Raw genomic sequence first — 57,671 nt, forward strand, 5'->3', positions numbered from 1 at the left:
GTATACTGAAGAAGCGGGTTATGATGCAGCGAAAAAATTACTCGATTCAGGCGTTGAGTTTGATGCTATTTGTGCAGCGTGTGATTTGATAGCAGTTGGTGCGATGCGCGCTTTAAAAGAGCATGGTTTAAGCATTCCTGAAGATGTTGCTGTTGCTGGTTTTGATGATATTGCTGTTGCCAACTTTACCTCGCCGCCACTTTCTACGGTGAAACAAGACACCAAGCGTGCAGGCGAGTTATTGGTCGAAGCGTTGCTTGATATGATTGCAGGCAAAGCGGTAGAAAGCCGTCTGATAGAACCTGAGCTTATTGTTAGACAGTCTTGTTAGTACGGCAGAAGCCCAGTATAAAGCAGTCAATGCATAAATTATAAAAAAGCCGCCAAAGAGATTACCTTGGCGGCTTTTTACTTGGGATAACGCTAAATAAACTTTAACTTTTAAACGTCACTTTGATTCTTAAATTAAGCCGTAGCCTGTTCCGAAGTGGCTTCAGCCTTTACCGAACCATTCTCTTTCACGAAATAAACCGACAATGCTGCAAGCAACATGGCGCCACCGGCCATCATCATGATATAAATGGCTTGGTTGTCGAATACTGAGGTTAAGATCCAACCCGCAAACAAGCCCGATACAATTTGTGGTGCGGCAATGGTGAAGTTGAAAATACCCATATACACGCCAGTTTGTTTTGGCGGTAAGCTGCCAGCAAGAATGGCATAAGGCATGGCTAAAATCGCCGCCCAAGCCATACCAACACCAATCATCGAAATCATTAGCATCACAGCACCTTGTGGCACTTCGATTTCAGTTATGCCTAAGTTAACCATTGTCAGCGTACTGTCTTGCCAGAAAATGATACTGATATAGCCGATAGCACCCGCGAGAAGTGACAGAGAATAAGTCAGTTTACGACCGATTTGGTTAGCGACTTTTGCCATGAATAATGACGCGATAGCGGCAAAAACTGAGTATGCAGCGAACATAATACCGACCCAATCACCAGCGGTGCCTTTAGCTTGGGCTATATGCGCAGGCACTTGGCCAACTTGAGATAGGTAGTCAGGATCAAACCACTTAGCGTCCACACCCCAAATGTGTTGGGTGATGGCTGGCATGGTGTAAACCCACATAATGAATAACGCAAACCATGAGAAAAACTGCACAATGGCAAGGCGTTTCATGGTTTCAGGCATGGTTTTCATTAAGCCAAAGAATCCAGCTAGACGCTCACCCAGTGGCAGCTTTTCGGCTTCTTGAGTCAGTTCAGGTAAACCATTCTGACCTGGTGCGTATTCTTTTGTGCGAAGAACAGTCCAAAGCACTGAACCTAGCATAACGGTTGCACCAATATAGAAAGCCCAAATAACAGAAGGAGCGACTTCACCTTTTTCAGCAACGTTTTCTAAGCCAATCACATTGGTGAGTAAGAAAGGTAAAATAGAGCCAAATACTGCGCCGATATTGATTAAGAAAGACTGAATTGAATAACCCAGGTTACGTTGGTCTTCAGATACCATATCTGAAACAAGCGCGCGGAATGGCTGGAAAGCTAGGTTAAATGCGGCATCCATCAATGCCAGCATCATGGCACCAAATAATAGCGGCGTCATAAAGGTGGCAATGTTTGAAGAGTTTGGCATCAGTAACATACCAAATGCAGCGGCAATACCACCGGCTAAAATATATGGGTTGCGTCGTCCTAAACGATTCCATGTTTTATCAGAAGCTGAACCAACGATAGGCTGGATGATCAAGCCCATTACTGGGGCTACTAGCCAAAAAAGAGAAAGAGAATGGAGATCTGCGCCAAGGTCTGAAAGAATTCGACTGGCATTGGCATTTTGTAAGGCAAAGCCGAACTGCACGCCTAAGAAACCAAAACTGACGTTCCAGATCTGCCAGAAGCTCAATTTTGGCTTAGTGTTTTGTGTTTGTTGTCTGGTCATAAAGCGACTCTTATTGTGAATTTATACCAATATTTATACAGATGACTTCGACTAATTCGCATTCACTTATTAGTCAGTCTAAACCGTAAAAAAATGGCATCTAATATGACATTCAATCAATAGTACAGAGTATACGAAACAACCACCATGTTATGCATACGTATTCAGCGTTATGTGAATCACTAGGTTAAGTCATGGTTAAGTGCGTCATGCTATTTACTTTAATGACCACTCTTTCAGCTTTTCAATGACTTGCTCTTCTACAATTGGTTTTGTGATGTAGTCACTCATGCCCGCATCAAGGCACTTTTGTTTGTCGCCCTGCATGGCATTTGCAGTCATAGCAATAATTGGAATGGCAATATTGCTATCGCCTGCTTCACCTAAACGAATGGCCTGAGTGGCTTGATAGCCGTCCATTTCAGGCATTTGGCAGTCCATTAAAATTAAGTTAAATGGTTCAGATTCATTTGATGAAGAGAGCTTTTCGATAGCTTGTAAGCCGTTCTCTGCTACCTCTGTTTTTATGCCTATATTTCTCAATACTTTTAACGCTACCAGTTGGTTAACCTTGTTATCTTCTACCAATAAGAGATGAACATTGGCAGTCCAATCAGACTCTGAATGAGGTGCAGCTGTTGCCTGTTCAACACTTAAAGCCTGTGAATTGTTTGCTTCAAGCTGATGACGAAGTTCAGCGCTTGCTACCGCAAGGGATTTTAGTAAGGCGGCTTGGGTAATTGGTTTGTAAAAATAGGCATCAACGCCCAGTTCAATAATTTGTGTTTGGCTATATTGCTCGTTGAGCCTACCCATCATGACGAGTTTCGTTTCACTAAAACTGGCTGTGGTTCTAAGTTGTTTCGCAAATGACTCACCTTGCATGCAGGGCAAATACTTATCAAATAGCACAATATCGAAAGCTGCTGTGCTTTGCTTATCTAGTATCTTTAATGTGCTTAGTGCGGCTTCACCGCTAACGCAATCTGTAACTTCTACCCCCCAGGCATCAAGTTGTTTCTTCAGTGCAAAGCGACTAGAACTATTGGCGTCGACGAGCAACAGCTTCAACGCTAGGTGCCTGAGATCGAACCGCTCAGAGGTTGGTTGACTTTGACTCGTTACAAGGCAAGTGATAGTAAAGCAGCTTCCAACACCAACTTCACTGGTGACACTAATATCACCGCCTAGCAACTGACATAAGCGCTTTGTAATGCTCAGTCCAAGGCCCGTACCACCATACTTTCTGGTTGTGGACGCATCAACTTGGCTAAATGCATCAAAGAGTGAGATGAGTTTATCGTTAGGTATACCAATGCCTGTATCGCGGACTTGGCAGTTTAACTCGAAGGTATCTGGCGAATCTGTTGTTAGCAGTTTTGCTGCAATAACAATTTCGCCATGCTCAGTAAATTTAATGGCGTTACTAAGTATGTTTGTCAGGATTTGCCTGATCCGACCCGGATCAGATTTTATGGAAGTCGTTTTAAGCTCAGTTAAATCGAGTACAATCTCAACACCTTTACTTTGCGCGCTGAGTGACATGGATTCGGCAAGTAATTCAATCAGCTCCCTGATATCAAATTCAATATTTTCTAATTCGAGTTTATCAGCCTCGATTTTTGAAAAGTCTAAAATGTCATTGATTAAAGTCAGCAACGAATTGGCACTGGTTCGCGCGATATCGACCGTGTGTGCTTGCTCAGAGCTCAGCTCACCGGCTTTAAGGAGGTTCAACATACCAATCACACCATTCATGGGTGTTCTGATCTCGTGACTCATATTGGCTAAAAAATCTGATTTCAATTGCGTAGCCTCTTCTGCTTTCTCGAGTGCAGCAGCCAGCTCTTTGGCTTGAGATTCTAGTGATGCCGTTTTCTCAGAGACTTGTTGCTCAAGTTTAGTCACAAATTGTTTTTGTCTTGTTATTTCAACTTTTTGCAGTCGTGTTCTTAAATAAATTGCACTGAAAATAAGGGCCAGTAATATCAATGCATAAATACAATATGCCCACCATGTTTGCCAAAGTGGAGGGGATACATGCAGATTAACGGTGAGCATGTTCTTGCTCCATTCCCCGTTACTGTTAGTCGCTTTGACCATAAACGTATAGTCACCGCCATCTAAATTGGTAAACGAGGCAATGTTACGATTGCCGATTTCAATCCATTTATCGTCATAGCCCTCTAATTTGTATGCGTATTGGTTTTTGTTGGGGGAAATAAAGTCTAAAACTGCAAACTCGAAAGAAAATACATAATCTAGATAAGACAGGTTGATGTCAGTGACATAAGAGTAAGGCATATCTAACTGTACAGGTTGCCCCATCACGTTAAACCCAGTTAATATTAAGTTTGGGTCAGCTTGGTTGCTGGTCAAAGAAGTAGAGCTAAAGTACTCAATACCACGCTGACTACTGGTAAAGAAGGTGTTATTACTGCCCTTTACAAGGCTATTTGGGTAATAATTTAAGCCTAACAAACCATCTTGGCTGTCAAAGTTTTTTATGGTGTCGTTTTTGGGTGAATACTTAGAAACCCCTTTGTTTGTGGTAAGCCATAGATAGCCTTCAGCGTCATCGGCGATGGCTCTAATTAAATTGGTGGGTAGTCCATCTTCTTTTTTTACATGTTTGAAGTTTTGTGCATCGGGTTGGTAAAGGTTTAGTCCCTTTTGCGTGGCAATCCATATCTCGCCACTTCTTGTTTGGTGTATGTCCTGGACTATACTGCCGAGCAAGCTATCAGGGTTGTAGCGGTTATTCTTAAAGGGCATGAAAAACTGCATATCTTCTTGCCATAAGTTCGCACCATCGCCTGTGCCTACCCACATATTGCCTTTATTGTCCTTAAAGATTTCGAGCACTTCGGGGTGGGTCAGGCCATAAGTTGAATCTAGGTGTGTGAACTTTCGTTGTTGTGGGTCGTAGGTATAAACCCCGTTTTTATATGTACCTATCCAAATTTTGCCAAAGGTATCGGCGTTTAAGGCGCGGATCTCTCTAAACTCTTTGTGGCCGGGGTCGTCTTTGGGATAAGTGATTAACTCTATATTTCGCGTAACGAGATCAAACGTTGCCAGCCCCTCATCTTGCGCAACCCAGAGTAAATTATCATCAGATAAATAGAGCACTGGGCGCTCTAGCAAGCGGTTGTTATTAAAGCCATTTTCCTCATTAAAAATCGCGCTTGAGAGCTTTTCAAGTTTTTGAGAGTCAATTTGCCATTTGAACAATTCGGAGTTGGATGTTGCGATTAGTAAGTCACCGTTTGTATCGCTTAAAATACCATTAGGTGCCACAAGCTCAGGGTTTTGGATTGATTTAAATTTTCGATGTGGAACGAGTTTATAAATGCCCCGTACCTCATTGGTGATCCAAAGCGTTCTGCCACTGTCTTCGAAAATAATGCGCAAGCCATTATTGTGCTCTAATTCGAGTTGCTTGATTTCATCATCGGCAGGGTCGAGCCTAAACACCCCTTTGCTGGTGACAAACCAAATAAAACCCTCTCTGTCTTCAATCATTGAGTTAACTTGGCCTAGGTTCTTATTATTAAACAGGCCTAGTTGCGTAAATTGCTTTGTATCTAAGTTGAATTTAAAAGGACCTTGCTGTGTGCCAACATAAAGTTTGCCACTTCGGGTCTTGAGGATATGGCGAATTTCGTTCGCACCGGTTGGAGTGGTATTGCTTGGCTCAGGAAAATAATACTCAAAAGTTTGATTTTTTTTATCAAATAAATTGAGACCGAAGCTGGTAGCAACCCAAAGGGTGTCTTTATCTTTATTCTCAATGTCCCAAATACGATTGTGGCTTAAGCCTGCGGTTGTTTCTGTGGCTTTTTTTATATGAGAAAATTGGTTAGCGCCTAAATATAGGTTTAGTCCTTGATCGTATGAGCCAAGCCATATTGAACCATCTTCATCGTGATGAAGAGACTGAATACGGTTTGCTGAAATAGAGTTGCTGTGTTTTGGGTCATGTAAATGATTATCGAATCTACCAGTGGCAGGGTTATATTTATTAGCTCCGCCGCCCCATGTGCCAATCCAAATATTCCCGTTTCTATCTAGCATTAGATTGCCTGCATCATTATGCGAGAGGCCGTTGTCATTCATGCTGTCAAATTCAAACAAGGTAACTTTGCGGCCGTCATAACGCATTACGCCATTTTCGGCGGTGCCAAACCAAATCAGCCCTTGTTTATCTTGAATGATGGAGTAGATTTCAGATGATACAAAGCCGTCTTCGGCAGTGAGCTTTTTTACCGAATATTCGTTGATTAGCAATGGGATTTGCGCGTAGCTGTTGCTTGAAATAATAAGTAGCAGCATGAAAACAGCATGCGCGAATTTAAATAGTTTATCCATAAAAGGCTTTTGATATTTTTAGAGGCAGCACGGTTAATTTAAGCCTAGTTTAAAAAAGGAACTATTTCTAATTAAAAGAAAGTAAATTTAGCTGGTTTTTTAGCGGTTTAGCTGAAGGAGGAAGGGATAAAAAAGCACAACATTTGATAAATAAATCATTAAGCTAAAAGCTAAGTAAGAGCTCTACTTAGCTTTTAGCTTTTAGCTTTTAGCTTTTAGCTTTGCATCGCATAAGCCGCAGCACCCAGTAGGCCTGGCTGGCTTTCTGTGATCACATAGGTCGGTGCTTGACGCGGAATGTGTGATAAACGGCCTTTATTTTCAAAGCGCTCTCTAAACGCCGTTGATTTTAAGAAATCAACAAAGCGCGGCACTATGCCACCGGCGATATAGACACCGCCGACGCTATTGCATGTTAGCGCCAAATTACCTGCAAAGGCGCCGAGTACACGACAAAACACATTGAGAGCAAGGTTGCAGTATTCGCAGTCATTGCTTAAGCCGCGCTCCGACACTTGCTGTGCAGAGAGCTTTTCAGTGTTTGGATTTTGTTTAATGGCAGAAACAGCCTGATAAACCTGCTCTAAACCATAACCAGACAGCAATTGCTCGTAAGAAACGCGCTGCTTAATCTTGTTTAAGAAACGCAAAATCTCGATTTCGAGCTCGCCAACAGGGGCATAATCAACATGACCGCCTTCGCCACTGACACAGTGCCATTTGTCACCAACAGGTATTAGATTCGCAACACCTAACCCTGTACCTGGGCCACACACTGAAATAGGTTTACCTGCAACGGCTTCACCATCACCGATTTTCACTTTTTGTGCATCATTCAAAAGTGGAATAGCCATAGCAATGGCAGTGTAATCATTAATCAGCGTTAAAGACTCAAGCTTTAATGTCTCTTTTAATGCCGATTGAGAAAACTGCCAAGGTAGGTTTGTCATCGAAATTAAGTCATCATCCACCGGACACGCAATCGCTAAACAAGCACTTAATCGGCTGTCTTCTAATTGCTGCTCGCTGATATACAGCTTTAATACTTCGGCAAGACCAGCATAATCAGCACATTTATAGGTGCTGATATTACGGTAATAGCCGTCGGCTTGCTCGTCGACAATAGCAAGACGAATATTGGTGCCGCCAATGTCGGCGATAATACGGGTTAAAGACTCAGACTGTTGTGTTGTCATGTTATTGAACCTGTAGTGTCAGTGGCTGATGCTGCCAGTTAAATTTCACCGTTAAGGTGCTGTTTTTATTATTCCAATCATAAGATTGAATGATTTGGTCGCCTACCTTAACCTGCTTTGGCTGCTGTTGCCAGTTATGGATTTTTAAGGTGATCTCACGTGCTTTTGGCATGCCCTTGTAGCCTTTGCCTTGACGCATAAGCAGCATGCCCAGTTGGCTATTATTCTGCTTCGCTGCGAAGTTAAGTAGTTCAAACTCGCCACGTTTGTCGGCATTCATGGTATGGCCATCGTCTTCATACATACTGCCTGTGGCATTTTGTACTTGAGCATCAGCCCAATAATGTAAGGTTAGGTGCTCAGAGCTGTAGTTTTGCGTGGTTTGGAACTTCTCAACCATAGGCACAAATGCCCCCGCTTTAACGAACACAGGGATTTGCTCAAGGTTTACTTCGACTTTATGTGCTTTGCCACCTTCGAATTTTTTGCCTGTGAAATAATTAAACCACACGCCTTCTGGCAGCGTAACGTCGACAGAACTTAAATTCGCGGAGGTAATTGGGTGTACAAAAAACGCGTCGCCCCATAGGTAACTGTCTTTGTTCGAAAGGTCTGTATTGGCAACGTCACCCATAAAGGTTGGTCGCATCAGCGGTAGACCTGATTGACTGTTTTGATACGCTAACGTGTAGTTATAAGGCATTATTTGGTATCTAAGTTCGATGAACTTGCGTAAAATGTCTTGTGTTTCTTTATCGTGGAATACCACTTCTGATGGAATATGTTCTTGGCCGTGAGGGCGATAAATTGGTTGGAATACACCGTATTGTAACCAACGGATATACAGCTCTTTATTAAACTGCTCACCACCGGCAAAACCACCTAAGTCTGAGTGCGTGTAGCCCAAACCAAACATGCCCATTTGCAGTGATAACTCAACTTGTGGTTTTAATCCGCCCCAAGTTCTATTCACATCTCCAGTCCAAGGGATCATACCGTAGCGCTGAGAGCCTGCAGCACCAGCACGCATTAAAATAAATGGACGTTGTTTAGGTTGCGTCGTTTGTAAATGTTGAAATAACATTTTTGCCCACTGATGACCGTAGGCGTTATGAATGGCATCTGCAGATACTTGCTGGCCATTATCTAAAGTGTGTAATGCATCACTCGGGTGTACTTCTGGTTCACCTAAATCGCCCCACCAACCTTGTACACCTTGTTCAGCAAGCTCTTGATAAATATTGTTAAACCAGTTTCGACCTTTGTCGTTGAAGACGTCGACAATGCCAGTATTACCAAAGTAAAAATCAAACGTTTTTGGGTTGCCTTCGGCATCTTTAGCCAGCACTTTTTGCGCAACTGCATCGTCCCAACGTTTTGAACTCGAAAGAATAAATGGTTCAGTGATCAAAATAGGTTGAATGCCTTGCTTACGTAGTTCGCGCAGCATTTTTTCAGGTTCGGGAAACGCGTCTTTATCCCAAGCAAGGTTGCCCATATGGCCCTGAATGTCCTTACCAAACCAATATAAGTCAATGATGATTGAGTCGAGTGGGATATTCAGCGCTTTGAATTTGGCAACTGTGTCCATCACTTCTTGTTGTGTGCGATAGCCAAAGCGAGAAGCAAAATTACCAAACGCCCAGCGAGGTAACATGGGCTGTGTGCCACTGATATCGGTGTAGTTGGCGATAAGTTTAGGGTAAGAATCACCCGCCACGACAATATAAGCGTTACGCCCTGCCACAGCTTCGAACTGCAAAACATTGTGTTCTGACTTTGCTAAATCAACCCAGCCTTTGGCGCTATTATCGAATAACAACATATATTGTTTATTCGACATCACCGCAGGCAAGCTGTAATTCATTTGTACTGATTCAGTTTCGTAGCCGTAGTGCGCACGGTTGTACAAAGGCAAGCGATGGCCGCGGCGGTCCATACCTAATACGCGCTCGCCTGTACCAAGTAATTGCTCACTGTCATTTAAATTAAAGCGAACACCATGTACGTTATGTGTCTGAGTTTGGCTGTCATGCTGTTCAATCACTGTGCCTGAGTAAAAGCCTTGCTCTTCTTTTACCAGTAATTGTTTGCCTTTAAAGTAACTTACTGAATAAGGCTGCGTGGTAATTTCGACACGCATATTGCCTGCTGAGCCAACAAGCACATTGCCTTGCTGTGAAGTCTTTTGACTGAAGAGTAAGGTGTGGTCTTGGTGTGTTTCACTGATGGTATAAGAAGGCAGGTTACTTGCCGACACCGCGGCTTGTTTGGCATTGAATACCGCTTCAATGGCACTGTCATTGAGTGCAGAGAAGGTAACATCACCCAGTGTTGTGGTAACCGTCAGCTCACCATTTTGATAGCTGTGAGACACATATTTATGCGCTTTTGATGCAATCGTATAAGGTTTGTCATTGTTCTTATTTTCAACAGCTTGTGCTGCAATTAGTGGGTTTAAAACCAGCCCTGTAACTAGGCTAATACCCAAAAAAACTTTACTCACACCCAACCTCTTTGTCATTTTTCTTGATGATTGCATCATAGCGTCATTCATAAAACTGCAAATCCTGAATACGTATGCAAAGGCTGTTACGAAAAAATCATAACGCGTATTCTTTATGACAATATTATAACGACTATCCGATTATGCCTCGGGTCTTTTAAAACTAAGTGCCACTAACCGTGACACTGAGAACAAAATGAGGTGTAGGGCGATGAAGAAGAGTCTTTGGGGTTTTAAATGAAAGAACAAATGTGGTGGCGCGGCGCCGTTATTTATCAGGTATATCCACGCAGCTTCTATGATGCCAACCAAGATGGTATCGGTGATATTCCGGGTATCATCGCAAAATTAGACTACATCAAAAGCTTAGGTGTAGATGCGATTTGGGTATCGCCATTCTTTAAATCTCCTATGAAAGACTTCGGTTACGACATCAGCGATTATCGCGATATCGATCCGTTATTTGGTCAGTTATCAGATTTTGATGAGCTGATCGCCAAAGCCCATGACCGTGGCATTAAGATCATGATTGACCAAGTATTGAGCCATACATCTGATCAACATGCGTGGTTCTTAGAAAGTCGTGAAGATAAAACTAATGACAAAGCTGATTGGTACGTATGGGCTGATGCTAAGCCAGATGGCACACCACCAAATAACTGGATGTCGATTTTTGGTGGCGTTGCGTGGACGTGGGAACCGCGCCGTCAGCAATACTACTTACATAACTTTTTAACCAGTCAGCCAGATCTTAACTTCCATAACCCAGAAGTACGTCAAGCAACCCTTGATAATATTGAGTTTTGGCTAAAACGTGGTGTAGATGGCTTCCGTTTAGATGCAATTAACTTCTGCTTCCATGACGCGCAATTACGTGACAACCCGCCTAAAGCGCAAGAGCTGCGTACCAATATCGGTTTTGACTCAAAGAACCCGTATGCGTATCAGTACCATTACTACAACAATACCCAAGATGAAAACTTGGGCTTTATGGAAGACATTCGCGCACTATTAGACAAGTACCCGGGCACAGTCGCGCTAGGTGAAATCTCGTCTGAAGATTCATTAAAGACCATGGCTGAGTACACCCAAGGTGATAAGCGCCTACACATGGGTTATAGCTTTGACCTGCTAACAGATGACTTCAAAGCAAGCTACATTAAGCAAGTTGTAGAGTCATTAGAAGCACGCGTATCGGATGGTTGGCCATGTTGGTCTGTGTCGAACCATGATGTGATCCGTGTTGCGAGCCGCTGGGGCAGAACGCAAAACGCTGAAGGCAATGCAACGCTCGCGAAAATGCTGTATGCGATGATCTCATCACTGCGCGGAAGTGTTTGTAGCTATCAAGGTGAAGAGCTTGGTCTGGTTGAAGCTGAAATTGCTTACCAAGATTTACAAGACCCGTATGGCATTACGTTCTGGCCACAATTCAAAGGTCGTGATGGTTGTCGTACTCCACATCCTTGGGAAAGTAAAAAAGATAATGCGGGTTTTAGTACTGCTAAACCTTGGTTACCTGTGCCAGCAGCGCATTATACTACTGCAGTAGATACCCAAGAACATGATGAAAACTCAGTACTAAATAGCTACCGTCATTTCAGTGCATGGCGTAAGGGCTTTGAAGCAATTCTTTATGGTGACATTGAGTTTATTGAGACGCCAGAGCCAATTCTTGCGTTTAAACGTAGCTACAATGGCCAGACACTTTTAGTCTGCTTTAACCTAAGTAATGAAGCGCAAACAATCAGCCTTGAGCAGTTAGGTGTAAGTGAGCTATCACTTATTACAGATCACAAGCTTGTGACAGCGACCATTAATGACAACAACTTAGAAATGCCAGCGTTTGCGAGCGTTTATGCAAAGCTTTCTTAGTCGAAAGTAAGCATGATACCAATCCTCAAAATAGACTAATTAATTTAGAGGATTGGTATAAAAAAGGAGATCCTATGTTTAAATCACCACTGAATAAAATTGCCCTGTCGCTGATGTTAGCGACAGGTCTTACAGCGTGTAGCCAATCAGCGAATACGGCAAAAAATACTGTAGCGCAGGCGAATACCGCAGTTGCAGCAACCAACGTTGAACAGTTTGAGCGCAAAGCGGCTAAGCTGACACCGTATCAGCAACGAGATTTTCGTGATGAAGTATTCTACTTTGTGTTGCCAGACCGTTTTTATAATGGCGATCCGAGTAACGATATGGGCGCAGCTGTTCACGACACAAAACGAGCGCTATCTCGTGGTGGCTTAGACGTTACTCACAAAGGTATGTATCACGGTGGTGATTTAGCAGGTTTAACTAAAAAGCTGCCTTACCTAGATAACATGGGTATTACCGCGATTTGGTTAACGCCCGTGCTACGTAACCGTGCAATGCAAGCCGATACATCGGGTTACCACGGTTATTGGATCTTAGATTTTACCGAGATTGACCCGCACTGGGGCTCAAACGCTGAGCTTAAAAACTTCATTGACCAAGCGCACGAACGCAATATCAAAGTGTACTTTGATATCATCACCAACCACACGGCTGACGTGATCAAATACGAACAGTGTCATGGTAAAGATGGTCTAGGGTGGTTAGTAGAAGGTGACCGCTGTCAATTTAAAGACAGCAATACACCAGAAAACGAGCGTTATAAGCCACTGATCCCTCAAGGCGAAGAAGCCGTTAAAGTACCCGCTTGGCTAAACGACATTGATTTGTATAACAACCAAGGTGATTCACACTGGTCGGGTGAAAGCTCAATCAAAGGCGATTTTGCAGGGTTAGACGATGTCGACACCACACAACAAAAAGTGGTTGATGGCATGATCGACATCTACAAAAACCTGATCACCGAGTTCAAGCCTGACGGTTTTAGAATTGATACGGTAAAACATGTAGATATGTCATTCTGGGAGCAGTTCTCCCCAGCACTGATGGAGCATGCTGCCTCATTAGGTATCAACAACTTTATGATGTATGGCGAAGCGTATAGCTTTGAGCCTGAGCTACTTAGTACTTTCTTAACTGAAGGTAAAATGCCATCGGTACTCGACTTTGCACTGCAAGGCAGCATTGAAGCGGTTGTGGTGAATCAAAAAGGCACAAGCGAACTGACCAAGCTTTTCGCGAAAGATCATTTATACAAGCATGAAGATGGTTTTAATGCCAATCACCTTGTGAGCTTTACGGGTAACCATGATATGGGCCGTATTACATATCGCTTAAAAAGCAGTGATTTTAATTACAGCGAAAGCGAAATGGTTGAACGTACTCTTCTAGCCCATGCATTGATGTACTTTAGCCGCGGTGTACCGGTGATTTACTACGGTGATGAGCAAGGCTTTGTGGGCGACGGTGGCGACCAAGATTCAAGACAAAACATGATGCCATCATTTGTTAAAACCTATAACGATGATGACCTGTTAGCCACAGATAAAACCACAGCTGATGACAACTTTGATACATCGCACTTGTTCTATCAGCGTTTTGCTGAATATGCTGAGCTATATCAAGCGCATATCGCACTGCGCCAAGGAGAGCAAAGCATTCTATTCTCACAGGATGAACCAGGCTTATTCGCCATCAAACGTGCGTATCAGGGTGAGAAAGGTAAGCAAAGCCTAGCGGTTATCTTTAATACCAGCACGAAACCTCAGAGCATTAAGCCGACGGGGATGAGTGAAAATGCGAAACTGATTTATCAATCAGCTGAAGGTGAAAAAGGCCAAGTAGCCGGCCTTGGATTTAGCGTTTATCAGCTAGATTAAGACACAATTCATCACGCCGAAAAAAGCCCCATTTGCTTATGCAGATGGGGCTTTTTTGTGAATTCTCTAGCTATCTCAAAAACGCAAGCTGCTCATAGTGCTCTAAAAATGTTTTCAAATTAGGCGAGAGCTCGATGGCAATAAAACTCACGTCTTCGACTTGTTCGACCTTGCTTACCCTGGCGACATCCTCAGCAGCAAATTGCCAATATTGTTGATCATACTTAGGGCCTCTGACTGCTCTAAGCAAAGACTTGTAGTAAGCCTTATAATGTTCGCCAAGCTCGGCATCGACTTCTTCGAGTGTGATGCGAATATTATTGTTTAGCTCTAACCATTCTCTCGATTTTTTAAGCTGTTGCTCAAATGGGAAGGCCATCATGCTTTCTACAGCGGCGTCATCGAATAGCTTAATATTTTTCTGAGCGTCTTTTAGATTGGCTTTTAAGCCAGCACAAAGCGCATCACAAGTTTCTGTTTTAACAGTGTTTAATAGCTTTTGCTGCAGTAACTTTAGCTGCTCAATGTGCTGCGTGTTTAACTTGATTAAACGGTAAGCCTGATTGCTTTGTTGCCAAGGCGTTAATGCAATTGTTTTTTCTGAGCTTTGAATCAGTGAATTTAGTTGAAATAAGTATTCGTTTAACTCAATGATATTCCATTCTATTGGTGCTTCACTTAGCAGTCGCTGCCCTTGTGAAATTAAAGCAGAGTGTTTGTCTAATAAGGTATGGGTGCTTTTAACTAACTTTTGTAAAGCGTCGTCGCTGAGAATTTGTTTAAGAATAGTGTCGGCCGCCATTGAATTGTCTAATTGCTTTGCCTCAGCGGCTAAATTAAATGCAGCTATCAGCTCTTTTTGAGTAAGGTGTGCTTGTGACTGTGTGACTTTTTCAATGGCTGCTTTGTGCTCTTGTGCTCGATGTTTCCATGATGTCTCACCAAGTTCAACAAGTTGCTGCGCGAGTTGATATTGGCTTTGGTGATCTCGTTGCACTTCAGCTTGGTAGTAACTCTCTTCTAGTTTACTTTCTTTACTACAAGCACTAAGAAGACAAATACTTAAATATATTAGGCTTTTTCTCATTACATTCACTGTTTTCCATAACCTTAAAGTCACTATAGTGGAAACAGGCTTGAAATGTAACCATTATTATTTTGCATTTTATGTTTCATTAGTAACGCTTTTTTTACTATAAGGTTAACTTTTGGTAAATCGGTACAGTTTGATTTATTGTCACTAAAATCAGTCGCTTATGATAGTTGACTCAGTTGTTCACATTGTATACGGTGAATATCTGATAAAAATAATAATCAAGGATTGTAGCAAGTGATTGAAGTAAAGAACTTATATCGCGAATACGGCAGTGGGGAAACGCGCGTCACCGCGTTAAACGATGTTTCTATCTCCATTGATGAAGGCGAGTTCGTTGCCATTATGGGCTCTTCGGGCTCAGGAAAATCAACCCTCATGAACATATTAGGCTGCCTTGATACGCCGACACAGGGTGAATATTTTCTCTCGAGCCAGTCTATTCAAGATATGCGCGATGAAGACTTATCGAAAATAAGAAATGAACGTATCGGCTTTATTTTCCAAACCTTTCACCTTTTAACCCGTTTGAGTGCACTTGAAAATGTCACTCTGCCGCTTCGTTACAGTGAGACCTCTCCAGAAGAAGCCAAACAAAAAGGCTTAGCCATGCTTGCGAAAGTTGGGCTTGATCATAGGTCGGGACATAAACCGAATGAAATGTCGGGCGGTCAAAGACAAAGGGTGGCCATTGCCAGAGCCTTAGTGAATGAGCCGAAAGTCATTTTTGCCGATGAGCCTACGGGTAACTTAGACAGCAAAACCTCTCACGAAATAATGTCATTGCTATGTGATTTACACTCGCAAGGGCACACCATTGTTATGGTGACCCACGAAGACGATATTGCCGAGTATGCAAAGCGCATCATAAGAATGAAAGATGGCGTGAAAATAGAGGACAGCCGCCGATGAAAGCTAATTTAAAACAACGCACATTAAAACCATTGTGTTTGGCTTTGTTACTTTCAAGCTCAATTTTCAGTGCCAATAGCTTTGCCGAGCAGGATGCTCAAAGCATTTTCATCACCGGTGAAATCAAAGCTGGAGATAGCCAAACTTTCTTTTCGCCACAAAGTGATACTTGGCGTGTGCAAATTGAATGGATGTTGCCAGAAGGCGAAGTGGCTAAGCCCGGCGATGTCGTAGTGGTATTTGAAGGCGGCTCAATTGCAAGCACCATAGAACAAGATGAAGTAAGTCTTAACAATGCGCAAGATGAGTTAAAAAGGCAGCAGAATAAAGGTCAGCAGGCGATCTTAGAAGCTGAATTTGCGTTAACGCGCGCAGAGCTCTTACTTGAAAAAGCGAAAATAGACGCCGCAGTGCCGAAAAGTCATGTCAGCGTGTTCGACTACGAAGAAAATCAGCTAAAGCTCGAGCAAGCGGTGATCCAAAAACACAAAGCCAAAGCCAGTCTAGCTGAAGCAAAAACCACTGCGCAGGTAAATATTCGTAAACAAGAAATCGAAATCGCACGTTTACAAATTAATTTAAAAGAAAATCGCGAGCGCTTAAACGACTTAACCCATAAGGCAACCAATCAAGGCCCGATCTTATATGCAAATCACCCTTGGTATGGCTCTAAGTTATTTTCGGGGGCGACTGCACAACCAGGCTGGAAAATTGCAGAAATTCCAGCGATGACAGGACTCTACCTTGAGGCTTGGGTACATGAAATTGATTATAAGCACCTTACGCTTGACCAAAGCGTTAATTTGACCCTAGACGCCTACCAAAAAACACCGATTACAGCCAAGTTAACTAATTTATCGACTCAGCCGGAAGAGCGTAAAGAATGGGGAAAAGACGCCTATTATCGTGCGGTTTTCTCATTTGATGAAACTCAAAAGCTAAAAATACTGCCGGGGATGACTGGGCGTGTGCGTTTGCAAGGAGGTCAAAGTGAATAAGTTTAAATTAGGTGTACTAGCCAGTGTTGTCGCTTTATCGTTAGTAGGCTGTGGCAGTGATGAATTTGACTATCATACAGTCGAGAAAACCAGTTTTCAGTTGGCTGTACAGGCCAATGGTGAACTAGAGTCAGCAAAACAGTCGTTGATTGCGCCACCTTCCATTGCTCGCATGTGGCAATACAAGGTGAAGTTTCTAGCGCCTGAAAATAAACAAGTAAAAAAGGGTGAAGTGGTTGCTGCATTTGACGACAAACCTGTCCGCGATCGCTTAATTGATAAAAACAGCGAATATGATCGAGCAGTCAAAGAGCTTGAGAACCAAAAAGCACTCGAAATTAAAAACCAAGAAGAGCTTAAACTTGCCCTTGCCGAAGCGCAGATGAACTTCGATATTGCAGAGCGTAAAGCCGATATTAAAGATGATTCGCTTTCAGACAATGATAAGCGCAAGGCGCAGATTGATTTCACCATTGCCAAAAATGACCTAACGCTGGCGCAAAGAAAGCTGGCGTTTCAAAAAGAGACCAAAGCACTCAATATTCGTTTAGCGGAAGGCAAAGTAGGTCGCTTGAAGGCCGAAGTAGACGCACTAAAGCAAGACATCGAAAGGCTTAAAGTCAAAGCCCCTATGGATGGCATTGTGATGTATTACAGCAATGCCAGTGGCGAAAAGCCGACAGTCGGTGAGAGTGTGCAATTTGGACAACCTGTTATTGAGATGGCTGTGATAGAAGACATGCAGGTGAAAGCGCAAATTGATGAAGCTGACTTTGGCCGTATTGCCCTTAATCAACATGTTAAAGTCACCATAGATGGTCCTGAGCCGCTAATTACTTCAGGTAAAATCACCACCATTGGCAGTGCTTTTCGCGAAAAGTCACCACAAGACAAACGCCGCATAGTCGATACCCTGATCACCTTAGATGACATTGATGCTGGAATTATGCGTCCAGGCTTAACAGCTCGGGTAGAAATCGCCACAGATAAAATTGAAAATGTTTTAGTTGTGCCTATCTCGGCCTTACACAATGAGCAGTCAAGTGGCGAGCGAGCCAGCGCTTATGTGATAGAAAAAGGCGGCGATAAACTGCCTGTTCAAGTCGGTAATATCAGTAATGGTTTTGCTGTGATCACAGAGGGGGTAAAACAAGGAGATGAGGTACGTCTATGAAATATTTAGCGATAGTGATCAGTGCATTACTACTAACGGCTTGTTCAGAACCGGCAGAAGTTGATGCACAATTAACATATACGGTCCAGACTGCGCAATTTAAGAACTATGTTGAAGCAAAAGGTGAGTTAATCGCAGCAACAGAAACTGTGATCAGTACTCCCGCTTCATCTCGTGGTCCACAAACGCTCGCATGGTTAATGCCTGAATATTCGCAAGTAAAAAAGGGTGAAGTGGTAGCGCGATTTGACGGTCGTGTTATGAGTAAGCAAAAGCGCGAAAGTGAATTTTCAAACGACAAGGTCTCACAAGACTTATCTGGCAAAAATACTGAGATTGACACAAGAAGAAAGCATTTGGGGTACGACATTGATATTGTAGAAGAAGAAAAGCAATTTGCTGAAACCTTCTCAATTGATGATGTTCGCATCATCTCTAAACTCGATATCTTAGAGCAGGCGCAAAAGGTAGATTACCTAAATGCCAAAACAGACTATTTTAATTGGCAATCAGAACAATTTAATAGCAGTGCCCAAGGTGAGTTGGACCTCTTAAATATGCAAAGTCAGCAGCACCAAAGCAAAATTGATATGCTCAATGGCAATTTGTCGTCATTAGAAGTTGTTGCCCCTCACGATGGTTTGTTAACGCACAGTGTAAACTGGCGCGGCGAAAAACCAAGGGCCGGGCAAACACTTTGGCCGGGCCAGAAAATAGCGGGTTTACCAGATATTTCTGTGATGCAAATTAAGCTATTCGTAAAAGAGCGTGAAGCTATTAACTTGCAGCAAGGCCAAACACTGGAGTTTTCTTTGATCTCAGATCCGAGCAAAACTTTTACAGGTAAAGTGACCAAGCTTGCGCCATTTCCGAAATCAATCAAACGCCAAGACCCGCAAAAATACTATGAGCTGACCGCCAGTATTGATGAGCAAGGTGCACATTTGCGACCAGGTCTAAAAGTCACGGCAAATATCATTGCCAACCAAGCAGCCGAAAAACTGGTTGTGCCTAAGTTTAGTGTATTTGCCGATGAAGACGGTGCGTATGTGCAACTTAAAACGGCGTCGGGTTATAGCAAAACCCCTGTGAGTTTGGGGCAAAGCAACTTAAGCCATGTTGAAATTACTCAAGGCCTCTCAGAGGGAGATGTGATTGCGTTGGTCGATAAGGAGGGCAAATTATGAATCTAGTGGGCTTATTTAAAGATGCGGTAGTACAGTTACAGCAGCATAAATTACGCACCTTTTTGACACTGCTTGGCATGATTTTCGGGGTAGGTGCGGTAATCGCCATGCTAAATATTGGCGAGGGCGCTCAACGCGAAGCATTGAAAATGATCGACTCTATGGGCCTTAATAACGTCATTGTTGAAGCCAAAGACTTTGAAGAAGAAGAGCTGAGAGAGCAACGTAAACACTCAGATGGTCTGTCGCTCAATGATGGTAAAGTCGCCGTTGAAGCCCTGCCATTTATCACTGATTTTGCCGCAGAGAAAGTAGTCGAAACCTACCATGTATTCAGTGAATACGCTAAGTTCGAAGGCCAAGCCGTGGGGGTCAGTGAAAACTACTTCAAGCTGGCGCATTTCGATTTAAGTGCAGGGCGTTTGCTAAACGAACAAGACGGACAACACTTTTCACAAGTGGCGCTGCTCGGTGCCAATACCGCTAAAACCTTGTTTCCACTTGGAGATGCAGTAGGCAAGTCAGTGAAAATTAATCATCTGTGGTTTGAAGTCGTAGGCATTTTAGAAGCCTCTTTTTTGAAAAAGAAAGAGTTTCAAGGGGTAAAGCTAGGTGACGAACAAAACCAGATTTTTATCCCGTTAAAAACAGCCATTCACCGCTTTAAAAGTGAATTACTCGACCCGGAAATATCGCGTATTAAGCTGGCAACTGAGCCGGGCTTTAGCCCCGTGATGGCCGCGCAAGCCATTGATGCTTTGGTCAAGGGTCGTCATAACGACATTGATGATTACAAGCTGATTGTGCCTGCTGCGTTATTAGCCCAGCAAAAACAAACCCAGCAAATTTTCAATATTGTGATGTCGTGTGTGGCAGGCATTTCACTACTGGTGGGCGGTATCGGTATCATGAATATCATGCTGGCAACAGTGTTAGAGCGCACCAAAGAAATTGGTTTACTGCGCGCCATTGGCGCCACGCAAAAAGACATTCAAGTTCAATTCATTACTGAGAGTTTTACTATCTCAATCTTAGGTGGCTTGCTTGGTGTGTTTTTCGGTATCGCTTTATCTGAGTTGATCGCCTTCTATTCAGAATGGGCGGTATCTTGGTCGCTCAGCGCCATTGTTTTATCGTTCAGCATCTGTGCGCTGGTGGGTTTGACATTTGGTGTTTACCCAGCGATTAAAGCGTCAAAACTTGATCCGATAGAAGCACTGCAGAGTGATTGATTTTAGGTGGAGTAAGCGAGTTAGAAGGGATGAGTTAGCGAGCTGAAAGCGACAAGCTTAAAGTTAAAAGCGGTAAGCTTTAAGCTAAAGTGTAAAAACGCAGGTGCAGAGATATACCTGCGTTTTTTAAGCATATTTATAGCTTATCGGAATTATTTTAATACTTCAAAATACGCTAATTATTGTAGGCGCTGATTTATCCTGCGCATGAAAGCACGATGTAAAATCGCGCCTACAAGGTTACCAACAACGAATTTGTTGTATGGAAGTTCTAAAGTCTCAGAACCAACCAATCCTTTAGCGCTGGTTTATCCTGCGCAAAAAGCGCGATTTGAAATCGCGCTTACAGCAATCACCTGTTTAGTTTTTTGAATGTAGGTCGTCGTTTACGGCGACAAAGTTTTTATGCTCCGGTAGCACCGACTTTATGTCGGGTATTTTATGTCGCCATGGTTTGAATATCTTGTCGGGCTGAAGCCCGACCTACAACATGAACTTACCTAAAATCTCAGAACTAACCAACCCTGCAGACGCTGGTTTATCCTGCGTAAAAAAGCGCGATATAAAATCGCGCCTACAGCAATCACCTATTTAGTTTTTTGAATGTAGGTCGTCGTTTACGGCGACAAAGTTTTTATGCTCCGTTCACACCGACTTTATGTGGGGGATTTTATGTCGCCATGGTTTGAATATTTTGTCGGGCTGAAGCCCGACCTACAACACGAACTTACCTAAAACCCTAGAACTAACAAATCCTGTAGGCGCTGGTTTACCCTGCGCATAAAAGCGCGATGTAAAATCGCGCCTACATTATCTATAGCAACCAACATAGCGAATGTATGGGGATGTTCTATAAGGCTGAGCTAACAGCTCACTGTAGGCGCTGGTTTACCCTGCGCAAAAAAAAGCGCGATATAAAATCGCGCTTACTTTTCAAGTCAAAAATTGTTTTGCAGTCAGTGGCGGTACTTCACACATACCGCGCTCTGACATTCACATTTTTAAACCTTAAACTCTCTCACTAAATCACTTAACTCTTGCGACATAACACTGAGCTGTTGGCTTGCAGCATGGGTGTGTTCAGCACCGGTTTCTGTTTGCTCAGAAACCGCAGCGATGCTAGCCATGTTATCTGCAATGACTGCGATGTTATCAGACTGCAATTGCGCGGCGGCGGCAATCTCAGCGTTTGAAAGCTGGATAGCCTGCATCGCGCCATCTACTTGCTGTAACGTCTCATTACACTGCTTACTGATCAACAAGCCTTCATTGGCAGACTGTTTACACAGCACCATTTCATCAACAGTGGCTTTTACCCCTGTGTGAAGTTGGTTAATAATAGCCTGAATATCTTCTGTTGATTGCTGGGTACGCATTGCAAGCGTTCTAACTTCATCAGCTACAACGGCAAAGCCTCGGCCTTGTTCTCCTGCTCGAGCAGCTTCAATCGCGGCGTTGAGGGCAAGTAGATTGGTTTGCTCAGCTACCTTTTGGATCACATCAAGTACTTCGGTGATTTTATCTGAGCTATTTTGTAGCTCCTTCACCGCATGCTCTGCGCTATCTACTCGTTCAGCCACTTCATTGATTGAGACAGCGTTGTCATTAATGTGCTTTAAACTCTGAGCTGTTAACTGTCCAGCATGTTCTACGTTATCAAGGGCACTTTGTGTTTGTTGAAATACTTCTTGGGCAGACTCGTTTAAGTGGCTAACTTTGTCTTGCACTGACGCAGTTTCTTGATGCTGTTCAACAATGCCGGTTTTAATTTGTTGTGTTACCACAGATAACTCTTCGGCTTGAGACGCTAACGACATGGTATTCTCGTTAATGTTGTCTAGCACATGTCTAAACTGGGCATTACTTTCATTAAAGGCGCGTCCCATTTCAGATAACTCATCATTACCTTGATGCTTTAGCTGAATCGTCAGATCTTTCTCATTTGCAACTTGAGTCATGGTGCGAGTCAGTTTATTCAATGGCTTTGTGATATTACGTGCCACATATTGCGAAACAATCAGTAATATTGCGATGTAAACCAACATTTCAATAAGAATGCTACTCAAGGTCTGGTAGTAGGTCTCTTGAATATCAGTTAGGTAAATCCCCGTGCCAATTACCCAATTCCAATGTGCCTGTTTTTGTACATACGATACCTTCTCTTCTTGTTCAGTTGACCCTGGCTTTGGCCATTGGTACGTAACAAAGCCTTGACCATATTGTTCAGCAGTATCAACAAATTGTGTAAAAGCATTACGAATAAATGGTTTTACATGTGTTGTCATTGATTGGTTGTTAAGTGCGGGTTTAATCGGGTGAGCAACCATGTCACCTCGGTTGTCGAATACAAAAAAGTAGCCTGACTCACCGAAACGGGTGTTATTGATCAAATACTTTGCTTGTGCTTGCTTTTGCTCAGTGGTTAGGTTGGCTGACTTGGCAATGGCATTCAATTGAGAGCTAACAGATTCCACAAGGCCAATCGCCTTTGTTTGTCTTTCAGCTGTCATTGTGTCTTTCAGTTTGTTTGCAGCAGAGAGTTGGATCCCCACTATAATTGCGATAGAGATAGCAATAGAGATTCGCAGCTTATTGGCAACTTTTACTTTGCCAAGCAGGCGGTTGATGTTCAAAACAATGACCTCACATTTTGTATGTATATTGTTAATGAAATGGCTGAGGGTGGGGAGTTTACCCTAAAAAGGTGCAATAATGAGATTTATTTTTATTAATGAGTTATTACTTTTTGGATCTTTATATGCAAAAACCTGATTAAACATCAGTTTTTTATTATTCAGTTAATGTAAATGAAAGTGAAAATTAGTAATGGTTTTAGATTAGAAAGGTAAGAGAGGCATAAACCAAGTTCTGATCTATGCCTCTTTTTATCTTATAAATGGGCTTTAAACCAGTTCACAATCTCAGCATCGGCTTGCGATTTAGAGCGTTCTAAAAAGTGATTGTCTTCAGGATAAAGCACTAACTTGTGCGGTACTTTATGCTTTTTGAGTGCGGCTGCTAAATTCTCAGAGTGAGTAGCTGATACGCGCTTATCTTTTCCACCATGGATCAGCAAAATTGGTCTGTCTTTTGGCAGGGTATCTACCCAACTTAACACTGAGCGCTTGGCCAGTTCTTGGTCTTTATTTTGTGCATAATTTGGAATTCGGTTTTTATAGACTTTTTCCATATTGGCACGTATCTCAAGACCTGCTTTTAAATCGGCGCTACCGGCAATGGTCGCAATGGCTTTGATTTTTGAAGTTTGCTTAGCGGCCAAATGTGTTTGCATACCGCCTCGACTCGCGCCAAACATACCAATTCTATTGGTATCTGCACCGTTTACATAAGGTATTAAATCTAGCAGAGCTAATACATCGTTAACGTCTTCTCCGCCAAATTGGTCAAGGTTATCATCTTTGCTGAAAGTGCCTCGATATTGTGAGCCAATGATCACAAACCCGTGTTCGGCAATTGGAAATAGGTTCGCCATCATTGCGCCAAATACCACACTCCCAAAGTTACCATTACCCCCTCGGTTATAAATTAAGGTTGGTAAAAGTTGCACTGAACCTTTCGGTTTGATGACATAACCCCAGACATCATTACCGTCGACCTTGTATTTAAAGTTTGTGCAATCTAGCTTCTCTTTGAAAGCATTAAACTGTTTTTCACCAAAGCGGTCATCAAACACTTTCATGCGTTGAGCGATTTTCTGAGGCTCAGTCACCCTTCTTTTGATTTTATTTTCGATCATGCCACGCCAAATACCATAAGTTTCAAAGCGACCGCTAAAGCAACTTTTTTGTTGTTCCACTTGTTGGTTGTTAATTGTTGGAGCTGCAAGTGCGCTTAAAGAGGAAAGTAGGGCTGCAGTTAAAATAAGAGGTTTAAGCATTGAACATCCGTTTATTCTTGTTTGTACCTAAAATATCTTTTGATAACGGCTCAAGTCAATGAAAAACATGGTTTAGTTTAGATTATTGCTTCACCCAATTCATATATTGTTCGTCGGCTAGAGACAAAAGTGCATGGTCTTCTGATGTGTCACCATAGGCGTAAATACGTTTAAATTGGTCGAGATTAAACATTGATTTTACCCTCTCAGCCTTAATGTGATTGCTCACATCTCCGTTTAGATAAAGCCCTGTAAATTTGCCATTTTTAGTTGCAAGCTCACTACAAATTAGCCCGATACCAAGTGACTTACACCAAGGCTCTAAGTACAGGTTTAAAGAAGCTGACACAACAACAACGGTATCACCTTGTTGTAAGTGCCATTGCAAACGCTCAATGGCTTGTTTGCGAAGGTGTTTGGGGATCACCGTAAGCGCGTATTCTTCTCCAATAGGGTACAGGAAGCGGATGGGTTTGTTTTTATAAGCAACAAAGCTTGCTAACTTTCGCAAAGTTGGCGCTGGGAAAAGGCCTAGTTTATAAAATCCATATAGAGGAAGTAATGTCAGCCTAATTAACAAAGCCCGCTTTTTTGTCGCTGAAAATTTTAAGAATTTAGTGAACATATCGGCATCGGTTAAGGTGCCATCAAAATCAAAAAGGGCTAAGTTCTTATTACTCAACTTGTCAGTCATATGGGCTTAACCATGCAAATGAGCCTGCAAGTGCGGCTCTAGTTGCTTTATTAGGTTGGTGACCTTGGTTGATTGAATATCTAAAAACAGCCAGCCATCAGTTCCCATGATCTCTAGCTGCGATATTGCCAGGGCTTTTTGATCTGAAGCTTCTCCAGACACTCTAAAAATACCTAACGGCGTATGTATGCGACTAATTTCAAAAGATTGCTTCATTATTGATTATCAATAAAAAGAGATTACTAGAGAGAACACGCTCAACCATGCCAGCTGCGTGCCATAAGAAATACGCTGATATAGCCCGACTTTTTGTTTTTGAACATAGGCCTTTTTCATCAATATAAGAGTATAAATAGTAGCGATAAGGCTCATGATCGAAAAAGCTTTAAACGCGAAACTGTTAATGGCAGATAGCGGCGCGATTAGCATGAATATGGGGGCTAGCAACAGTGAAAGCAACATAAATAACCCCGCCCACGAATGGATGTTACAGTCACGACTCGGCGCTTTGGTGTATGGATCTGAATCCATCGGAAAGAAGCCCGCTACCCAAGTGCCTAGACCATGCACGACAATACATAACCCAGTCAGTTGTAGCCATATATTTGACTCTAAGTTAAATACATAGACTCCAAAGAGGCAAAACAGTACACCGAGCGGGTAGTTATTGATAAGCGGAGAAAACCTTTGTGTTGGGCTACCAGCGGCACCTAATTCGCTACAAAACTGCTCGCTATGATTGTAGTTTGGGTAAAGCTTTGCAGCATAAAACACACCTAAAACTAACCAAATTGACGCGATTAACCCCATTAAAGACATGACTTGTTCAAGCATCTGATAACTTTCCTTAATTCATCTTTTACTCGAAGCTTATTGTTTCATTACAGCATGAGATTGTCTAACCATTCGACGAACATATGGTTGTGTCTAGTGGTGTTCTTTTGCTTGTTTTCGATGTAATAACAAAAGTCAGAATCGATAGCTTGGGTATTTAACTCTGCAAGTAACCCCGCTTGTCGGTAGCCTTGAGTGAGCGTGTTAGAGCAAAACACATAGGCGTTTTCGAGCATGGCTTGTTGAATACCAAACAGCTCTTGATCGAAATACTTAACGACAACGTGTTTGTCTTGCAATGCATTAAGGGCAAGCCAGTCTTTAAGAGGGGCTTTTGGTAAAGCGTTGTTTTTCCACTTGGTAGTGTAAATGGTCACACTATCATTGTTGCTGAATTTATCTGCGACATGCGGTGCACTAAACAAATTAAATTGCTCGCACTTGATGATATCTGCTTGGTTTTGTTGCTCACTTATTCCAAACCGAACGGGTAAGGTGAAGTTATCTGTTGTAAGTTGCTCACCACTGGTGATATTGACAGTTATCTCAGGGTATTGCTGATAAAAGTGGTGTAGTGCTGGAATAAGCACTAATGCGGCGAAGGAAGAGGTGGTTGCGACGTTGATCAATTTGTCTTTCGCCGTCACTTTATCAATACCAGCTTGTATGATGCTAAAGCCTTGGTTTGTGGCTTCTGCCAATTGTCTTCCTGCAGCTGTGAGCGTGACTTTTCTTGTTTCACGAGTAAACAAGTTCACATTGAGTCGTTGCTCAAGGTTATTTATGTGGTGAGAAACAGCTGTGGGTGAAATTGCCAGCTCTGTGGCTGCTGCTTTAAAACTCCCCAGTCTTGCTGCTGACTCAAATGCTTTTAGTGCGGGTAATGAAACATTCATAGCGCTATCGTTAACTTAAAAAAGCAAGATAGATAAGTTTAACTCATCTGTAAATGTTTTTTACTCGTTTGTTTAAGTATCAAAAAGTGACAAAAATGACACTCTAATTAAACCAATGAGGTATTAAAAAATGTGTGTTGTATTACATATAGATGCAAGCGTAAGAGCGGTTTCTAACGACAATCCTGATCATGATTCTATTTCTAAAAAGCTGGCAAGACTATTTATCTCCGAGCTGAAAAAGCAAACTCACATAGATGAGTATATGTATCGAGATATCGGAGTGACCCCTCCGCAGTTTATTACGCAAGATTGGATTGGTGCGGTGTTTACACCAAAGGCCAAAAGAATGGCACAGCAACAGCAAATCTTGGCTCAGTCTGATGCGTATATTGCTGAGCTTGCAAAAGCGGATCTGATTGTAATGTCATCGCCCATGTACAACTATGGTATGCCTGCACAGCTCAAGGCGTGGTTTGATCAAATCATTCGTATTAATGAAACCTTTGACTTTGACTTAACCCGTGGCGATAAGCCTTTAGCGCCGTTAATGTCGGGTAAGACTTTGGTTATTATTACTTCAAGTGGTGAATTTGGTTTTGAAAAAGGCGGTATCAACGAAGTGCATAGCCATTTAGTGCCGCATCTTCGCACTTTGAGTAAATATTTGGGGGTTGATCGGATTTACGAAGTCGCCTCTGAATATCAAGAATTTGCAGACGAACGACATAAAAATTCAATGAACATGGCAGAGCAGAAATTAAGCGCTATTGCCAGCGTTTTATCTGAGAAGAAAAGTGTGAATTTAAATTGATTTCAGCTCTAGGTAACTAGCTTTTAGTTACCTAGCTTCCTAGTTACCTAGTCTTCTAGCCCAATTACCGTTATGTTCAGCTAGGCAGTTCTCTTCCGAGTCGTAACTGACCACTTTAGCCACTGACTTTATTTTTAACTTCATCATATTTAACTCTTTGCTGATAAGATTGAGTAAATATGCATTCTGTGACGAGTTTAAGTAGTCATTCAATTGTTCGTTGGTATCAAACACACAGGTGATCTTTAAGCTATTTGGAAAATCTGAGTAGTTAGCTTGGTGAGTTAGCCACTGGAACCCTTCGATATCTTTGAGGGCGGCATCACATACTTGAGTAAGCGATTCTCTGAGTTGATTGTCTATTTTTTTGTCGGACTTACGCATAGAAAAATACCTGAACTGATCTATCACATTGATTGACTTAGGCGGGCAGTATACAGGGCTAAAAGCCATTTGAAATCGAATTATATAGGCAAAGCTGATCATAGGTTTTATCTCATTGTTGTAACCTCATCCTGTGGCTGTGAAAAATGGCAAAGCCAGAGTATGCTCGATGTAATGGCATTACCCTGGCAGTTAGAATTTAAAGTAGTTTTGCATCAGTTGTACCCTAAAATACAAGCTTCTTCGCGAGATGCTTCATGCTTTTCACCCATAAATTGCTCGTTTAAATCATGCAACTTGCACTCTTGCTTAGACATCATCTCAAGCACTTGTTTGCGATAATCGTGTGAGCTATTGAAAAGCTGTGCATTTAATTCAGGAAATAATTCTTTAAGGTTTTGATAAGTAGTTAGCGTATACATGGTGGCTTCCTCTTTAACTTCATCTTTAATTTACTCACTTTAGATAAAGCAGAGGCTGTGCCAATTATAAGTTATTGATTTTTAGTTAAACGAAACTTTTATATTTCGTTTTGAAACCTAAATTGCAATTTGCGAATTAATTTGAGAGTTTTTTTGAAGTGCTGGTGGCAAGAGTACAGTGAGTAATATACACACCAATGTGTTCACCTTTATAGTGATGGTTAAAGTTGTTGATATAGCTGATATGTGTTTCGAACCCATGCATAGTCAAAGCACTGGCTAACTCTTCAATGACAGTGAAATCTTGAACTAACTTAGGCACAAGTATCGAATTATGAAGCATGCCATTTGGCAACTCAGCGTCAGATTTGACCACAGTTACCTGTTTAATCTCCTGTAAGGCAGAGTAAATCTTTGTGAGTTCATCTGGTGAACACCAAGGTGCAATGACATGTACTTTGCTTTTGGCTGCACAGCCTAACAAATAGGTGCTTGCTAGGCCTGAAATCGCTAGTACAAGAAAAGATTTAAACCTTAAAACGGCCATGGCTCTACTTTTTTACAAAATGAAAATTACCGCTTGCTGTTTTTGATTTCAGTTTCAACGATGATGACTTCAGTGTCGCCGATGTTTTTAACATTGTGTGTGCCGCCAGGCATATACAGAGTTTGGCCATCTTTTACCGTAATAATACGGTCAGGCTTGCTGGTATCTTCAGGTGTGATGGCAAGTACGCCACCTTTGACAAAATACACAACGCGGTTTGCATAAACATGAGTATGAACACCAGATTCACTGCCCGCAGGGTAAGTAGCTCTAATTACTTCAACGTCTGTGTTATCGAGTAAAATTTCTTTTTTCGCTTTGATGGCTGCAAAGCTCGAAGTACTAAAGATGAGCAGCGCAGTTAGAAGTGTGTATTTCATCATGTTGATATCGTTGTTGTTTTAAGTTGTTAAATACTATGACGCATTTTAAATGTATTGCAAAGCGCGATATAAAATCGCGCCTACAGGGAGTGAATTTGTGCGGTCTCAACTGTGGCTGTAGGCGTGGGTTTACCCCACGCACAACATAGTTATTGCCACATCAGTTGTCGAATACCATTCACATACTTTGAATGACGGGACTGACGAAGCGGGCAGGTTGCGAGTAAACGGCTTAGCTCTTTCTCAAATTCAGCATCAGCTTTTAGCTCAAGCAATACATAATCTCCAAGCGGCACACTTCTATTCAGGTTTGCATTAGCTTTATATCTTTGGTCATAGACGCAAATGTTTTTATCAAATGTAGCCCTAATTTTCTGGCAGTTCGAAATAAAATATTGGCGTGTATAGCGGCAGATAAGCACGGGCGTGTGCTCAACGCCCCAAAGCAATTGTCCTTGCTCAGGCAGTTTGTCAAAGCTGAGTTTTAGTGCTTTGACCCAGCTAAATTCAGGGTCATCAAAATCAAATTGGGTATCGAAAGTGACCTTGTAACCTTTCCCCCCCTGACGATGTTTAAACTCCAGTTTGGCTTTATTGGCATCATCGAGTTGGTTGTACCAACGAATGCGCACTTTCTTGCGAACACTGATCCCACTGAGGTTTTCTTCATAGCGCTCTAAATGAGGAGTATCCAAATATAAGCTGTTTACATCTCGGTCAGGGAAGTGCGGCTTAAACCATAAAGCATGGGTCATTAGCCATATTCTAACTTCTTCTAAACGGTTAAGCGGAATAGGGATCTTAACCTCGAAACGATAATTTGGTGTGTTATCTGTATTCATCTTGGTTTATCCGATTTCATAATTGTTCTGTAAAGGCCCTTTACATCGAGGTCTTGGCTATCTATTGCAGTACCATTAATGGTAAGTACGCTGCCAGTTTCGACGGTGATTTTATTTTCACATTGTGCATCTAAGCAGTTAAATTCACTGACATCTAAAATTGCACCACCAAAAATTGGCTTTTTCGAATAGCTCATAAGGGCGTGATGTTTAACGTTTTCAGCCGTGATATTGGTTGCTGTGATCTTGGTATCATCTTTGGCAACTAGGCCGAAATTAACGTTATTAAAGCGGGCAGTATTAACGATTAAATGGCTTCGTTCACCACCCGATATGGCTTTGTCTCGTACACCATTGAATGACACATTATTGAGCGTAAGTTTTGAACCACTGACATCAATACCGTCTCCGCCAGAGCGAAAACCTATGCTTCTAAACTCACTGTCATTGACGGTGCCCATGCAAAAGTCACAGTCAAAGGCATCAGACAACGCATTGGTGATCAACATGCGATTAATTTCGATATCGCCATTAATGATATTTAAGCCATCTTCTGATTGGTTTTCACTAATGTGAATGTCTTCAAGTAACACTGGCGTTTTAACAAAGTAGGTCGCGCCGCGTGGTTGCCATAAGCCCAGCTTCGGGTTGCTTGAATAGCTAATGTTGAGGTGTCTAACAACCGATTTAGGACTGTACTCGTTTGAGAACACGCTGAGCCCCGACCATTTTCGGTTACTGACTTGTTTGGTTAATGACGCTGGGTTATCCGCAGTGCCTTTCACTGTTAAGTGACCGAACACCATCAAGCCCGCTTTGGTAGCGAACTCTAAGTGAGCGCCTGCAGGCAAAACTAATTCAGTGTTATCAGGGGTCACCAAAAAGTCGTTAATTTGCCAAGTCCCCGGTTTTACATACCAATGCCCTTCATTGACTTCAATAAACGGGTATTGGCTCATTAATGAAGCGTTTAAAGGTTGTGGGCGAGGAATAAAGTGCAGTGGCGCGATGTCTTTTTTAAATTGAAACGTTGCAATTTTCTTGCTCGCTAAAGCAGCACGTAAATCAACTGCGATAATGTCAGCAGGTAAGTTAATGTTGAGTGTCTCACCAGGGGTCAATACCCGAGGAAAGTCCGCGTTAACCTCTTCGAGCTCAGAGCGATCTTCATAGCGATTAAGACCGGTGATACTTTTTAAGTGCAGTGGTTCTTTATCGTTGTTGACGAGCTTTAATACGCCAGTTCCAGATCTAGAATTAAAGCGCGCTAAGATATCCCAATTGGCGTGACCTGCGTAATCTTGCATATGTTGATGCAGGCTCGGATCAAACTGACCAATATTTTGGCAACCAGCACCTTGGTAATCACTTTGCCAGCACATGACTTGGGTTTTCATAACCGTTAAATCAAAAGGCGCCAATAACGGGCTGTCGCCATGTAATTTGTTCAGTAGTGTTTGCTCATAGGCTTGTAATTCAGGGATTAAATTTTGATTAATACGTTCAATTAAGGTTTGCTTAGCCACATCATAATGAGAGCGAATAATAGGATCATCTAACATGGCTGTTGACAATACAAAGTCGTGGCTAGGTGGTGTCATCAACCAATTGTGTTTAGCTGGTGTAACCGCTACATCACTTTGGATAGGTTCAAATTTGGCTAAATGCGGATTGTAATACCAGCGCCAGTTATTCCATGTGAGTGCATGCCATGCCCCCCATAGGTCAACCGTAGCTAAGTATTGGCCCATTTTTTTAGCATCAAATACATCACTGGCAGGGCGCTTTTTATTTAAAAAGTCATCCAGCAGCGCAAGTGCAATTTGTCTTTGTTGGCTCAGAGCTGGGTTGCCGAGAATGGTGCCGCGTTGCAGCTCTCGAGGTTTAAGCACGCGCGTGATCTCACCGGCACTATTTTGAGTTTGTTCATGTATATCGAGTCGAGCTATTAATCCTTCGGTACGATCATTCACAGCAAGTAATGATTGGCTAAAGGCTTGCTCTACAAACATGGTGCCCCAATCGACGCCGTTAAGTACGACGCGAACTGGAATGTTTTTAGGCGCAATAATATCAAAGTTAGCCAGCTCCATCGTTTTGCTGAATAAACTCGGGCCTTGATGAATGCGCACATTAGGGGCTACTAAAGCAAATTTTCGAGATTCAAATAAGGCTTTTTTCTTTTTTAGCTCAAAGCGCAATGACCAACGAGTGTCGTTGCTAACATGATCAAGCATGTCACCTTGAAGACGCACTTTGGCAAAGTACTTTTGTTGGTTTAAATAAAGGGTGGCATTCACTTGATTGCGCTGCTCGGCAATGATGCCGTTTTTAAGCGCATTGTTTCTATCTTGTTCAAGTTTGAGCCAGTCCTGATATTTAATATCAACTTTGATAACAGGCAAGTCTTTATCGGCAGTCAGTAGGCGCTTTGGTGCAAGGCTGATGTCTTGCACCAATTGCATGAATTTGCTTTTACCATCTTCGTAGTGGGCAACATAGCCGCTATGGATCAGGGCTATTTTTACTGCATTCACTGAGGGTATTAACAGTAATATAAGAATTAACACGCCCAGCATAAACGCCTTGCGTTCGGGTGGGGTGTAGGCGGCTTTAGGCGTATCGAGTCTCATAACTACACTCCCGCAATATTGTGTTGCTCAAGCAGTGAAATGTTGATCCCTTGGTACTTTTGCTTCAATGCATGCATGAATTCATCGATTTGTTTGGCTTCTTTGATTGAGATAAAGAAAGCGGCATCGAAGTGTTGCTCACCAGTATCAAAGCGGCGTAATTCAAGGCGATCAACATATTGCTCTAGAATGTTTTTTACATCCGAAATAGCAATGTTCACATCGGGGTCATCGCTGCGGTAGTTGAGCGATAGAAATAAGCCGTTCTCTTGCACATCTTTACTGTGACGCTTCTTAACCCAAGTCACTAACAATAGAGTCACAACACAGGCCACAATGGCTGCAAGGGTTTGTCCTGCACCTAGAGCAACGGCGACACCTATATTTAAGAATAAATAAACAAGCTCTTCAGGCTCTTTGATTGGTGTTCTGAAACGCACAATCGATAATGCACCCACTAAACCAAGCGCTAAAGCAAGCGATGCTTTGACCACAGTGATGATCAAAATAACCGTGAGCATAAGCAGCGGGAAAAGACGAGAGAAGTCTTGGCGATTACAAAATGCACTGGCGTACTTTCTAAAATGGTAGCCAATTAAACTCGCCATAATAAAGCCCATCAGCAAGTTCAAAATCAAAGCACCAAGTTGCACGCTGGCATAAGGGAAAAACATCGAGCGGATGTCTTTAGGTAAAAACGCAATTAAGAGGGGGTCGACAGTTTCCATAATCATTCCTGCATATTTTTAAGGCTAAAATACTGAAATTAATAATTTAATTTTGAGTTTCTTAGTCCTTTAAATGACAGCTGATTAATTCAGATATTAAGCCTGTTAAGTTGAAAGTTGTGATAGGAGTTGCAAACTCTGTGCGAGAACTTTTTTGGTATGAAAATTGAGCGTTAGTTTTTATTGAATAGGCACAAATGAGATATGGACCATGATGTTACTGAAAACGGCGCCATTATTGGTTTTACTGAGCTTAACAGCGGGTTGTAAATATGAACCTACGGCTGAAAATAAACCAACGACAGCGAATAATACGACTTCAAGCTCATCGGGAAATTCGCAAAATGCAAATACAACTGCACCCTTAGCGCGAATTGAAATTGCAAAATGCGACGGCGAATGCACCTGTGATGAAATTGTGTCGCCTTATAACGATACCGGCGTGACGTTCGCGGGGGATTATCCTGACACTAACTTACCGCAATGTGATTTACAGTCGGGGTTCAACCAAGACTGCACTACGGGCAGAGATACACAAACTAATTTACTGAAAGTCGGGGCGGGTGATGCGAGCTTTGATTACACCAAGCTAGATGCGCAAGGTCAGCCGTTAGCGGCTGATGCCGAGCAATGGCAATGTGTGCTTGATAATGTCACTGGCTTAATTTGGGAAGTTAAGGGCCCTGAAGGCTCTGGTTTACCTCAAGACAGCAGCTTTTCTTATTCTTGGTTTGATGAAAACTTACCAGACTACTCAACCGCAGATAATGGTGTGTGCGATGACGACTGCGACACGCAAAGTTATCTTGAAAAGCTCAATGCTAAAAAATACTGCGGTTTTGATGATTGGCGACTGCCTAACAAAATCGAGCTACAAGATTTGGTGCATTATGGGCGCTCTCAACCGAGTATCGATTCAGATTACTTTCCTAATACCAAACTGGGATTTTACTGGACTCAAAATATAGATACAGATGATACAAACAGCATTTGGTCTGTGGGATTTGGTACTGGCCGGGTTGCCGGAGGATTAAGTTTAGAGCCCAAATTCATCAGAGCAGTGCGTGGTAAGCAAAACCTCTATGAAAAAGGAGGTGTAGTCAGTGAGGCCGAAAAGCTTATTTCGAATAGGCAAGTATTTGCTGGTAACCAACGTTGCAATGAACGTGTGAGTTTTTCTGCGCCCTCTACAAGATACCTTCAAGACGAACAAGGCAATATTGTTGACAAGCAAACAGGCTTGATATGGAAACGATGTGTAGCAGGGCTTTCAGGTGATGAATGTAAAGAGGGCAATGCTGAACAACTAGATTGGCAGCAAGCCTATGAATATGTTGCTAAACTCAATGACGAAGATTCTGGAGCGAATTGGCGTTTACCGAGTATTAAAGAGTTACAGGCCAATAATGAGTTAGCTTGCGAAGAGCCAGCACTGAACCCTTTTGTATTTCCCAATGTGCCTATGGGGCAAGTTTGGAGTGGTACACCGCATAATAAATTTGAAGACAGTAGTTACAATTACGAATATAGAAATAGCATTATTTTTTACAACGCCCGCACCGTTAAGCACTTTGTGCATGCCGTAAAGAGCTGTGCTGCGAATACCAAATAGAAGGAGAGCAGTATGAAATACGCTAAACATGCTTTATTTGCTGGTGCCCTGTTGTTTAGTGGTGTAAGCAAAGCCGAAAACGTTAATTTTTATAATTATTCTTATGGCTTTAGTTATCAGGCTTTGAGTGTCAATGATATCAATGAAGGTACAGAGCTTGATATGCAAGTAGACGATATGGCCCATTCCATTGGTATTTATTACAAAGGAGAACCGCGCAGTTTTTACCAGTTCGCGATCGGTTTAGACTATGTGTACATTGAAGACGACAACCCGTTTAGTGAGGATGTAAAAAACGCCGTTACGGGCGAGAAGCTAAGTCGAGAATCGAGTGTGACGGGCACCTCAATTTATGGCGAATTGGGTTTGATTTTAAAAGATCATTTAGTCGAGAATCTCACCATAGGTGTACTTGGCGGGTATCGTTATAACAACATCAGCCGATCAATTTTCCGCTGTAGCAGCTGTGAAGAGCAAGAGCTCGATAATTTCAAAAGCTCGAGCTACATAAAGCCGTTTATTGAATACCAGTTCACCCGTCGTATTCATGTGCAGCTTGGCTATAGTCATTATTTTAATGATGAAGGCTTTGAAAATAGTATTGGCCTGCACATCAGCTTTATGTCGTTGTAGTAATTGAACTCAGAAGTCCTGGTATTAAGGCTTTATCGACGGCACGACTTGCTCGTAAGCAGAAATAATATGCGCCACATCGTTATTTTTGCCTTTTGCAATGCGTTGGTAGTGGCTGAGCGTTTGTTTTAAATATCGTTCTGCTGCGTCAAGTTGTACATCATTGTCAGCTTGCCAGATCTGCTCACCGACCGCTGAGACAGGCTGGTTGTTTGATTTAGATGACAGCAACATGACTTCGTAATAACGTTTGTTATCTTCAACTAAAGCCTCTTGCACTAAACCTAATTTCAGTTCATTAAGCTTGGCTCTTAGCGTGAATAGGTGATGCACGGGGCATACTAAGTAATCAATATCTAAGTTCGGATGTTGCGCATTAATGCTTGATATAAATTGCGTGGTTAAATCGCCACCCACGCCAGCAATAATCACTAAATGTCTGCCTTGATGATCTTGCAAAGGCAGATGAGACACATCTAAACAATGAACTTGCCAGTTATGTTCGTCATAAAATGCTTGTAGCTTGCTTTCGAGACTTAGCATCAGCTCAGGCACAATATCTACAAAATGTACGGTTTCATCGTTTTGCTTATCTAAAAGCGCAGCACCTAAATAGCCGTGATCACAACAGCAGTCCCAAATATGATCATAGTGAGGCGACACCATAGACTCGATTAATTTTAAGCGTTTGCTGAGTTTCAAAATTTGGTCCTGAGAGTATAAATATCACAAAACACGTTATTGTAAGGCGTTTAAAAATTTTGGCGAGCATCTAAATGATTTAGTGTTAAGGTGCTTATTCTCACACTGTAAGTACAACATAAACGTTTGCGAGATAATATGGAAATTCAGAGAGTTAATCACGAAGATTTAATCGCTATCACAAAATTAGTTGAAGCAGTCTCGAAAGTTGCTGTACTACCGCATTTTAATGAGCAAGGTCAGCAAGAATATATTGCACGTGTGCTACCCGATATCAAAACGACTTTCAACAACGATGACTTTGTTACTGTAAAAGCGGTAGCAAACGGCATCTTGCTAGGCTTTGCCGCAATGAGAGCCGGAAATTACCTCACGCATTTGTTTGTGTCGCATCAAGCGCAAGGACAAGGTATAGGGAAAAAGTTATTACAATACTTACTTGAGTCAACTGATGTGCAAGAGATAAAACTTCGTTCAGCAGTTAATGCCGTCGATTTTTATTTAAAACATGGTTTTGAAATAACCGAGCAAGAAGGTGAGTTTAATGGCATACGATTTGTGCCAATGTCATTGATAAGGTCAACATTGTAGTAAGTTGATGCATAAAAGGAGAAAACATGTCTGGTATTAAAGAGTTAGAGGCGCTTTTGCAAAGTATGTCACCTGAATTACAAGATGGGGAGTTTGTTTTTTGTACTGTAAAGAGCTCGCTTTCTGAGGTTGTGTCGTTGCAACCAATTGCGACCTTTATGGAGCAAGAAGGGCTTACTGTCATTGTTGAAAAGCGACTAGCAGAACAAGCAAACCTAGAATTTGATGGTGTGTTTAAACTCATCACTTTAACTGTGCACTCAAGCTTAGATGCCGTGGGCTTAACGGCTGCAGTTGCCACTAAACTAGCAGAACATGGTATTAGTGCGAACGTAGTTGCAGCGTTTTTTCACGACCATATTTTTGTGCAAACTGAAAAGGCAGAGCAGGCTTTGGCAGCACTAAAAGAATTTGCCAATGAATAAGGCTTTGCCATGAAACCTGAAGAAATAGGCAAAGCCTATGATCAAATAACAGAGCGTTGGGCCGAAGGCACTTTCAACATGTCTAACGGCATTTCACAGCATAAAAAAGCCATTGCGTTTACTCAAAACAGAGGAAAAGCACTGGATATTGGATGCGGTCGTACAGGGCGTTTTATTGAATTATTGTCTCAATCTGGCTTCGATGTTTCAGGGCTTGATGTCTCCCAAAAAATGCTCTCGCTTGCAAAACAGCGACATCCGCAAATCGCTTTTGTGCACGCTGACATATGCAGTTATGACTTACCCCATAAATATGACTTTATTACTGCATGGGACAGTATTTGGCATATTCCTCTAAATGAACAGCGTAATGTTATTACTAAAATCGTCGACAGTTTAAACACGGGTGGGGTGTTTATTTTTTCATTTGGTGGCACGGAGGCAGAAGGCGCACATACTAACTGCGCTATGGGTCCTGAGGTTTATTACTCTTCTTTAGGCACAAATGGCTTTGTGACGCTGTTAATGGAGTTGGGCTGTACCATTAAGCATCTGGAGTTTGATCAATATCCAGAGTTGCACATTTATATCATTGCCCAGAAATAAAAAGCCCAGAAATAAAAAACCTAGAAATAAAAGCCAAGAACAAAGAGACAGAATTGAGCTATAGATAAATAGGGTTGCTGCTTTAGACATTTTCTGAAAAAGTGAGTGTATAAAAAATATATCAACAGGAGCGCTCACCATGAAAACAATAGGCCTATTAGGTGGGATGAGTTGGGAGTCTACGGCAAGTTATTACAAGGCCTTGAATGAAGGCATCAAAGCTAAACTTGGTGGTTTGAACTCGGCAAAAATTTGCTTGTATAGTGTTAACTTTGACGAAATTGAACAGTTACAACATCAAGGTAAATGGACCGATACCGCAGTGATTCTCGCCGATGCCGCAAAGTCAGTAGAACGTGCAGGCGCAGATTTTTTGATGATCTGTACCAATACCATGCATAAAGTAGTGCCAGAAATAGAAGCACACATTAGCATTCCCATTCTTCATATTGCCGATGCGACAGCACAACGTTTAGTGCAAGATGGGGTTTCGAAAGTTGGTCTTTTAGGCACTCAATTCACAATGGAGCAGGACTTTTACAAAAGCCGTCTACAGGAAAAGTTTGATATTGAAGTTATTGTGCCTAACAAAGATGACCGCGAGATTATTCATAAGGTGATCTACGATGAATTATGCCGTGGGGTCATCAATCAAGCTTCTCAAGAGCAATACCTCAAAATTATCGCACGCCTTCATGAACAAGGTGCACAAGCGGTGATCTTAGGGTGTACTGAAATTGCTTTATTGGTTAATCAAGCGAGTACCTGCATTCCTTTGTACGACACCACCGAAATTCATGCCCAGCAAGGGGTTGAGTTTGCGTTAAAAGACACGCTTTAGGTGCTCAACTTTTAGAAACTTTAAACAAGGAGTGAATCGTGAGCTTCCCAGACTTGCAAACCGAGAGGTTGATTTTAAATCAACTCAATGAGCAAGATACTTCAGCGTTATTTGGTATTTTCTCTGATAATAAGGTGATTCAATATTACGATATTGATGCTTATCAAACAGAATCACAAGCGCAGCAATTAATTGAATTCTTTAATAAAAGATATTCAGAAAACTTAGGCGTTCGCTGGGCAATACGCCTCAAAGAAAATGGTCAACTGATCGGAACTTGTGGTTTTAATTCACTGAATGAAAAAATGAAGCATGCAGGTATAGGTTATGAACTTGCTGCTAATCAGTGGGGGTATGGATATGCGTCTGAAGCGATCAGTAAAATCATCGAACTGGCATTTTCGAGTACATCTCCATTTTGCGAGCTTTATAGAATTCAAGGCGATACTATGATTGGCAATGAAGCCTCCGAGGCGGTGTTAAAAAAGCTGGGTTTCAAAGAGGAAGGAGTTCGCCGAGCGAGTGGCTTTTGGAAAGGTGAATTTCATGATTTGAAGTGTTTTGGCTTAATCAAACCTGAGTTTAAGGCTCTATAGTCGTGCTTATTTGCCCTCAGTTTGCTCTATGTGAGTCAACATGAAACAAACAAAAGTCATAGCCCTGTGCGGTGTTTCTGGCGCTGGGAAAACCTCTGTCATTAAATGTCTCGCTGAAGAGTTTAATAGCCCGACCTTATTGTTCGACGATTTTGTGGAGCCGAATACTTACCCTGTAGATATGAAGACATGGCTACATCAAGGTGCGGATGTATCGCAAATACAGTCACCCAGATTTGTAAAAGCCCTCAGTGAATTAAAAGTACAATGTGGTTCGCCAATGATTTTTATCGAAGAACCCTTTGGGCGAGAGAGGGCTGAAATCGCCCATTTAATTGATTATGTGATCATGCTCGATATGCCTATGGAAGTGTGTTTATCAAGAGTGATTCAACGCCACCTCACTAACAGTAATGACCCAACAAAAAGCCTCAGCAACTATTTGCGAATATATGACGACCATTTGCGAGATGTTTATATAGCAGCAGCCAATCAAGTTCGTCAATCGAGCGACCTTATCATCACAAATGTTGGTACAATTGCGTCCATACAAAGCTCAATATGCGATTGGTTGCATGACAACGGCAAGTGATCGTCATTTTAAAATAAGAGATAGCCATGAAAGTGTTAGTGACGGGCTCTGCGGGCAGAGTAGGACGTGCAATTTATATTAAGTTAATGCGTACGCATCAAGTTGTAGGCCTAGATAAAACACCTTGCTCTACCGCTGATTACATTGGTGATATTCGCGATAAAGCGCTGATCCAACAAGCTCTTGAAGGGGTCGATGTGATTATTCATACGGCAGCCTTACATGCACCCCATGTCGGATTATTATCTGACGATGAGTTTCAATCTATTAATGTGGATGCCACAGAGCAATTAGCCCTTGAGGGCATTAAGCTGCGGGTAAAGCAGTTTATTTTCACCAGTACCACCGCACTGTATGGTCATGCATCGACTCCCGAAAACACCGCTGGCTGGGTGAATGAGCAAATCACTCCACAGCCAAAAACTGTGTATCACCGCAGTAAAGTTGCTGCTGAAGACAAACTAAAATCGATTTCTGATGTATTCAAACTACCTGTGACCGTACTGCAAATATCTCGTTGCTTTCCTGAACCTGCCGACTTAATGGCGGTATATAGACTCACTCGGGGTATCGATGCACGAGATGTAGCAAGTGCGCATTTAGCGGCGCTAGACACGCGACTTTCAGGGTTTAATCGTTTTATTGTGTCAGGTAAAACCCCGTTTAAAGCATCAGATTGCCCGAGTTTATTCAATGACGCCGCAGGTTTAATAAAAGAGCAAGCCCCAGAACTGGCGAAGATGTTTTTACAGCGAGGATGGACGTTACCCAATCAACTAGACCGAGTTTATGATTCTTCTGCGGCACAGCAAAAATTGGGGTGGCAGCCGAAATATGGTTTCGAGTCGGTAATCGATATGCTTGATAATGAGATGGCCGAGGTTTTACCTATTTAATTTACTCTTTAAGTACTTAGTCTCTATCGCTCATATTTGGTTAAGTTAGCTGGGCTATGATTTAGCCTGTTGAAATAGAAATAACAAAAATTTAAGGACGTGTGATGCAACCTAAAGCAAACAACAATCTGCTATTGGCAGCGGGGATCTTTTTGGGCCTGACATTATTTGCAGTTATCGCCTCGAACGCGGCCATTTCAATTAAAGAATATGAGCGCACCGTTACCGTAAAAGGCTTGTCTGAGCGCGAAGTGCTGTCTGATGTGGTGATATGGCCAATTCAATTTAGCGCTGCTGAAAATGACTTAAAAGCTCTGTATGAGTCACTTGATGAGAAAACCGCCCACATCAAAGACTTTTTAGAAAAGAACGGCATCAAGTCTGATGATATTTCATTTACTTCTCCGTCTGTGACTGACAAATCGGCGCAGCAATGGGGTGATAATGCTCGCGCTGAGTTTCGTTACACGGCGCAGCAAAACGTCACCGTTTATTCGCAAGATTTAGATGCGGTAAGAAACGTCATGGGCAAACTGTCTGAGTTGGGTAAACAAGGTATAGTATTTACTTCGGGCGGTTACCAATTTCAAACCGAATATATATATTCTAGCTTGAATGAACTCAAGCCAGATATGATTGAAGAAGCGACCAAAAATGCCCGTAAAGTGGCGACTAAGTTTGCCGAAGATTCAGGTAGTAAGTTAGGTAAGATTAAACGCGCCTCGCAAGGCCAATTTAGTATTTCGGCACGAGACAGAAACAATCCGCATATTAAGAAAGTACGCGTTGTTTCAACGGTTGAGTATTATTTGTCAGATTGATTTTTCGGTAGGCGCGATTTTACATCGCGCTTTTTTTTGTGTGTTTGAGTGGGGTAAACCCATGCTGTAGGTCGGGCTTTAGCACGAAAAAATATTCAAACCATGGCGAAATAAATTACCCGACATAAAGTCGGTGCTACCGGAACTTAAAAACTTTGTCGCCGTAAACGACGACCTACATGATACAAAACTACTCATACTGTAGGTCGGGCTTCAGCCCGACAAAATATTCAAACTATGGCGTAATAAAATACCCGACATAAAGTCGCTGCTACCGGAGCATAAATACTTTGTCGCCGTAAACGACGATCTACAATCAAAAAACTAGGCTGGTGGTTTCGGTAGGCGCGATTTTATATCGCGCTTTTTTGAATGTGTTTGCGTGGGGTTAAGCCACGCAAACATCATGATCACAATGAATTTGCAAACTTGGTGTCAGTTAACGAGGCTTCAGTTTCCATTTCGCCACGGTGGTCTTTTGCCAACATTTGATAAAGCAGTGGCAATACAATCAACGTGAAGAAAGTACCAATCAACATACCCGCGACTAAAATAATACCAATACTATTTCGTGCTTCTGCGCCAGCGCCGGTTACTAATACGAGTGGGAAGTGACCAAGCACAGTTGCACCTGTTGTCATTAATATTGGGCGTAAACGTGTCGCTGCAGCGCCTTTAACCGCTTCAAGCTTCGACTTACCTTCAAGTTGCAGATGGTTGGCAAACTCCACGATTAAAATACCATTTTTAGCAATCAGACCAATCAAAGTGATAAGACCAATTTGGCTATAAATATTAATCGTCGTTAGTTGTAAAAACGGTAGCATCAGAGCACCTGCAAGTGCTAATGGCGCGCAGCCCAGTAACACCACAAGTGGGTCGCGGAAGCTGTTAAACTGAATTGTCAGTAAGAAATACACTACAATCATAGACACTAAAAGTACGCCAACCATGGTATTACCTTCTTTACGTAACTGGCGCGATTCACCGGCATGATCGATTGAGTAGCTTGCAGGCAATACTTCTGCAGCAATCTCTTCAACGGCCGTTAAACCTTGCTCTTTGGTTACGTGTGGCAAAACACCCGCTAAGATCCTAAATGAACTTTGCTGATTAAAAGACCCCAATACGCGCGGGCTTGTGAAAGTTCTTAAGCTCGCAAATGCTGATACAGGAATAAGCTCACCAGAGTCTGTGCGGATCTTCATATCTAAGATGTTTTCAGGATTGTAACGGTCACCGTTATCAACCGCTGGAATAACACGATACGCCTTGCCATCTTTGTTGAAGTAATTTACAAAGTTATTCGACATTAAAATACTAAGCTGCTCGTTCACCGATTGCAGGTTTAAGCCTAAATCAGCAATCAATTCGCGGTCAATTTCTAGCTCTGCTTGTGGTAAATCGATTTTTAAATCGGTATTAACGAACAAGAAGTTACCACTGGCATTCGCTTTCGCGATGATCTCGTCAGCATATTTCTTCATAGCTACAGGGTCGTCATTGGCTCTGACTACCATTTCGATATCGAACTGGCCCGCAGTTGGTAAAGAGGCTGGCAAAATAGGAAACAAACTCAAGCCATTTACACTACCAAGGCGTGCAAATAGGTCGAAGTATAAGTCGTGAACTGAGTTTTCACGTTCTTCATAAGGTGCTAACTCAACCCCACCGAAACCTGCGGCTGCAGTGATAATTTGCCAAGTGAATTTTGCACCTTCAGTTTCATTCATGACTTTTGCTGTGTCATTCATTCGACTTGAAGTATAAGCCTGAGAAGACTCAGGTGGCGCTTCAACCACGACTTGAATGCTGCTTTGATCTTCAACGGGCGCAAGCTCTTTTTGCGACAGTAAATAAAAAGGTGCAGACAACAAAGCGAACACAATGGCAATAAAGAACACTTGTGGGCGCCATGCAAACAACTTATCTAAAGACTTGAAGTAGAAGCTCTGTAGCTTGTCGAAATAGCTATTTACTTTGCGTGTAAGTTTGCCTTCTTTACCACCCTCAGGGCTGACATAAGCACTCATGATCGGAGACAGCGTAATAGCCACAAGACCTGAAATCAGGACCGCAATAGCCAAAGTAAACGCAAACTCACGGAATAAGAAACCAGTTAAACCTGTTAAGAAGCCAATTGGGGCGTATACCGCAGCAAGGGTTAACGTCATGGCTATCACGGGCACTAATAACTGACGTGAGCTGATAAGCGCAGCTTGCAATCGAGGTTTGCCTTCACGCATGTGGCGCGCCACGTTTTCAACCACCACAATGGCGTCATCAACCACTAAACCAACCGATAATACAATGGCTAGAATGGTTAATAAGTTCAATGAAAAGCCCATCATTGAAATAACGGCGATGGCACCTAAAATCGAAATAGGAATGGTCACCAATGGCACAAGTGCCGTTCTGAACGAGCCCATCATGGCAACAATTACAATGCCTACTAGTAACACTGTTTCGGCAAGTGTGGTGAAAATCTCTTTAATTGAGTCACGCATATACAGCGTGCCATCGTAACCAATCTCAATATTCATACCGTTTGGTAGACCATCGTTGATCTGCGGTAATTTGGCATAAAGCGCATCACCAATGTCGATTTCATTCGCACCAGGTAGTGCCCAAATCGCTAAGAAAACGGTGTCATGAGAATCTAAACGCGCAGTTACCATGCCTTCGGCTTCGCCGATTTCGATGTCGGCAACCGTACCAAGGCGAAGTTGCGAGCCGTCCTTCTCTTTGATGATTAGGTTTTCAAAGTCTGCCACACTTTTCAGGCTGGTATTGGCCATTAGGTCGATGCGTTGACGGTTGTTTTCACTGTAGCCTAATGTCGCAATGGTGTTGTTTGCTTGTAATGCAGCAAACACATCACTGGCACTTAAATCATAAATAGCGAGTTTATCTGCGTCTAACCAAATACGCATTGCTGGGTCGCGGCCACCTTCAAGGGTGACTTTTTGCACGCCCTCAATGTCACTCATGCTTGGCACAACATTACGAATAAGATAGTCACTGACTTCACTGCGTGGTAAGCCTTGCGATTGCACATCTAAATAGAACACGGCATACGGGCTATCGGCACGCACAATTTGGATAGCGGGGTCTTCAGCACCCGTTGGTAACTCAAACTTAATTTGGTTGAGCTTAGTGGTTAATTCAGCGAGCGCATCTGTGGTGCTATGGTTAAGCTCAAGCCAAGCTGTGACCTTACTAAAGCCCGCAGTGGTCACTGAATCAACATAATCAACGCCAGGTACGGTTGAGGTTACGCGTTCAATTGGCTCTGTCACATAGCCCTTGACGACATCAGCAGACGCACCTGTATACACGGTATTGATAACCAGTGACGCACTTTCAATCTTGGGATATTGCTGTACCGAAATCTTTTGCGCAGCGTTTAGGCCTGCCAAGATGATCAATACAGACAGTACAATCGCAAGTACGGGGCGATTGACAAAAATGTCCATGAAAGAAGGTTTGTTCTCATGTAATGCACTCATTACTGACCTCCGGTATTATCGTCCGTCGTGGCTAATTGCTCATCTAATGGCGCGGTATAAACCAAAATACCTTCCCTTAATTTAAATGCGCCTTCGCCAGCGATAAACTCACCGCCATTTAGGCCAGATAACACAACTTGTTGGTCACCTAACTTTTCACCTAATGTGACTTTAATCGGTTTGGCGCGCCAGTTTTGTTGCTCATCTTTTTCAAGTGCATAGACAAACTCACCAAAGTGACTGCGAGTGATTGCTGCGGTTGGCACGACAACCGCATTGGTTGTGTATAGCGGCACACGCACGCTGGCAATCTGGTTATGACTGAGCGCGCCATCTAGATTCGCGATTTCAGCTCTATAGCTTTGCTGTCGAGAGTTGGCATCTAGCATTGGCATTTTAGCTATGACTTTTGCTACAACTTCTGATGTTTGCTGATTAACCAGTGCGACTTTCATTTCTTCGCCGATTTTAGGCTGGCGAAGGGTTTGCGGCACAGAGAAGTCGACCCAAATAGTGTCGTTCAGGCCTACTAATGTGGTGATTTGAATATTTGCATCGATAAGCTGACCAACTTGATATTGGCTTAGGCCAACTTGGCCTTTGAAAGGGGCGGTAACGGTTTTTTTGTTAATAACAGCATTGAGGTTTTGTACTTCGGCTTTAGCAACAGCTACATCAGCGCGTGCTTTGTCGACCTCATCCGGGCTAATGCGTTTTTGTTGCAGCAGCTTTGTTACTCGTGAATAGGTTGATTCAGCTAAAGTAACACGCGCTTTTGCAGCGGCAAGTTGTGCTTTTTCGACACTGGTATCTAAGCGCAGTAACACTTGGCCTTTTTCAACAATGTCACCGGGTTTAAAACCAACATAAGTGATAGGGCCCGGATACTCATTGCTAATATCAATAATGCTCGGTGCTTTTAACTGGCCGATCACCTTGCTCGTTTGCGTGTACTCAATCGTTTCAGCGTAAACGCTAGCCACTGACGCAGAAGGTTCAGGAAAAGATTCGCCAAATGCGATCATAGCTTGAATTTGGTTAAACTTGGTAAGTCCGAGTCCGCCTATAACCGTAAAGATGATGAGAATGCTGACAATCCAGCGTTTAATATTCATGGTGTTGCTCCCTTAACGTAATTCTAAATTAATAAGTGCTTGCTCAATTCGCTCTAGAGAGTCTGGCGTGATTGGAGACTGCCAGGGGTAACTATTGAGAAGGCGAATTGTGCTGCGAATGATTGGTGCGTTGAAGGCTAAAGGCTCTAGTAGTGAGGCTGTACCCTCGATAATTTGTTGCTGTTGCTTAACGCGCAAAACTTGCTCGTAACCCACGGTCAGTGCCCAGCCGCTGACGATAATTTCTTCAATGACTTCACTTAAATTAGGCACTTCTTTGAGCTCGCCGGCATTGATCCCTTCCATGATGGCAAGCTTGAAACCTTGCTCACATAAATTACAGGCTTCAATCATTTTGCCTGACCACAATGACGAAGCACGTTTGATCACCGCTTCGTTGGTTGCGTAAGACTGCAGCTCATAATCAAACTCAAAACACTGCAGTTTTTTAGGGGCAATCAAGGTGACTGCCAACATTTTCTCTGGGGTAGACAGTGGCAGGTTTAAAACACGCTCGAACACCGATGAGGCATGTCTAAACGATTGAAATGCAAGCGCAAGTACGATGTCTTCTTTACTTTGAACAAACTTATATACAGAGCCCATCGACAAGCCTGCAAGGCGGGCAATCTTTGCCATGGTGAAATCGGTAATTGAGGACTCTTGAATACACTGAACAGCCGCATCAAGGATCATTTCTTGTTGCTGTTCAGGACTAAATTTTGGTGCTGGCGCCATACTTCATATCTCTTAAATCTTTAGAATAACCACATTCGAATGGTATTCGAATGTGGTTATTCTAGTTTTCTTTGGGGTTTTGTCAACCAATGGCTGGCTAGAAAACCCACTTATTTGATTTTAAAAATTGCTTATTAAATAAACTCAGAGAGTTAGCTTAAAGCGATTGAGTGACGCACTTTAAAACCTCGAGTAAGGCTAAGGTCAAGGGCTTTTGTGAAAGTTTTTATGAGTGGTCATATGGATGCTTACTCAAGATGTTTTCGATTGATTTAAAGTATGGAAAGAGAGTTTCAAGAAAACGCACTTAAAAAAAGATTTCGTTTTAATCGGAACAGCTTATTTTGTGTATAAATTGATAACCAACATTCGCAGAGAAGGTAAAGCCAAACTTATGAATTTGGCTTTACGGCTTTTTTAAATGCGATTAAATGGTCAAATACCTGCTCTGAAATGGCTTTTAACTCTTCTTGAGTATTGCCTTTTGCTAAGTTTGTGACGATAAAAATACCAATATTTTGCTTCGGATAAATAGCTAGCCAACTAGACGTGCCCATTGAGCCGCCACTTTGATATAGCATGATTTCATTTGAATTGTCTTGAGTTGTGTTCCAATAAAACGCTGTGCCATGACCCATCCAACTTTGTTCCAAAAGTTGATGAGAAATAGCTACTTCAGGCTCTGAAGATAATTGATGGCGCATATAATGTGTCATGGACTCAAGGTCTGAAGTTAACCCTCCGCCAGCATACCAATATGCACTTGCCAAGGGCATCTGATTGCCGTTTCCATCTGACCCGATTGTAACTTTACTCACCTCAGAATGTGCGCGTCTGAATTTAGTATTCAGCTCTCCAGATTTGCTGGTGATTATGTCAGTAAGAAGTGTTTCAAAGGGTTTTTGATATACTGATTCAACAATATAAGCCGCTAAATTAGTCCCCACGCTTGAATAGACATAGTCCTCGCCAGGTATAGAGCTAAGCGTCACTGCTTTAAGGTCGTTAAAGTAATCGGCTCTGGTGTATTTTGATATTTTTTCAAAATATCTGCCTTGCTCTATATCTTCGCGACTAACAGCAAAACTATATGGTAGACCACTGGTGTGGGTTAGAAGGTGTCGCAAAGTTATATATTGGTTGGAAAGTTCTAAATTTTTGTATTCGAAATTTTTAAGGTATTGGCGAATATCGTTATCAAGCTCAACTTTGCCGTCCTGAATGGCTTTCGCAACAACTAATCCTGTATACGTTTTGGTGATTGAGCCAATTTCGTAAAGTGTTTTATTGTTAGGCGTATCACCATTACTTAAGGTTCCTAAGTGATATTGGTACGTTTTGTCTGCATCTACCACAGAAATTGAGACGACCTGTCCAGCATTTCCATCAATAAATTCAATAAGCTCATCTTTTGTGTTTGCTTCAAAATTTATAGCATCATGACTTTTACACGCAGCCAACACAGAGAATAATGAAGCAACCAATATAGACGGTATGGTGCGGGTTAGTAAGTGGTTCATTGTTTTCCTTTTACAATCATCAAAATCATTCTTTAGACGATAAGTGAGAGTAAAAGGTTTAAATGTTGAATTAATTTAGATGCTTAAGAAAGCCAACGCAGGGCTAGGGTTTGCGTTCAAAGAATGCGAGAGAGGTATTATACGAAAGGTATGCAATAAGACTGAGTGAGCCTGCCTTATTGCATTAGGTATTAAATAAGAAATAGTAGGGCTTTCTTATTCGATTATTTAAGTACAGTTTTCTTTAAAACTTCTGCACTGTCAGTGGTAATAAACTCAACGATTTTGCCATTTTCAATTTTGAAAATACTGACCTTATCATCTTCGCTTGGCAAAAATGCCAGTTCATCATCTTCTTTGGCCAGTACGATGTTGTACTTTTGCTTTTGCATTTTTGGAATTGCAATATAGCTGCTAATAAGCCCCGGCATTCCACTGATGTCAGCGTAGTATTGAACATTGGCTTGTTGTAGCGTTTCGTTAGTTTGACCTGCAAACGCATCGCGCGTTACACGGCTGCTATCCATGTCATGGGCAAGCACTAGCCATTGGGTGCTAGATTTTAGTGAATGCGGTTTATCGAATTGGTCGTTAAGCGTAGGAAGTTTGATGTTATCACCAATCGACAATACTTTTGCGTTTGCAGCAAATGTCAGTAATAAAGTAGAAATAATAACGATTTTTTTGAACAGATGCATAGTGGCATACCTTATAAAGTGATGCGCGATATTCTTAGCTGTTATTAATGAATTGTCTAGCACCTTGTGCAAAGTGAAATGTCAGATAAAGTCGATGAAAAAAGCCAGCATCCTGCTGGCTTTGGTGTGCAGTTAGTGCTTTAGCGATTAACTAAAGCTTGTTTTTTGAAACCGTGATTTCGGCAAGGGTCTCTTTAAGCATATTAATATGCTCTTCGCCTTTGACTTTTGATAGCCCGATATCAATGACGCTTTTAGCTTCGCTAAGTTGGTCCATTTTTGCCAAAGCGCGTGCCCAGTACTCGTATAAAAAGGTTTCTTGCTCGTTAAAAGTCACTGCAATTTCTAACAAGAAAACGGCGTATTTTGGTGAATTTTCCCAGCTGTCATACGCTAGGTTTGCAAGTTCTCTATCTTTGAGGTTAAGTGCATTTAACAGGGCTTTAGTTTGCTTTTGATAGCCTTGTCTTAAATCAGTTAATGATTTTTCTGATTGTTTTATATCACTTAATAGCGCGAGTAGTTTATCGAGTGATTGCTCGCGCTGAGTTTTTAGTGCTTGCCAGCTTTTCTCGACTTCAGTGCTTGCCAGTTCAATGGCTTTGTCGAGTGCTTGATCTTTTTCGGTTGCAACTTGTGGCACGACGCCAACCGTTTCCCAATTGGTTTTGGTGACAGGGTTTATAGCAGCACCCGTTGCGACAAACATTCTAAAGTTATCGTTGATGGTAAACATACCGCCAGGGTTCGCCGCGCCTCGGGTGGTCTCACCGACTAAGGTGGCGCGTTTTCTGGTTTGCATGTTGTAGCTAAATTCTTCTGCCGCAGACGCGGTGCGATTACTGGTTAACACATACAGAGGTACATCTGGCAGTTTGTCACCGGCGACTTCGTCTAAAACGTGGTAGTCGATGGTTTCGTTGTCTTCTCTGTAATATAAGCTGTTTAATAACAGCGGTTCATCGAAGAAGTAGCTACATAAATACTGCACTGTTCTTGGTGAGCCGCCGCCATTTTTACGTAAATCGATAATGATGGCGTCAGTATTTGCCAGTAGCTTCATTGCCGAGTCGATATAGGGTTGGCTTTCAGTTAAACGATAAAAACCACGTAAATCCATATAGCCTATATTATTTTCAAGTACTTTTGCGCCAACCACGCCTTTGTTCTGTGAGCCAAAGCGGGGAGGATTGAGCAAGCTATCGCGCAAACGAGATTCCGCGCCTTTAACTTCTTGATTAACGGGGTTTGCTCTCACTCTTAGGTGACGATCTTGGGCGGTTTCTTCTAACCAAGTCGAGAGTGCTTTGGCAAATTCTTCGCTGTCAGTGTGAGCGGAAAATTCCCCTTGCTCGAAAGCCTGCTTTAACTTTTGATTGGTCGTTGTTGCTACTTTAGGATAAACATAATGCTCAGCCATTAACTCGCTTACTCTGTCGATAACTTGTTGTTTTTCGGCTTTTGAAATAGCTTGGGCAAGCGCTGTTTGGCTGTTTAGGCCAATTAGAAGTGCAATAGAAAGTGCAGTTTTCTTAAATGATGTCATAGTATTTTTTCACAAAGTGTCCTTGTTAAGAAAAACCTACCAAGTTCGCACACGTAAAAATTGTAGAAAAGTAAAGTAAGCTCAAAAAGGGTCGTATTTACCTATGAATCGATTGTTGATTGCTGCTTGAAAACCTTGATTTAAATGTGGCTCTGCCGAGTTTAAATAGCGTTTGGGTGTTTGCCCGAGCAGGCTTTTAAACTCTCTATTTAAATGAGCCTGGTCAAAATAACCGGCGTTGACTGCTGACTCTGTGAGTGTTTGTGCAGCGGATTGGCTGTGCAGTAAAAAGTTGTTTAAACGCCAAATTTTGCAGAGCTCTTTGGGTAATAGGCCAATGTTATCGAGAAAGTGTTGTCTGAGTGTGACTTTACTTATTGAAAACTTCTCACACATGTCGGAAATTTTTATATCGCCTCGGGCATTTAATATGGCGTTGGTCTCAGCTCTTAAGCGCTCAGAGATAACATAGTCATTGGCAATAAATTGGCTATGTAACCAAGGCGTTATTTTATCTATTATTGCCTGCACCTGTATGTTGATGTGGTCTTCATTTAATTGAGTTAACAGCGGTATAACATCGTTTAAGTAGCCTGAATGACTGAGATATTGCGTGATTGACTCTATGGTGTTTTTCACTTCGAGCGATGACATAAACTGCTGCTTTAGAAATGAAAAAGGTTTTAGTCTCACGCCAAAAATCCACTGCGGATGTTTGCTATAGAGTGTGTATGCATTGAGCTGTTGACCAAGTATTGATACGCCAGCGGGGATTTGTTTGATAGATAGTTGATCATCAATTTTTGAAAAACCAATAGGCTGACTGTGTAAAAGTAAATCAAAGACGCCTTGCGGGATAAAAAACGCATGCTCTGAAAGCTTTTGGCACCAAAATACTTCTACCGAATGAGATAACCAAGCTGGGGGCAGAAGCTCGAAGTAGTCCCTTGATTGCACCATTATTTACCTATCACCGCATACATAAAACAGACTCAATCGCTTATGCCATGCTGCCAAACGATAAAATAGTAAGAACAGTGAGTATTGTTTTTAAATCTTGCGCCATTCAATTTCCTTCTGGGCTCATGGCTAATTTAGTTAAGCCAATATAAGGGGTCTTACTGCATTTTAAAATTGATAAATCGTTACGGTATGTGTCATTGAGTTTTAAAACTAATCCTTTTTTATTTTGTATTTTTGTTTCGTTCATATTTTTTCCTTAATTCATATTTAGCCTGACAATTGGGGCACTTATAAGTGGCTTAATAATTCATAACCTCATGAATCTAAATTAAATAATAATAAATATCGAATTTACACAATTAAGGAAACGTGTAATCAAGCACTCAAAAGTTGTTTACAGGAGTAAGCAGCCGAGGAGAAAACACATGTTTGGACAAGGTCACCAAAGCGGTTTAGTTAAACTTTGTTACGCATCTTTGTTTAGCGCCGCACTTTTCGCAAATGCAAGTACGTCAATTGAAACGAGCGCACCGACTGAACTCATCGCCAAAGTACGCACCAGTACTGAAGTGGGTTTAAGTTGGCAAGCACCAGAAGGTGTATCGGGAATACGTGCTTATCGCGTCTTTCGTGATGGTCAGCGTATTGGTCGCACTGCAATGACTTTTTTCGTCGACTCAAAGGCATCACCCGGCGTGGAACACACTTATCATGTTCAAGCAGTGGCGCGTGGCAAGATCACAAGCCTAGCTTCGAATAGCGATACTGTTAAACCCTTAGCGCATGATAATAATGATGGTCTGAGAAATGGCTCGGTGATCCGCATTGGCATCGAAAGACTTAGTGACCATTGCGGCAGCAACGATGTAACAGCGATTGCCGATGATGCTTTAAATGACTGTTTAGACAAAGTCCTTTATAGTGCAGGTATTGCCCCACAATTAGAAAATTTACAGGCGTATGTTGCTCGTTATCGCCGTCAAGAAGATAGAGAGCTTATTGAGTTAGGTAAGCGCTTATTTTTTAGTAAAGCATTAAGCCAGAACCACGATACCTCATGTGCATCATGTCATCATCCTGCTGAAAGCTGTGGTAGTGATGGACTTTCTCTTTCAATAGGTGTGAATGCCGAAAACCCAGATGTAATGGGATTAGGTCGAACCGATGGCAGTACAGTACCTGCGGTGGGCAGAACCTCACCAGCGGTGTGTAACTCAGCGCTTTGGGTTGGCAGTATGTTTTGGGATCAGCGTGTGAAACTCAGACAAGCCAACCGTGATAGTGAAGTGGGGCTTGTTTCAACAGCACCAATTCAAACACCAGAGCTTGATGTAACTCGAGCAATGAGCGAACAAGTTGGTGCAAACGATCCGCTACGTTTATTGATGGCACAAGCACATTTCCCAATTACTGCGGTTGCTGAAATGGGTGACCCAAGTGGGTTTGAATCACCGCAAGCTTATCGCGAATTTATCGCTGCAAGATTGTCGACTCAGTGGAAGCCGCTATTTGAAAAGGCATTTGGTGACGACTCAGTCAGCTTTATGAGAATTGCCCGCGCAATGTCTGCATATCAGGCGTCATTTATGTTTATCGACAACCCTTTCTTTGATTATGTGCAGGGCGAGCACGATAAATTAACGGTGGATGAAAAACGTGGCGCGTTATTTTTCTATACGGGAGCTGGGTGTGCCAATTGCCATGATGGCGCGATGTTCACCCCAGAGCGAACGCGCGGGCCACTTTACCCGCAAATTGGCGCACATGGTGTCGCCGATGGTAATGCGAAAAACCAATTCAGAATGCCAAGTCTGCTTAATATCGGCATAACAGCACCGTATGGAGATAAAGGCGTATTTGCGTCACTAGAACGCGTGATTGAGCACTACTCAGATGTAACAGGCTCTTTAGAAAGGTTTTATGGCGAAAAAGAGACTTGCCAATTGCCTCAATTTAAACACCTTAGTTCAGCTCAATGTGATGAGGTTGTCGGGGAAGCAGATAGGTTTGTACTTGAACTTAATGCGCAAAATAGAGCGGATTCAGATCGCGGTGATGATGCCATTATTCGAGGTTTTAGTTCGCAAGAAGTGCAATTACTAGCTGCATTCTTACGATCATTGACTGATCCAGAAGCCATGGCTGGCAGTAATGAAATTAAGGCGTTGATACCTCCACGAGATGGTGGACCTGATGGTCATCAATTTGATGCTGTCGATAATGAAGGTAATGCGCTTTAAAAGCGCCCACTCCCCCATGATAGTGCATCTGAGCACTAAAGCCGCTGGGCGATACAAGTAAGCAAATACAAGGTGCTCTTTTGAGTAGCTTTTTCTTTTTAGTCTAAAGCAAAAAATTAGATTAAACCTATACTTATACAAATCCTTAAAATAGACCTCCTATTAAAGAGGATTGGTATCAACCTAAGACTCATTAAACGGGAAATCTATTCACTATATGAGAAACCTAATAGCTAGAAGTCTTCGCTTGAAACTATTTCTGCTATTTGCACTTTTGCTAATAGGCTTTTCGTCTGTTCATTTACTGATCCGATACGCTTGGACGATACCTCAGTTCATTGAACTTGAAGTTGAAAACGATAAAAAAGATATTAGAAAGCTCGGTTCGGCATTTTCTAGAATTCAAAGTGAAATGCAGAGACTGATATATGATAATGCAGTCTGGGATGAGATGATCCGCGTGATTAAAGGGCGGGATCTGGCGTTTTTAGAAGAGAATTATCATATCCCAGAGTCATTAGCTTCACTCAATCTTAATGGTATGCATTTTTATGACGTATCGGGTGAACCGGTGAGTCATTTTGCTTTGGAAAATAATGGCTCGGTTATCTTAGACTCCGTTTTCCAAACCGCCAATTCAACCCAAAAACGACAGTTTTTAATTGTAAAAGAACCAGAGATCCCAGCAGCAAAAGAAGCACAATTTAGGTCGGGGATCATCCAAGGTAAGCAACATCCAGTGTTATTTGTTAGCGGTAGCATAGTCCCATCTACTGGGGTGGGTGATGTGGTTGGTACCATGTTGGTTTGGACTTATTTGGATGAAAAGGTCAGTCAGCAACTCAGCGATTTAATGCAGCGCCAAATAACGCTCTTTGAGTATTCAGCTTTACCGCAAGGTAAGTCCGTTATTCCGTTCGATAAGTACCAAGATTACCCTCAAATTCGTTCATCTGAGCAGAAAATATATATTTCTTTTAATGATGTAAATGGCAAGGCAAGTACTGTAATGGCCTACGCAAAGCCTAAGCGGATGTTCGATGATAACTTAATTGAATATTCTATGGGGATTGCGCTGTTAAGTTCTATTTTAATCTTAGCTTTAATCTATTTGCTGATTAATAAAATGGTGATTATTCCTTTAACATCTTTGCGAGAAACTGTTGTAAAGGTAATTGATCAAGGTAATTATTCGCAGGCAACAAATATACAAAGGCAAGATGAAATAGGTCGCTTAGCAAGTCTCATAGATGGCTTGTTTGCCACCGTAAACTCTCAACAGACGATTTTGGTTGAAGCGAATAAAAAATTGCAAAAATTGAGTGATACCGATGAGCTGACAAACATCGCTAACCGGCGCTCTTTGATGCACTTTTTGGAGATGATAGAACAACAACGTGAGTTGTCATTGTTTCCTGTGAGTATGATCATGCTCGATATTGATCACTTCAAAACTTATAACGATTTTTATGGGCACCAAGCCGGCGATACAGTTATTTGCCAAGTGGCAGAGGTATTGTCGAGAAATACGCGTTCAAATATGGATTTAGTTGCTCGTTATGGCGGCGAAGAGTTTACGGTTGTGCTCACACAAGTCAGCAAAGAAGAAGCTTTATTAGTCGCGAATAAACTCAAGCAAGCAATTTACGATTTAAAAATTAATCATCAAAAGTCGCAGACGGCAGAATATATCTCATCATCATTAGGATTGACGAGTTGTGAACAAGCAGATGACTTTGATATTGAGCAACTATTCAGAGTTGCAGACTCAGCTTTGTATAAAGCAAAAGAAGCTGGGCGAAACTCAGTCATAAGTAAACCCTATCAGCTTTCGACTACCTTAAATAAGCAAGCAAGGCGTTATTAAGTTTGTAGTTGAGTGGTGTATGAATATAGTGATTTTAAAAACTGTTTTATGTGTTTATTGGCTTATAGCAACTCTAAACCACTTTTAATTATTTCTAAGGACAAAACCTGTCGCTAACTGCACTGAGCGTTTTCACTTTAAATAACCAAGTAGTTAAAACGTCACCTAATATCGGTAAGCATTTTTATCTCAAAGCTAGGCCACTTAATTCTGTGAATTGGGGTTACGCGTTCAGTTCTATTTCTATCCCATGATTTGCAATATGCAACTCAGAACGAAAAACTACACTTTTTAAGGTTTTATGGTAATTGATTTATAAGGTTTTTTTATTGGTATAAAAGTTGGTTCTCTAGAGTATCAATCTCTTTGGAGAAACGCTGATGAAACGCATACTTACCATTTCCGTACTATCATTCCTACTTTCTGCCTGTGGTGGCGGGGGAGCAGATGAAACTTCGCCTGTGAAGACTACGCAAACACCAAGTAGTGATACGTCTTCGACTCAAACACAACCGCAATCAAATAAGCTAATTGACAGCAAAGCCGCTGATAATGCGCAATTTTCGCAATTTAAATCACAAAATATGAATATCGATATTTCAGGGCTTGGCTTTGAAGCGAAAACGGTTTTTCTGAAAATTTATACACTGGATAATAAAACCTTATTTTTAGGAAAAGTGCCAAATTCACCAAATTTTGAGTTTTATCTACCAAACGATGTAAGCAAAGTTAAATACGATGTGTTTTCGACTGTTAAAACCGACCCACAAATCACGAAGGAGTACGAGCTATGAAAACATCAATTTTAGCGTGTACTTTGTTGGTTGTGAGCACTTCTGGTTATGCGGCTGAAAGTATCATGTTTAAAGATACGATTAATAAAGGCGTTGGTGAAATCGACTTATTTGCACCTCACTCTAGTAGTTACTTCAAAGACAGATTAACTGGGGCCATGCTTGAAGAGTACAAGCAGCAAAATAGCAATGCTTTGGTATTTGCTGTGGATGTGAATGAAGCCGCTAATGGTACAGAGAAAGCTAGTACCCAAGGCGTCACCGTTGAAAGTGCAGTGCTTACATTTGATATGGGTTCTGAGGTTGTAACTTGTAATGTTTTCACAACTAACACAGGTGCTATGTTAGCAAAAGCAGGGACAACGACACGTCAAGAATATTACACCTTAATTGGTGCAACGGGCAGTAGCCATATTACTCCAAGTACTGACAGTGATATTTATGGCAGTGATTTTGGCGGCACTATGCGCATGCCAATAGACGAGTCATCATGTACTGGTAGCAGCTTAGATTTAAGCAATGCGCAATCGGCGACTTTATCTATTCGCTTTCTTGAAGTGAATGAAAGTTTAGGCGATCCTGAAGCGTTTTATGATTTTTCAAATGGTCCAGAGGACCTAGCGATTTTAAGTGCCAATGACGTGTCTTACTTAGAGTATGCGCAACCGGGGGTTGACGAAGCACCATTGGTGATCGCACAAAGCCAAGTTGTTGAGCCGGTTGATAGTTGGTTGTTCTATCCAACCAGTGACAGTTTTTTCGTTGTGAGCTATGAAGATCAGTACCCTAACTTAGGTGATTATGACTTTAATGATCTTCTGGTGGGATACAGAGTTGGTTTTGGCTTCAAAAATAACGAACAAAGTGGTGAACTTGAAGTGGTTTCTATCATCACCACAGGTTATATGATAGCC

At 42.1% G+C, this 57,671-nt stretch carries 50 protein-coding genes (2 of these 50 only partly in view); 23 read left to right on the forward strand and 27 right to left on the reverse strand.

All coding sequences use genetic code 11. The features are described 5' to 3' along the window. Positions 1-331, forward strand: partial view of a LacI family DNA-binding transcriptional regulator gene (locus AC1HJP_RS01430; protein WP_480359870.1) — the end only. It extends 683 nt beyond the left edge of the window; 331 of the gene's 1,014 nt are visible here — the last part of the coding sequence; its start codon lies beyond the left edge, outside the window; it ends in the stop codon at positions 329-331. A gap of 134 nt (positions 332-465) precedes the next feature. Here the strand turns inward: AC1HJP_RS01430 and AC1HJP_RS01435 are convergent, their stop codons facing one another. The 4 genes from AC1HJP_RS01435 to AC1HJP_RS01450 all read right to left on the reverse strand — a co-directional run bounded on the left by AC1HJP_RS01435 (position 466) and on the right by AC1HJP_RS01450 (position 10,023). Further along, entirely contained in the window at positions 466-1,950 is a 1,485-nt protein-coding gene (locus AC1HJP_RS01435; protein WP_480359872.1) for an MFS transporter, read from the reverse strand. Between the two features lie 216 nt (positions 1,951-2,166). Beyond that, positions 2,167-6,321, reverse strand: coding sequence for a hybrid sensor histidine kinase/response regulator (locus AC1HJP_RS01440; RefSeq protein WP_480359873.1), 4,155 nt, complete (start codon positions 6,319-6,321; stop codon positions 2,167-2,169). A gap of 215 nt (positions 6,322-6,536) precedes the next feature. Continuing rightward, complete coding sequence (locus AC1HJP_RS01445; RefSeq protein ID WP_480359876.1) at positions 6,537-7,517, reverse strand: glucokinase; 981 nt, start codon at positions 7,515-7,517, stop codon at positions 6,537-6,539. Position 7,518: 1 nt separating this feature from the next. Beyond that, a complete protein-coding gene (locus AC1HJP_RS01450; protein ID WP_480359877.1) occupies positions 7,519-10,023 on the reverse strand; it encodes a TIM-barrel domain-containing protein in 2,505 nt (834 codons plus the stop codon). A gap of 237 nt (positions 10,024-10,260) precedes the next feature. Here AC1HJP_RS01450 and AC1HJP_RS01455 point away from each other — a divergent pair, with 237 nt between their 5' ends. After that, positions 10,261-11,898, forward strand: coding sequence for an alpha-glucosidase family protein (locus AC1HJP_RS01455; RefSeq protein ID WP_480359878.1), 1,638 nt, complete (start codon positions 10,261-10,263; stop codon positions 11,896-11,898). 74 nt (positions 11,899-11,972) lie between these two features. Beyond that, complete coding sequence (locus tag AC1HJP_RS01460) at positions 11,973-13,781, forward strand: alpha-amylase family glycosyl hydrolase (RefSeq protein ID WP_480359879.1); 1,809 nt, start codon at positions 11,973-11,975, stop codon at positions 13,779-13,781. Positions 13,782-13,851: 70 nt separating this feature from the next. On the opposite strand, the gene AC1HJP_RS01465 is transcribed toward AC1HJP_RS01460, so the two are convergent. Then, positions 13,852-14,868 (reverse strand): hypothetical protein, encoded by a 1,017-nt coding sequence (locus tag AC1HJP_RS01465; RefSeq protein ID WP_480359880.1) that lies wholly within the window; start codon positions 14,866-14,868, stop codon positions 13,852-13,854. A gap of 243 nt (positions 14,869-15,111) precedes the next feature. Here AC1HJP_RS01465 and AC1HJP_RS01470 point away from each other — a divergent pair, with 243 nt between their 5' ends. The 5 genes from AC1HJP_RS01470 to AC1HJP_RS01490 are packed head-to-tail and all read left to right on the forward strand — an operon-like array spanning position 15,112 to position 20,377. After that, entirely contained in the window at positions 15,112-15,786 is a 675-nt protein-coding gene (locus AC1HJP_RS01470; RefSeq protein ID WP_480359881.1) for an ABC transporter ATP-binding protein, read from the forward strand. Next, complete coding sequence (locus AC1HJP_RS01475) at positions 15,783-16,784, forward strand: HlyD family secretion protein (protein WP_480359882.1); 1,002 nt, start codon at positions 15,783-15,785, stop codon at positions 16,782-16,784. The genes AC1HJP_RS01470 and AC1HJP_RS01475 overlap by 4 nt, the downstream gene beginning before the upstream one ends. After that, the gene (locus AC1HJP_RS01480; protein ID WP_480359883.1) at positions 16,777-17,958 is read left to right on the forward strand and encodes an efflux RND transporter periplasmic adaptor subunit; all 1,182 of its coding nucleotides are present in this window, start codon (positions 16,777-16,779) and stop codon (positions 17,956-17,958) included. The genes AC1HJP_RS01475 and AC1HJP_RS01480 overlap by 8 nt, the downstream gene beginning before the upstream one ends. Then, positions 17,955-19,145 carry an efflux RND transporter periplasmic adaptor subunit gene (locus tag AC1HJP_RS01485; protein ID WP_480359884.1) on the forward strand — a complete coding sequence of 397 codons (1,191 nt, stop codon included), beginning with the start codon at positions 17,955-17,957 and terminating at the stop codon, positions 19,143-19,145. Before AC1HJP_RS01480 ends, AC1HJP_RS01485 begins: the two co-directional genes overlap by 4 nt. Beyond that, the gene (locus AC1HJP_RS01490) at positions 19,142-20,377 is read left to right on the forward strand and encodes an ABC transporter permease (RefSeq protein WP_480359886.1); all 1,236 of its coding nucleotides are present in this window, start codon (positions 19,142-19,144) and stop codon (positions 20,375-20,377) included. The genes AC1HJP_RS01485 and AC1HJP_RS01490 overlap by 4 nt, the downstream gene beginning before the upstream one ends. Before the next feature lie 1,001 nt (positions 20,378-21,378). Here the strand turns inward: AC1HJP_RS01490 and AC1HJP_RS01495 are convergent. From AC1HJP_RS01495 to AC1HJP_RS01520, 6 genes are all read right to left on the reverse strand, one after another. Next, the gene (locus AC1HJP_RS01495; RefSeq protein WP_480359887.1) at positions 21,379-23,010 is read right to left on the reverse strand and encodes a methyl-accepting chemotaxis protein; all 1,632 of its coding nucleotides are present in this window, start codon (positions 23,008-23,010) and stop codon (positions 21,379-21,381) included. Between the two features lie 257 nt (positions 23,011-23,267). After that, a complete protein-coding gene (locus tag AC1HJP_RS01500) occupies positions 23,268-24,275 on the reverse strand; it encodes an alpha/beta hydrolase family protein (RefSeq protein ID WP_480359888.1) in 1,008 nt (335 codons plus the stop codon). Positions 24,276-24,357: 82 nt separating this feature from the next. After that, positions 24,358-24,969: an HAD family hydrolase gene (locus AC1HJP_RS01505; protein ID WP_480359889.1), complete on the reverse strand. Its 612-nt coding sequence runs from the start codon at positions 24,967-24,969 to the stop codon at positions 24,358-24,360. A gap of 6 nt (positions 24,970-24,975) precedes the next feature. Next, positions 24,976-25,185 (reverse strand): hypothetical protein, encoded by a 210-nt coding sequence (locus AC1HJP_RS01510; RefSeq protein ID WP_480359890.1) that lies wholly within the window; start codon positions 25,183-25,185, stop codon positions 24,976-24,978. Between the two features lie 9 nt (positions 25,186-25,194). After that, entirely contained in the window at positions 25,195-25,803 is a 609-nt protein-coding gene (locus AC1HJP_RS01515) for a DUF998 domain-containing protein (RefSeq protein ID WP_480359891.1), read from the reverse strand. A gap of 47 nt (positions 25,804-25,850) precedes the next feature. Beyond that, complete coding sequence (locus tag AC1HJP_RS01520; RefSeq protein WP_480359892.1) at positions 25,851-26,699, reverse strand: LysR family transcriptional regulator; 849 nt, start codon at positions 26,697-26,699, stop codon at positions 25,851-25,853. 130 nt (positions 26,700-26,829) lie between these two features. Here AC1HJP_RS01520 and AC1HJP_RS01525 point away from each other — a divergent pair, with 130 nt between their 5' ends. Next, positions 26,830-27,513 (forward strand): FMN-dependent NADH-azoreductase, encoded by a 684-nt coding sequence (locus AC1HJP_RS01525; protein ID WP_480359894.1) that lies wholly within the window; start codon positions 26,830-26,832, stop codon positions 27,511-27,513. 39 nt (positions 27,514-27,552) lie between these two features. Here the strand turns inward: AC1HJP_RS01525 and AC1HJP_RS01530 are convergent, their stop codons facing one another. From AC1HJP_RS01530 to AC1HJP_RS01560, 7 genes are all read right to left on the reverse strand, one after another. Next, positions 27,553-27,897 carry a Fis family transcriptional regulator gene (locus AC1HJP_RS01530; protein WP_480359896.1) on the reverse strand — a complete coding sequence of 115 codons (345 nt, stop codon included), beginning with the start codon at positions 27,895-27,897 and terminating at the stop codon, positions 27,553-27,555. A gap of 215 nt (positions 27,898-28,112) precedes the next feature. Beyond that, entirely contained in the window at positions 28,113-28,319 is a 207-nt protein-coding gene (locus AC1HJP_RS01535; RefSeq protein ID WP_480359898.1) for a hypothetical protein, read from the reverse strand. Positions 28,320-28,455: 136 nt separating this feature from the next. Next, complete coding sequence (locus tag AC1HJP_RS01540; RefSeq protein WP_480359899.1) at positions 28,456-28,866, reverse strand: hypothetical protein; 411 nt, start codon at positions 28,864-28,866, stop codon at positions 28,456-28,458. A 26-nt stretch (positions 28,867-28,892) separates the two neighbouring features. After that, positions 28,893-29,249 (reverse strand): cupin domain-containing protein, encoded by a 357-nt coding sequence (locus AC1HJP_RS01545; RefSeq protein WP_480359900.1) that lies wholly within the window; start codon positions 29,247-29,249, stop codon positions 28,893-28,895. Positions 29,250-29,398: 149 nt separating this feature from the next. After that, positions 29,399-30,091, reverse strand: a complete 693-nt coding sequence (locus tag AC1HJP_RS01550) for a polyphosphate polymerase domain-containing protein (protein ID WP_480359901.1) — start codon at positions 30,089-30,091, stop codon at positions 29,399-29,401. After that, on the reverse strand, positions 30,088-32,724 hold the full coding sequence (locus AC1HJP_RS01555; RefSeq protein ID WP_480359902.1) for a CotH family protein: 2,637 nt from the start codon (positions 32,722-32,724) through the stop codon (positions 30,088-30,090). Before AC1HJP_RS01555 ends, AC1HJP_RS01550 begins: the two co-directional genes overlap by 4 nt. Before the next feature lie 2 nt (positions 32,725-32,726). After that, on the reverse strand, positions 32,727-33,452 hold the full coding sequence (locus AC1HJP_RS01560) for a DUF4956 domain-containing protein (protein ID WP_138479081.1): 726 nt from the start codon (positions 33,450-33,452) through the stop codon (positions 32,727-32,729). A gap of 211 nt (positions 33,453-33,663) precedes the next feature. Between AC1HJP_RS01560 and AC1HJP_RS01565 the strand changes: the two genes are divergently transcribed. Both AC1HJP_RS01565 and AC1HJP_RS01570 read left to right on the forward strand, forming a co-directional pair. Beyond that, positions 33,664-35,064: an Lcl C-terminal domain-containing protein gene (locus AC1HJP_RS01565; RefSeq protein ID WP_480359903.1), complete on the forward strand. Its 1,401-nt coding sequence runs from the start codon at positions 33,664-33,666 to the stop codon at positions 35,062-35,064. 12 nt (positions 35,065-35,076) lie between these two features. Beyond that, positions 35,077-35,697, forward strand: coding sequence for a hypothetical protein (locus AC1HJP_RS01570; protein ID WP_480359904.1), 621 nt, complete (start codon positions 35,077-35,079; stop codon positions 35,695-35,697). 24 nt (positions 35,698-35,721) lie between these two features. Here AC1HJP_RS01570 and AC1HJP_RS01575 read toward each other — a convergent pair whose 3' ends face one another. Continuing rightward, positions 35,722-36,399: a tRNA (adenine(22)-N(1))-methyltransferase gene (locus AC1HJP_RS01575; protein WP_480359905.1), complete on the reverse strand. Its 678-nt coding sequence runs from the start codon at positions 36,397-36,399 to the stop codon at positions 35,722-35,724. Between the two features lie 138 nt (positions 36,400-36,537). On the opposite strand from AC1HJP_RS01575, the gene AC1HJP_RS01580 reads away from it, so the two are divergent. From AC1HJP_RS01580 to AC1HJP_RS01615, 8 genes are all read left to right on the forward strand, one after another. After that, a complete protein-coding gene (locus tag AC1HJP_RS01580; protein ID WP_480359906.1) occupies positions 36,538-36,990 on the forward strand; it encodes a GNAT family N-acetyltransferase in 453 nt (150 codons plus the stop codon). A gap of 26 nt (positions 36,991-37,016) precedes the next feature. Then, complete coding sequence (locus AC1HJP_RS01585; RefSeq protein ID WP_480359907.1) at positions 37,017-37,415, forward strand: ACT domain-containing protein; 399 nt, start codon at positions 37,017-37,019, stop codon at positions 37,413-37,415. 9 nt (positions 37,416-37,424) lie between these two features. Beyond that, positions 37,425-38,021, forward strand: a complete 597-nt coding sequence (locus AC1HJP_RS01590) for a class I SAM-dependent methyltransferase (RefSeq protein ID WP_480359908.1) — start codon at positions 37,425-37,427, stop codon at positions 38,019-38,021. 139 nt (positions 38,022-38,160) lie between these two features. Continuing rightward, positions 38,161-38,862, forward strand: coding sequence for an aspartate/glutamate racemase family protein (locus AC1HJP_RS01595; RefSeq protein WP_480359909.1), 702 nt, complete (start codon positions 38,161-38,163; stop codon positions 38,860-38,862). A 38-nt stretch (positions 38,863-38,900) separates the two neighbouring features. Continuing rightward, entirely contained in the window at positions 38,901-39,458 is a 558-nt protein-coding gene (locus AC1HJP_RS01600; protein WP_480359910.1) for a GNAT family N-acetyltransferase, read from the forward strand. A gap of 40 nt (positions 39,459-39,498) precedes the next feature. Beyond that, on the forward strand, positions 39,499-40,050 hold the full coding sequence (locus tag AC1HJP_RS01605; protein WP_480359911.1) for a nucleoside/nucleotide kinase family protein: 552 nt from the start codon (positions 39,499-39,501) through the stop codon (positions 40,048-40,050). Between the two features lie 26 nt (positions 40,051-40,076). Then, positions 40,077-40,946, forward strand: coding sequence for an NAD-dependent epimerase/dehydratase family protein (locus AC1HJP_RS01610; RefSeq protein WP_480359912.1), 870 nt, complete (start codon positions 40,077-40,079; stop codon positions 40,944-40,946). A 104-nt stretch (positions 40,947-41,050) separates the two neighbouring features. After that, positions 41,051-41,767 (forward strand): SIMPL domain-containing protein, encoded by a 717-nt coding sequence (locus AC1HJP_RS01615; protein WP_480359913.1) that lies wholly within the window; start codon positions 41,051-41,053, stop codon positions 41,765-41,767. A 410-nt stretch (positions 41,768-42,177) separates the two neighbouring features. On the opposite strand, the gene AC1HJP_RS01620 is transcribed toward AC1HJP_RS01615, so the two are convergent. The 8 genes from AC1HJP_RS01620 to AC1HJP_RS01655 form a co-directional block, all read right to left on the reverse strand. After that, a complete protein-coding gene (locus tag AC1HJP_RS01620; RefSeq protein WP_480359914.1) occupies positions 42,178-45,276 on the reverse strand; it encodes an efflux RND transporter permease subunit in 3,099 nt (1,032 codons plus the stop codon). After that, the gene (locus tag AC1HJP_RS01625) at positions 45,276-46,391 is read right to left on the reverse strand and encodes an efflux RND transporter periplasmic adaptor subunit (protein ID WP_480359915.1); all 1,116 of its coding nucleotides are present in this window, start codon (positions 46,389-46,391) and stop codon (positions 45,276-45,278) included. The genes AC1HJP_RS01620 and AC1HJP_RS01625 overlap by 1 nt, the downstream gene beginning before the upstream one ends. A gap of 12 nt (positions 46,392-46,403) precedes the next feature. Further along, on the reverse strand, positions 46,404-47,129 hold the full coding sequence (locus AC1HJP_RS01630) for a TetR/AcrR family transcriptional regulator (protein WP_480359916.1): 726 nt from the start codon (positions 47,127-47,129) through the stop codon (positions 46,404-46,406). A gap of 392 nt (positions 47,130-47,521) precedes the next feature. Next, positions 47,522-48,649, reverse strand: a complete 1,128-nt coding sequence (locus AC1HJP_RS01635) for a serine hydrolase domain-containing protein (protein ID WP_480359917.1) — start codon at positions 48,647-48,649, stop codon at positions 47,522-47,524. Positions 48,650-48,873: 224 nt separating this feature from the next. Beyond that, positions 48,874-49,347, reverse strand: a complete 474-nt coding sequence (locus tag AC1HJP_RS01640) for a hypothetical protein (protein ID WP_480359919.1) — start codon at positions 49,345-49,347, stop codon at positions 48,874-48,876. 151 nt (positions 49,348-49,498) lie between these two features. Further along, the gene (locus AC1HJP_RS01645) at positions 49,499-50,893 is read right to left on the reverse strand and encodes a S41 family peptidase (RefSeq protein ID WP_480359920.1); all 1,395 of its coding nucleotides are present in this window, start codon (positions 50,891-50,893) and stop codon (positions 49,499-49,501) included. 81 nt (positions 50,894-50,974) lie between these two features. Then, the gene (locus AC1HJP_RS01650) at positions 50,975-51,853 is read right to left on the reverse strand and encodes a helix-turn-helix domain-containing protein (RefSeq protein ID WP_480359921.1); all 879 of its coding nucleotides are present in this window, start codon (positions 51,851-51,853) and stop codon (positions 50,975-50,977) included. Positions 51,854-51,959: 106 nt separating this feature from the next. After that, entirely contained in the window at positions 51,960-52,103 is a 144-nt protein-coding gene (locus tag AC1HJP_RS01655) for a hypothetical protein (protein ID WP_480359922.1), read from the reverse strand. Between the two features lie 178 nt (positions 52,104-52,281). On the opposite strand from AC1HJP_RS01655, the gene AC1HJP_RS01660 reads away from it, so the two are divergent. From AC1HJP_RS01660 to AC1HJP_RS01675, 4 genes are all read left to right on the forward strand, one after another. Further along, the gene (locus tag AC1HJP_RS01660) at positions 52,282-54,096 is read left to right on the forward strand and encodes a cytochrome-c peroxidase (protein ID WP_480359923.1); all 1,815 of its coding nucleotides are present in this window, start codon (positions 52,282-52,284) and stop codon (positions 54,094-54,096) included. A 247-nt stretch (positions 54,097-54,343) separates the two neighbouring features. Beyond that, entirely contained in the window at positions 54,344-55,963 is a 1,620-nt protein-coding gene (locus tag AC1HJP_RS01665) for a sensor domain-containing diguanylate cyclase (protein WP_480359925.1), read from the forward strand. 380 nt (positions 55,964-56,343) lie between these two features. Next, a complete protein-coding gene (locus AC1HJP_RS01670) occupies positions 56,344-56,757 on the forward strand; it encodes a hypothetical protein (protein WP_480359926.1) in 414 nt (137 codons plus the stop codon). Beyond that, positions 56,754-57,671, forward strand: partial view of an LruC domain-containing protein gene (locus tag AC1HJP_RS01675; RefSeq protein ID WP_480359927.1) — the 5' portion only. It continues 609 nt past the right edge of the window; the window shows 918 of its 1,527 coding nt (coding positions 1-918); it begins with the start codon at positions 56,754-56,756; the stop codon falls past the right edge of the window. The genes AC1HJP_RS01670 and AC1HJP_RS01675 overlap by 4 nt, the downstream gene beginning before the upstream one ends.

The organism is Pseudoalteromonas sp. NFXS53 (assembly GCF_056629255.1).

What these genes read in the sequence shown, in the direction of transcription:
- AC1HJP_RS01460 (WP_480359879.1), top strand. Translation starts at nt 11,973, where the DNA reads ATGTTTAAATCACCACTGAATAAAATTGCCCTGTCGCTGATGTTAGCG.
- AC1HJP_RS01610 (WP_480359912.1), top strand. Translation starts at nt 40,077, where the DNA reads ATGAAAGTGTTAGTGACGGGCTCTGCGGGCAGAGTAGGACGTGCAATT.
- AC1HJP_RS01660 (WP_480359923.1), top strand. Translation starts at nt 52,282, where the DNA reads ATGTTTGGACAAGGTCACCAAAGCGGTTTAGTTAAACTTTGTTACGCA.
- AC1HJP_RS01580 (WP_480359906.1), top strand. Translation starts at nt 36,538, where the DNA reads ATGGAAATTCAGAGAGTTAATCACGAAGATTTAATCGCTATCACAAAA.
- AC1HJP_RS01530 (WP_480359896.1), bottom strand. Translation starts at nt 27,897, where the DNA reads ATGCGTAAGTCCGACAAAAAAATAGACAATCAACTCAGAGAATCGCTT.
- AC1HJP_RS01650 (WP_480359921.1), bottom strand. Translation starts at nt 51,853, where the DNA reads ATGGTGCAATCAAGGGACTACTTCGAGCTTCTGCCCCCAGCTTGGTTA.
- AC1HJP_RS01635 (WP_480359917.1), bottom strand. Translation starts at nt 48,649, where the DNA reads ATGAACCACTTACTAACCCGCACCATACCGTCTATATTGGTTGCTTCA.
- AC1HJP_RS01525 (WP_480359894.1), top strand. Translation starts at nt 26,830, where the DNA reads ATGTGTGTTGTATTACATATAGATGCAAGCGTAAGAGCGGTTTCTAAC.
- AC1HJP_RS01640 (WP_480359919.1), bottom strand. Translation starts at nt 49,347, where the DNA reads ATGCATCTGTTCAAAAAAATCGTTATTATTTCTACTTTATTACTGACA.
- AC1HJP_RS01565 (WP_480359903.1), top strand. Translation starts at nt 33,664, where the DNA reads ATGATGTTACTGAAAACGGCGCCATTATTGGTTTTACTGAGCTTAACA.
- AC1HJP_RS01550 (WP_480359901.1), bottom strand. Translation starts at nt 30,091, where the DNA reads ATGAATACAGATAACACACCAAATTATCGTTTCGAGGTTAAGATCCCT.
- AC1HJP_RS01630 (WP_480359916.1), bottom strand. Translation starts at nt 47,129, where the DNA reads ATGGCGCCAGCACCAAAATTTAGTCCTGAACAGCAACAAGAAATGATC.
- AC1HJP_RS01670 (WP_480359926.1), top strand. Translation starts at nt 56,344, where the DNA reads ATGAAACGCATACTTACCATTTCCGTACTATCATTCCTACTTTCTGCC.
- AC1HJP_RS01490 (WP_480359886.1), top strand. Translation starts at nt 19,142, where the DNA reads ATGAATCTAGTGGGCTTATTTAAAGATGCGGTAGTACAGTTACAGCAG.
- AC1HJP_RS01435 (WP_480359872.1), bottom strand. Translation starts at nt 1,950, where the DNA reads ATGACCAGACAACAAACACAAAACACTAAGCCAAAATTGAGCTTCTGG.
- AC1HJP_RS01455 (WP_480359878.1), top strand. Translation starts at nt 10,261, where the DNA reads ATGAAAGAACAAATGTGGTGGCGCGGCGCCGTTATTTATCAGGTATAT.
- AC1HJP_RS01620 (WP_480359914.1), bottom strand. Translation starts at nt 45,276, where the DNA reads ATGAGTGCATTACATGAGAACAAACCTTCTTTCATGGACATTTTTGTC.
- AC1HJP_RS01445 (WP_480359876.1), bottom strand. Translation starts at nt 7,517, where the DNA reads ATGACAACACAACAGTCTGAGTCTTTAACCCGTATTATCGCCGACATT.
- AC1HJP_RS01510 (WP_480359890.1), bottom strand. Translation starts at nt 25,185, where the DNA reads ATGAAGCAATCTTTTGAAATTAGTCGCATACATACGCCGTTAGGTATT.
- AC1HJP_RS01440 (WP_480359873.1), bottom strand. Translation starts at nt 6,321, where the DNA reads ATGGATAAACTATTTAAATTCGCGCATGCTGTTTTCATGCTGCTACTT.
- AC1HJP_RS01645 (WP_480359920.1), bottom strand. Translation starts at nt 50,893, where the DNA reads ATGACATCATTTAAGAAAACTGCACTTTCTATTGCACTTCTAATTGGC.
- AC1HJP_RS01655 (WP_480359922.1), bottom strand. Translation starts at nt 52,103, where the DNA reads ATGAACGAAACAAAAATACAAAATAAAAAAGGATTAGTTTTAAAACTC.
- AC1HJP_RS01465 (WP_480359880.1), bottom strand. Translation starts at nt 14,868, where the DNA reads ATGAGAAAAAGCCTAATATATTTAAGTATTTGTCTTCTTAGTGCTTGT.
- AC1HJP_RS01625 (WP_480359915.1), bottom strand. Translation starts at nt 46,391, where the DNA reads ATGAATATTAAACGCTGGATTGTCAGCATTCTCATCATCTTTACGGTT.
- AC1HJP_RS01590 (WP_480359908.1), top strand. Translation starts at nt 37,425, where the DNA reads ATGAAACCTGAAGAAATAGGCAAAGCCTATGATCAAATAACAGAGCGT.
- AC1HJP_RS01545 (WP_480359900.1), bottom strand. Translation starts at nt 29,249, where the DNA reads ATGATGAAATACACACTTCTAACTGCGCTGCTCATCTTTAGTACTTCG.
- AC1HJP_RS01560 (WP_138479081.1), bottom strand. Translation starts at nt 33,452, where the DNA reads ATGGAAACTGTCGACCCCCTCTTAATTGCGTTTTTACCTAAAGACATC.
- AC1HJP_RS01540 (WP_480359899.1), bottom strand. Translation starts at nt 28,866, where the DNA reads ATGGCCGTTTTAAGGTTTAAATCTTTTCTTGTACTAGCGATTTCAGGC.
- AC1HJP_RS01505 (WP_480359889.1), bottom strand. Translation starts at nt 24,969, where the DNA reads ATGACTGACAAGTTGAGTAATAAGAACTTAGCCCTTTTTGATTTTGAT.
- AC1HJP_RS01500 (WP_480359888.1), bottom strand. Translation starts at nt 24,275, where the DNA reads ATGCTTAAACCTCTTATTTTAACTGCAGCCCTACTTTCCTCTTTAAGC.
- AC1HJP_RS01615 (WP_480359913.1), top strand. Translation starts at nt 41,051, where the DNA reads ATGCAACCTAAAGCAAACAACAATCTGCTATTGGCAGCGGGGATCTTT.
- AC1HJP_RS01535 (WP_480359898.1), bottom strand. Translation starts at nt 28,319, where the DNA reads ATGTATACGCTAACTACTTATCAAAACCTTAAAGAATTATTTCCTGAA.
- AC1HJP_RS01585 (WP_480359907.1), top strand. Translation starts at nt 37,017, where the DNA reads ATGTCTGGTATTAAAGAGTTAGAGGCGCTTTTGCAAAGTATGTCACCT.
- AC1HJP_RS01595 (WP_480359909.1), top strand. Translation starts at nt 38,161, where the DNA reads ATGAAAACAATAGGCCTATTAGGTGGGATGAGTTGGGAGTCTACGGCA.
- AC1HJP_RS01475 (WP_480359882.1), top strand. Translation starts at nt 15,783, where the DNA reads ATGAAAGCTAATTTAAAACAACGCACATTAAAACCATTGTGTTTGGCT.
- AC1HJP_RS01520 (WP_480359892.1), bottom strand. Translation starts at nt 26,699, where the DNA reads ATGAATGTTTCATTACCCGCACTAAAAGCATTTGAGTCAGCAGCAAGA.
- AC1HJP_RS01570 (WP_480359904.1), top strand. Translation starts at nt 35,077, where the DNA reads ATGAAATACGCTAAACATGCTTTATTTGCTGGTGCCCTGTTGTTTAGT.
- AC1HJP_RS01605 (WP_480359911.1), top strand. Translation starts at nt 39,499, where the DNA reads ATGAAACAAACAAAAGTCATAGCCCTGTGCGGTGTTTCTGGCGCTGGG.
- AC1HJP_RS01555 (WP_480359902.1), bottom strand. Translation starts at nt 32,724, where the DNA reads ATGAGACTCGATACGCCTAAAGCCGCCTACACCCCACCCGAACGCAAG.
- AC1HJP_RS01485 (WP_480359884.1), top strand. Translation starts at nt 17,955, where the DNA reads ATGAAATATTTAGCGATAGTGATCAGTGCATTACTACTAACGGCTTGT.
- AC1HJP_RS01515 (WP_480359891.1), bottom strand. Translation starts at nt 25,803, where the DNA reads ATGCTTGAACAAGTCATGTCTTTAATGGGGTTAATCGCGTCAATTTGG.